The organism is Pseudomonas weihenstephanensis, assembly GCF_001043055.1.
Taxonomy (GTDB): Bacteria; Pseudomonadota; Gammaproteobacteria; order Pseudomonadales; family Pseudomonadaceae; genus Aquipseudomonas; species Aquipseudomonas weihenstephanensis.
Genome location: NZ_JYLF01000011.1, coordinates 1 through 54,316, shown reverse-complemented (window position 1 = coordinate 54,316; position 54,316 = coordinate 1). Strand labels below are relative to the sequence as shown.

The window sequence follows — 54,316 nt, the reverse complement described above, 5'->3', positions numbered from 1 at the left end:
GTCGAGCACGACGGCCAGGTTCAATGCAGTAGCCCGCTCGCGCCTACAGGTATGCAGTTGACGCGCCATGACCTGCGCGATCTGGCCACGGCCGAACGCATGCCACGTGCATTGGCTTTGCTTGAACACGACATCGCCCAGCCGTTCGACCTGCAAAACGGCCCGCTGCTGCGGGTCAGCCTGCTGCAACTGGACACCGACGACTACGTGCTGGTGCTGACCCTGCACCACATCGTGGCCGATGGTTGGTCGATGGGGGTGTTGGTTGACGAATTCTCGCAGCTGTATGCGGCCCATGTGCAAGGCAAAACCCTGACGCTGCCCGAGCTGCCCATTCAATACGCCGACTACGCACTGTGGCAGCGGCGCTGGATGGAGGCCGGTGAGCTGGAGCGCCAACTGGACTGGTGGCGCGGGCAACTGGGTGACGAGCAGCCGGTGCTGGAACTGCCGGGTGATCGCCCGCGCCCTGCGCAACCCACGCAGCAGGGTGCGCGCCTGGACTTCACCCTTGAGCCGGTATTGGCCAAAAACCTGATGGTGCTGGCCCGACAGCGCGGCGTGACCCCGTTCATGCTGTTGCTGGCCAGTTTTCAGACCTTGTTGCACCGCTACAGCGGTCAGAACGATCTGCGTATCGGCGTCCCTGTGGCCAACCGCAATCGGGCTGAGAGCCGTGGCCTGATCGGCTTTTTCGTGAACACGCAAGTGCTGCGTGCCGAGCTTGACGGGCACCTGCCGTTTACCCGCCTGCTGGAGCAAACCCGCGACCGTTCGCTGGACGCGCAAGGCTATCAGGACCTGCCCTTCGAGCGGCTGGTGCAGGCGCTGCAAGGCGAGCGCAGCCTGAGTCACAGCCCGTTGTTCCAGGTCATGTTCAATCACCAGCAAAGCCGTCCCGGCGCGCTGAGTGCAATGTTGGCCGGTTTGCAGATCGACAGTGTGGAGTGGCAGAGCCGCACCACCCAGTTTGACCTGCAACTGGACACCCATGAGGAAGGCGAGCGCCTGATGGCCAGCCTGACCTACGCCACCGACCTGTTTGACGCCGCGCGTATCGAGCAGATGGCGGCGCATTGGCGCAACCTGCTGGCGGCCATTGTGGCCGACCCGAACTGCGCAATTGGCGCATTGCCGATGCTGTCGGCCTCCGAGGTTCAAGCCACGCTTTACCAGCTCAATGCCACCGCACATCCCTATCCGGGCCCGGAATGCGTGCACCTGCACATCGAGGCGCAAGCGGCGGCAACGCCCCAGGCCTGCGCGCTGGTGTTTGCCGGGCAACGCCTGAGTTATGCCGAGTTGAACCAGCGGGCCAACCGTCTGGCCCGCTGCTTGCGTGAGCAGGGTGTTGGCCCGGAAGTTCGCGTGGGCGTGGCGTGCGAACGCTCGCTGGAATTGGTCATCGGGCTGCTGGCGATTCTCAAGGCCGGTGGCGCTTATGTGCCGTTAGACCCCGAATACCCGGCCGAGCGTCTGGCCTACCTGTTTGAAGACAGCGGTATCAGCCTGTTGCTGACCCAGGCCCATGTGCAGGCTGACTTGCCGTTGCCTGAAGGCTTGCCCGTGCTCTGCCTGCAAGCCAGCGCCGACTGGCTGGCCGAGTACGCCAACGAGGATGTGCCTAACCTGGCCAGCGCGCAGAACCTGGCATACGTGATTTACACCTCGGGTTCCACGGGCCGCCCTAAAGGTGCGGGCAACAGTCATGGCGCGTTGTACAACCGTCTGGCGTGGATGCAACAGGCCTATGCACTGAGCGCGACCGATCGGGTGCTGCAAAAAACCCCTTTCAGTTTTGACGTGTCGGTGTGGGAGTTTTTCTGGCCGCTGATGCACGGCGCCACCCTGGTGGTGGCGGCACCGGGCGCGCACCGCGACCCGCAACAGCTGGCGGCGTTGATCGTCGAGCAGGCGATCACCACGCTGCACTTCGTGCCCTCGATGCTTCAGGCCTTTATCGGCGCCGAGGAAGCCGCGCAGTGCACCTCGTTACAACGCATCGTGTGCAGTGGCGAGGCGCTGGCGGTCGAGTTGCAGCGCCAGACGTTGCGCAGCCTGCCGCAAGCGTCGTTATACAACCTGTACGGCCCGACCGAGGCGGCCATCGACGTCACTCACTGGACGTGCGTCGAAGAGGGCCGCGACAGCGTGCCTATCGGGCGCCCGATTGCCAACCTGCGCACTTACATCCTCAGCCCTGAACTGTTGGCGTTGCCGAACGGCGCGATTGGCGAGTTGTACCTGGCTGGCGCCGGGCTGGCGCGGGGGTATCACGCACGTCCGGGGTTGACCGCTGAACGCTTTGTGGTCGACCCGTTTGGCACCGGCGAGCGTCTCTATCGCACCGGTGATCTGGCCCGCTACCGCGCCGATGGCGCCATTGAATACTGCGGGCGCATCGACCATCAGGTGAAAATTCGCGGGTTGCGCATCGAGCTGGGCGAAATCGAAGCGCGCCTGCAAGAACACCCGCAGGTGCAGGACGCCGTGGTACTGGCGCTTGATAACCAGTTGGTGGCGTATCTGGTGCCCGCCGATGCCGCGGTGCTCAGTCGCCCAGAGGCGCAAGCGCCGTGGCGCGAAGCGCTCAAGGCGCACCTGTTGCAGAGCCTGCCGGACTACATGGTGCCCACGCACCTGATGCTGATCGAGCGCATGCCGCTCAGCCCTAACGGCAAGCTGGAACGCAAGTTGCTGCCAGCGCCGCACGTCAGTGTCAGCCAGCGCGTGTTTGAAGCACCCCGCAGCGAGCACGAACGCCAATTGGCGGCCATCTGGCAAGAAGTGCTGGGGGTCGAGCAGGTCGGGCGTCACGATAATTTCTTTGAGCTGGGCGGTGACTCGATCATCTCGATTCAAGTGGTCAGCCGCGCCCGCCGTGCAGGTTTGGGGTTGAAACCACGGGATCTGTTTCAACAGCCGACCTTGCACGCGCTGGCTGCTGTGGTGAGCCAGCAGGCCGCGCCGCACATTGCCCAAGGCCCGGTGCTCGGCGTGCAACCCCTGACCCCGGTGCAGCACGGGTTCTTTGAACACCAGCGGGTGCAGCCGCAGCACTGGAACCAGTCGGTGTTGCTTGATGTGCGCGAACCGCTGGACTTGTTACGCCTGCAAACCGCTGTGCAACAGGTGCTGGCCCAGCACGATGCGCTGCGCTTGCAGTTCCGTGAAATCGAGGGGCAGTGGACGGCGCGTTATGTGCCGCTCGACAGCGCGGCCGCCACTGATTTGCTGTGGACCGCACAGGTGCAAAGCGATGAGGCATTGCAAGCCTTGTGTGACGAAGCCCAGCGCAGCTTGTCGCTGCATGACGGCCCGCTGTTGCGCGCGGTGTTGATCGACCACGAGGACGCAGGCCAACGCTTGCTGTTGGTGATTCATCACTTGGTGGTCGATGGCGTGTCGTGGCGTGTCCTGCTTGAAGACCTGCAAGCGGCGTACGCCGGGCAGGCGCTGCCGGAAAAAACCAGTGCCCTGCAAGACTGGGCCACCCGACTCAGCGCCTACGCCAACAGCGACGCTCTGCTGGCTGAATCGGCGTGGTGGCAGGCCCAGTTGCAGGGTGTCAGCGCGCAGTTGCCCAAGGCCCGCCCCGGCGGCAGCCAGGCCCTGCTTCATCGTCAGGTGGTCAGCCTGGGGTTGAGCCGCGAACACACCCGTCAACTGTTGCAACAGGCGCCCGCGGCGTATCGGACTCAGGTCAATGACGTGTTGCTGACTGCATTGGCCCGCGCGTTGTGCGACTGGACCGGTGATTCGACAGCGTTGATTCAACTCGAAGGCCACGGCCGCGAAGACCTGTTCGACACGCTTGACCTGACCCGCACGGTGGGCTGGTTCACCAGCCTGTTCCCGGTCAAATTGACCCCGGCCGCCGATCTGGCGACCTCGATCAAGGCCATCAAGCAGCAACTGCGTGACATCCCCGGCAAAGGGCTGGGCTTTGGTGTGTTGCGCTACCATGGCCCGACCGAGGTGCAAGCCCGCCTTGCGGCGTTGCCGACCGCCAGGGTCACGTTCAACTATCTGGGCCAGTTCGACCAGAGCTTCAGTGACGATGCGTTATTTGTGCCCTCCCGCCACAGCAGCGGTGCGGCGCAGAGCCTGGACTCGCCGCTGGCCAACTGGTTGTCAGTGGACGGTCAGGTGTTTGGCGGTGAACTGAAACTGGACCTGAGCTTCAGTCAGGAGTGCTTCGACAAGGCTGATATTCAAGCATTGGCGGCGGCCATCGAAACCAACCTGCGGGCGCTGGTGGCGCACTGCGTCAACCCGCAACACGGCGGTGTGACCCCGGCAGACTTCCCGCTGGCGCCACTGAGCCAAAGCCAACTGGATGCACTGCCGGTGGCTGCGCGGCAGATCGAAGACCTGTACCCGTTGTCGCCAATGCAGAGCGGGTTGTTGTTTCACAGCCTCTACGAACCGCAGGCCGGGGCTTACGTCAACCAGCTCAGCGTCGAAGCCAAAGGGCTGGACGCGGCGCGATTGGGCCAGGCGTGGCAAGCGACACTGGATGCGCACCCGATTTTGCGCAGCGGGTTCCACTGGCCGCAGGGCGCCACAGAACCGGTGCAAGTGGTGCAACGCACACTGGAGCTGCCGCTCACCGTGCTCGACTGGCGCGGCCGTGACGATCAGGACGCGGAGCTGCAATTGCTGGCCCGCAGCGAACGCTTGGCGTTCGATCCGGCCCAACCGCCGTTGTTGCGTCTGGCGTTGGTGCGCCTCGACGAGCAGCGTCAGCAACTGATTTACACCCATCACCACGTGTTGCTCGATGGCTGGAGCAATGCCCTGCTGCTGGGCGAGGTGTTGCAGCGTTATGCCGGGGTCGAGGTGGCGAACCATCAAGGCCGTTTTGCCGATTACATTGGCTGGTTGCAGGGGCAGGACGCGGTGGCGGACGAAGCCTTTTGGCGCGAGCAACTGCTCGTTTTGCAACACCCGACCTTGCTCGCCCAGAGCGTGGCGCACGCCACCACGGCTCCCGCCGATGCCTACGCCGACCATCGGCAGGTGTTCGACGCGCCGAGCAGTGCGGCCTTTGCCGCGTTTGCCCGTCAGCACAGCATCACCCTCAACACCTTGGTGCAAGGCGCGTGGGCGGTATTGTTGCAGCGCTACAGCGGTCAACAGACGGTGGCGTTTGGCGCCACGGTGGCGGGGCGACCGGTGGACTTGCCGGGTGCCGAGCAGCAGTTGGGTCTGTTTATCAATACCTTGGCGGTGATCAGCCAGCCACAAGCCGCTGAAAGCGTGGCGCAGTGGTTAGGGCGTTTGCAGGCGCACAACCTTGAGCTGCGCGAGCATGAATTCACCGCATTGAGCGACGTGCAGCGCTGGGCCGGTCGCGCAGGCGAACCCTTGTTTGACAGCCTGCTGGTGTTCGAAAACTTCCCCATTGCCCAGGCCCTGCAACAAGGCGCGCCGGATGGCCTGAGCTTCTCGTTGCCCGACAACCATGAACGCACCAACTACCCGCTGACACTGGCGGCGGTCAGCGAAGGGCAATTGAGCCTGACCTGGAGCTATTTGCTCAGCCACTTCAGCCCCACAGCCGTGGCGCGCATGAGCCAGCATCTGGCGTGTCTGCTGGAGGCTATGGTCGCGGCGCCGCAAGCCCGTCTCGGTGACTTGCCTTTACTGAGTGCCGCCGAGCGCCAACAGCTGCTGCATGACTGGAACCCGGCGCCGCAGCCGCTGACCGAGCATTGCGTGCATCAGTTGATTGAAACGCAGGCGGCGATGCGTCCCGAGGCGCCCGCACTGATCTTTGCCGACACCACCTTCAGCTATGCCGACCTCAATCAGCGCGCCAATCGCTTGGCCCATCGCTTGCGCGAGTTGGGGGTTGGCCCTGAAGTGCGGGTGGGGCTGGCAGTGGAGCGTTCGCCACAGATGATCATTGGCTTGCTGGCGATCCTCAAGGCGGGCGGGGCCTATGTGCCGCTCGACCCGGCGTACCCTGCTGAGCGCTTGAGTTATTTGATGCAGGACAGCGGCATTGCCCTGTTGTTGAGCCAGTCATGGCTGGGCAATCAGTTGCCCCGGATCGACGGCCTGCCGGTTCTGGAACTGGACCGCGAAACCGTCGCGCATTTGCCGGGCACCAACCTGCCTAACCTGACCTGCGCGCACAACCTCGCTTACTTGATTTACACCTCGGGTTCGACCGGTCGCCCCAAAGGCGTCAGTGTGGCCCACGGCCCGCTGGCCATGCACTGCCAATCGATTGGCGAGCTGTACGGCATGACCCCGCAGGACCGCGAGTTGCAATTTGCCTCTATCAGTTTTGACGGTGCCCATGAGCGCTGGCTGACGCCGCTGGTGTTCGGCTCGGCGCTGATGCCGCGTGACGATGAAGTCTGGAGCGCTCAACGCACCTGCGAAGAGATCGAGCGCCACGGCATAACCATCGCCTGTTTCACCCCCAGCTACCTGCTGCAAATGGCCGATTACATCGGCGAAGCAGGGCGCCGGTTGCCGATTCGTTCCTACACCGTGGGCGGTGAGGGCATGCCCAAGCACGCGTTCGATGAAGTGCAGCGGGTGTTGCAGCCGCCACGCATCATCAACGGTTATGGCCCGACCGAAACCGTCATCACGCCGCTGATCTGGTGCGCGTATCCGGGCACGCAATTTGATTCGGCGTTCCTGCCGATCGGCCGCCCGGTGGGGCAACGCAGTGCGTATGTGCTCGACAGTCATCTGCAACCGCTGCCGGTGGGCGTGGCGGGTGAGCTGTACTTGGGCGGCGAGGGCATTGCTCGCGGTTATCATCAGCGTCCTGACCTGACTGCTGAGCGCTTTGTACCGGACCCGTTCGTGGCCGGTGCACGCCTGTATCGCAGCGGCGACCTGGCGCGGCTGCGCGAAGATGGCGTGGTCGAGTACCTGGGGCGTATTGACCAGCAAGTGAAGATTCGCGGTTTCCGCATTGAACTGGGGGAAATCGAAGCCTGCCTGCTGGAACACGAGGGCGTACGCGAAGCCTTTGTGGTGGACCGTGAAGGGCCGGTCAGCCGTCAATTGGTCGGTTATGTGGTAGCGCGTGACCCGCTGGCCGATGAGGGCGCGTTGCGCGAAGCGCTGAATGCACACCTGCGCAGCCGTTTGCCGGCGCACATGATGCCCGCGCACATGATGTGCCTGGCGGCGCTGCCATTGACCCCCAACGGCAAACTTGACCGTCAGGCACTGCCTGCGCCCCACGCCAGCCGTGAGGTGCTGGACCGGGTGCTGCCGGGCACACCGGCAGAGTCACTGCTGGCGGACATCTGGCAAGAATTGCTGGGGCTGGAGGCGATTGGCGTCACCGAAAACTTCTTCGAGTTGGGCGGCGATTCGATCATCTCTTTGCAGGCCGTGAGCCGGGCGGGCGCGCAAGGTCTGGCGTTCACTCCCAAACAACTGTTCGAGGCCCAAACCATTCGTGCGTTGGCGCGGCTGGCGGTGGATGCCGCACCACAGGTCGCGCAGGTACTCGACAGCGTGCCCTTTGCTCAAGTGAGCGCAGCCGTGCAGGTTGATCGCAGCTCACTGGACGATCTTTACCCGCTGTCGCCGATGCAGCAGGGCATGTTGTTCCACTGCATCGAATCGCCGGAGCTGAACCTGTACGTCAACCAGCTCAGCGTGGCGGTCGAAGGGTTGCAGGTCGAACGCTTTTGCGCGGCGTGGGAGGCCCTGCTTGAGCGTCACGAGGTGCTGCGCGCCGCTTTCCTTTGGCGCGACGGTCTGGCTGACCCGCTGCAAGCGGTGTATCAGCAGGTGCGCGTGCCCATTGTCGAACTGGACTGGCGTGAACATGCCGAGCCAGACGCGGCTTTGCAGGCCTTGGCGGCGCAGGACCAGGCGCGCGGGTTTGATCTGAGCTGCCCACCGTTGATGCGCTTTACGCTGGTGCGCCTGGAGGAGCACCGGTACCAGATGATCTGGACTTACCATCACTTGCTGCTCGATGGCTGGAGCGCGTCACGTTTGCTCGGCGAAATGCTGCGTTTGTACGCTCATCAGAGCCTGCCGCAACTGAGCGGGCGTTATGCCGATTACATCCAGTGGCTGGCGCAGCAGGACGTCAGTGTGGCCGAAGGCTTCTGGCGCGAGCAGCTTGCTGCAGTGCAAGCGCCGACCATTCTGGCGAATGCGGCCAACACCGACGGCCGCGGGCATGGCGTGCTCTACACCTATCTGGACAGCGACGCGACACGCCGCTTGCATGCCTTTGCCAATCGTCAGCGGGTGACGCTCAACACCGTGGTGCAAGCCGCCTGGTTACTGTTGTTGCAACGCCATACCGGGCAACGCAGCGTGGCGTTTGGTGCCACGGTGGCGGGGCGCCCGACCGGGTTGGCGGGTGCGCAAGACATGCTGGGCCTGTTCATCAACACTTTGCCGGTGATCCAGACCCTTGACCCGCAGCAAGCGCTGGGTGACTGGTTGCGTCAATTACAGGCTTACAACCTGTCGATCCGTGACTTTGAGCACACCCCTCTGGCGGATATTCAGCGTTGGGCCGGACAGGGCGGGCAAGGGCTGTTCGACAGCATTATCGTGTTTGAAAACCACCCGGTGGACCGTGCCCTGCGCGGTGAGCAAGACGGCGAGCTGAAATTTGCCGAAGTCGGCAGCGGCGGGGTGACCAACTTCCCGATGGACTTGATGGTCAGCGCCACCGATCAGGGCCTGGAGGTGGAATACCTGTACTTGCGCGAACGCTTCAGCGCGCCTGAGGTGGAACACATTCGCGCGCAGTTCGAAGGTTTGCTGGCGCAATTGCCGCTGGATGCGCAGTGCCTGATCGGCAACATTGGGCTGCCACAGGCGCAGATTGAAACGCCACAGCCGCCTGTGCTGACGCAAGACGTGGTGCAGGGCTTTATGGCTCAGGTGCTGCGTCAGCCTCAGGCGGTGGCCTTGATCTGCGACGGTCGTGAGTTGACCTATGCCGCACTGGATCGTCAGGCCGACGCCTTGGCCGCGCAGCTGCAAGCGCGGGGCATTGGCCCGGAATCGTTGGTGGCCGTGGCGTTGCCGCGTTCAGAACAGACGATTGTGGCGTTTGTGGCGGTGCTCAAGGCCGGTGCTGCGTATTTGCCGCTGGACCTCGACTACCCGGCCGAGCGGCTGGCGTTCATGCTGGCCGACTCTGCGGCCAGCCTGTTGCTGTGCCACAGCGATGTGGACGAACGCGTGGCCTTCACGGCTGCCACCCCGCGGTTGCTGCTTGATCAACTGAGTGATCAGCCGCTGTTGCCGCGCGCGGTTGAATCGTTGGGCGGGCACCTGGCGTACCTGATTTACACCTCCGGCTCCACTGGCCAGCCCAAGGGCGTGGCCGTGGCGCGGCAACCGATCGCGCGGCACTGTCAGGGCATCATCGAGCGGTATGAACTGACCCCCCGCAGCCGCGAATTGCACTTTATGTCCTTCTCCTTTGACGGCGCGCAAGAGCGTTGGCTCAGTGTGTTGCTGGCCGGTGGCAGCCTGGTGATTCGCGACGATCAGCTGTGGACTGCGGAGCAGACCTTAGCGGTGCTGCATGCCTACAACGTGAGCGTGGCGTGCTTCCCGCCTGCGTACCTGCAACAACTGGCCGATGTGGCGTTGACGCAGGGCAATCCACCGCCCGTTCACACCTACTGCTTTGGCGGTGATGCGGTGCCGCACGCCAGTTTTGAACGGGTCAAACAGGCGCTGCGCCCGCAACGACTGGTCAACGGCTATGGCCCGACCGAAACCGTGGTCACGCCGCTGCTGTGGCGGGCCGAGGTGAGCGAGCGCTGTGAGGCGGCGTACGCGCCGATTGGCCGCAGCGTGGCCGGCCGCGGGGTGTATGTGCTGGACGCAGACATGAACCCGTTGCCGGTGGGTGTCAGCGGTGAACTGTACTTGGGTGGCGAATGTCTGGCGCGGGGTTATCACCGTCAGCCGGGGTTGAGCGCCGAACGCTTTGTGCCGGACCCGTTCGAGGCCAAGGGCGGGCGCATGTACCGCACTGGCGACTTGGTACGCCAGCGCGAGTGCGGCTTGGTCGACTATCTGGGGCGACTGGACCAGCAGGTAAAAATTCGCGGATTCCGTATTGAACTGGGTGAAATCGAAGCGCGCCTGCGTCAGTGCGACGGCGTGCAAGACGCGGCCGTCAAGGTGATCGAAGGCACGAGTGGCAAACAATTGGTGGGCTACGTGGTGGCTGCCGCCCGCGCCACACTGGAGCGTGAAATCAAGGAGCAACTGCAAGCGCAACTGCCGGATTACATGGTGCCGACGCATATTGTGCCGTTGGCGTGCTTCCCGCTGTCGGCCAACGGCAAACTGGACCGGCGCGCATTACCCGAACCGCAACTGACCCAGGGCACGTACCGCGCGCCGCGTAATGCGCTGGAACAGGCGCTGGCGTTGATCTGGCAAGAGGTCCTGGGGCTGGCGTCAGTAGGCATCGACGACAACTTCTTCGAGCTGGGTGGCGATTCGCTGCAAGTGCTCAAAGTGATTTCGCGGGTGCGCAATCAGCCTGAGCTGGGTTTGAGTTTGAAACTGCGCGACTTGATGCAAAAACCGTGTATTGCCGAACTCAGCGGGTTTGAACCCGTGGTTGCGGATCAGGCGCCGGACCCGTTGCTGGCGCTCAACAGCCGGGTCAAGGACGTACCGCCGCTGTTCTGCTTGCACGCAGGTTTCGGCACCGTGTTCGACTACGAGCCATTGGCCCGTAAATTGGACGGGCGCCGCAGCGTCTATGGAGTGCAGTGCCGCATGTTGCTCGACCCCCAGTGGCAGGACGCGTCGTTACACAGCATGGCACTCGCTTATGCCGAACGTATTCGGCAGCAGCAGGCCAATGGTCCGTATCACCTGCTTGGCTGGTCGTTGGGCGGGGCATTGGCCTTGCTGGTGGCGCAAGCGCTTGAGGCGCAAGGTCAGCAGGTGGCATTTGCCGGTTTGGTCGATACCTACGTGGCGGGAACGGCTGAGGCCAGTGACGGGCGCGAAGACTTGCAGGACTTTTTGCGCTTTGTGCTGGGTGTGTCCGAGGCCGAGGCGAACGTGTTGCTGGATGAGCAAGGGCCAAGTGCCGAGCAGGTGATTGGTGCCGCGATGGCCGAACCACGCAGCGGGCTGGGTGAGCATGGGCTGCTCGGGGCGGCGGAGCTGAGCCACATCTTTGCAGTGGGTGCGCGCCTCAAGCAATTGGCGCTGGCGCAGGCTGCGTTGCCTGCAACCCGGGTTCAGGCGCACCACTGGTGGGTGACGGGACGTGACGAGGAGCGCCGCGAGCATGCGACACAAATCGGTGCCGGGGCCAGTCATGCGGTTTTGGCGGGTGGACACTACGAACTGCTGCGCCAGGCCGCGTTACTGACCCGGCTGGAGCACTTGCTGGCGGGGCAGCCTGAGCGGGCGTGAGCACTTTTATTGCGTAGAAGCTGTCGCAGGCGGCGATCTTTAAATCTTAAAAGCGCGCCGCCTGCGCACCTCAAGAAGCCTGTTTATGGATAAGGAAACACGCATGTCGGTAGTACCTGAGCTGGAAGCGTTTTTGGAATTGGCCGAATACAGCCGCATGACCGGCAAAAGCAAGGCGATGCATGACATGACACCGGCCGATGCGCGGGTGGAGTTCGAAATGAGTTCGGGGGTGTTTGATGAGCCGCTAGAGGACATCGACTGCTATGACGTGCGCATCAGCGCCCGAGATGGTTTCAGCCTGCCCGCACGGCTGTATCGCTGCCCGCAGTTGCCAGAGGGACCGCTGCCGGTGGTGGTGTATTTTCATGGTGGGGGTTATGTGATCGGCAGCCTGGATAGCCATGATGCTTTGTGCCGCCGTTTGGCGGATGCCGGGCATTTCGCCGTGCTGGCTGTGGATTATCGGTTGGCGCCCGAGTGGAAATTCCCCACGGCGGTGCATGACGCGTGCGACGCCGTTAACTGGTTGCTGCGCGAGGGCGCGCGGTACGGGTTGGACGCCACGCGTGTGGCGTTTACCGGTGACAGCGCGGGTGGCACTTTGAGCACTGTGTTGTCGATTCTGGCGGTTCGCGACCCACAAGAAGTGGCCATTGTGCCGCGTGCGCAGGTGCTGCTGTACCCCGTCACCGATGGCAGTTGCAAGCGTGATTCGCATACGCGCTACGCGCAAGGTTATCTGCTTGAGGCCGCCACGATGGACTGGTTTTACCAGCACTACACGCGCACGGCAGATGACGTGCAGGATTGGCGGATTTCGCCGCTGCTGGCGCAAGATCTTAGTGGCCTGGCGCCGACACTGGTCTATCTGGCCGGTTACGACCCGCTGTATGACGAAGGACTGGCTTATGCCCAAAAACTCCAGCGGGCGGGCAATGAGGTGGCGCTGTGGCAAGAGCCGGGCATGACCCACGATTTCATGCGCATGAGCGGCTTGCTGGAGGAGGTGGCAGGGATTCATCAGCGCGTGGCGCAGTGGCTGGACACAAACTTGAATTGATTCGTAACAGCTGCCGCAGGCTGCGCGCGCTCAAGATCAAAAGCGCGCAGCCTGCGGCAAGGCGAGGGATCAGTCGCCAAAAGTGATCTGTGCAATCAGCCAAATGTTGGCCGCGCTGATAACGGCAAACAGAAACCAGGCCAGCAACCGGGTCGGCAAGCGGTTGGCAAAAGGCCCCATCAACGTCTCGTCGCTGGTCATGCGGATTAGCGGGTACAGCGCAAATGGCAACTGCAAACTCAGCACCACCTGGCTGAGGATCAGTAATTTGCCGACGGCGTTGTCGCCCATCAACCACACCCCGACAAACGCCGGAATCAAGGCCAGGCCACGGGTAATCAAGCGCCGTTGCCAGCACGGGATGCGCAGCTTCAGGTAGCCTTCCATGATCACCTGGCCCGCGATGGTGCCGGTGAATGTCGAGCTTTGCCCGGAGGCCAGCAGTGCCACGCCAAACAATACGCTGGCCATCGCGCCGCCCACCAAGGGGTCGAGCAGGCGGTAGGCGTCCTGGATCTCTACCACCTCGGTGTGGCCCGTGGTGTGAAAGGCCGCTGCGGCGAGGATCAGAATCGCGGCGTTCACCATCAACGCCAAGGCCAGGGAGCCGATGGTATCAATGCGCGCCAGGCGCACGGCGTCGAGTTTGCTGGCGTAGTCGTTGCCCATTCGCCGGGTTTGCACCACTGAGCTGTGCAGGTACAGGTTGTGGGGCATCACTGTCGCGCCGAGGATGCCGATGGCCAGGTACAGCGGCGCCGCTTCGCTGATGGCGGACAAGGACGGTTTGAACCCTTCAAACACGTCAGGCCAGTACGGTTTGATCAGCACCAGTTCGACGAAGAAACACGCGCCAATGGTCAACACCAGCACCAGCATGATGGCTTCGAGGCGGCGGAAGCCTTTGCCCTGCAAGGCGAGGATCAACACGGTGTCGAAGGCGGTCAGGGCGATGCCGAAAGTCAGCGAACAACCCAGCAGCAAGTGGAAGGCCAGCGCGCAGCCCAGTACCTCGGCAAGATCGGTGGCAATAATCGAGACTTCAGCCAACAGCCACTGCACGCGGGCCGAGCGCTTGCTGTAGCGCGCCCGGCACAGTTGCGCCAGATCACGCCCGGTGGCGATGCCCAGGCGCGAACACAGGCATTGCACGGCCATGCCCGCGAGGCTGGCCAGCAACACCACGAACAACAGGTTATAGCCATAACGCGAACCGGCTTCGATGGCGGTGGCCCAGTTGCCGGGGTCCATGTAACCGATGCTGATCAGCAAGCCGGGGCCAGCAAAACGCAGGGCGCGTTTCCAGAAGGGGGCGCGGGCGTCCACCGGCACGCTGCCACTGACTTCAGGCGGGCAGAACGGCGCTGTGGCGATTTTCGGCAGACTGAATTTCAAACGCTGGCTCCGGGTATCCAGGGGGGAGGGTTTGGCCAGGCGCACCGGCATGAGAATGGAGCGAGGTTACACCTGTGTCGGGCTTTTTGCCGCTGATCAGGTTGATACACCGGCTCTATTTCCGGCTTTTGCACGGGTTCTGGCCCACCGGTCAGTCCTGTGCTGGAGCCAAGCGGGGTCGGCCTGTTACCATTCGCCCCTTTGTTTCATCTCCACTTCGAGACCGCCCATGACCACCGTTCGCACGCGCATCGCGCCATCGCCTACCGGCGACCCTCACGTAGGCACCGCTTACATCGCTTTGTTCAACTACTGCTTCGCCAAGCAGCATGGCGGCGAGTTCATCCTGCGGATCGAAGACACTGACCAACTGCGTTCGACCCGTGAGTCTGAGCAGCAGATCTACGATGCCTTGCGCTGGTTGGGCATCACCTGGAGCGAAGGCCCGGATGTCGGTGGCCCGCACGGTCCGTATCGTCAAAGCGAACGCAGCGACATTTACAAGCAGTACACCCAGCAACTGGTCGACATGGGGTATGCGTTCCCGTGCTTCTGTACTGGCGAAGAACTCGACCAGATGCGCGCCGAGCAAATGGCCAAGGGTGAAACCCCGCGCTACGACGGCCGCGCGCTGTTGCTGTCCAAAGAAGAAGTGGCGCAGCGCCTGGCCGCTGGCGAACCGCACGTGATCCGCATGAAAGTACCGAGCGAAGGTGTGTGCGTGGTGCCGGACCTGCTGCGTGGCGACGTCGAGATCCCGTGGGATCGTATGGACATGCAAGTGCTGATGAAGACCGACGGCTTGCCGACGTACTTCCTGGCCAACGTGGTCGATGACCACTTGATGGGCATCACCCACGTACTGCGTGGCGAAGAATGGCTGCCGTCAGCGCCGAAACTGATTCTGCTTTACGAATACTTTGGTTGGGAGCAGCCGCAGCTGTGCTACATGCCGCTGCTGCGTAACCCGGACAAGAGCAAGCTGTCCAAGCGTAAAAACCCGACATCGGTGACGTTCTACGAGCGCATGGGCTTCATGCCTGAAGCGATGCTCAACTACTTGGGGCGCATGGGTTGGTCGATGCCGGATGAGCGCGAGAAGTTCTCGCTGCAAGAAATGGTCGACAACTTTGATCTGTCCCGTGTATCGCTGGGCGGGCCGATCTTTGACGTTGAGAAACTGTCCTGGCTCAATGGCCAGTGGCTGCGCGACCTGCCACTCGAAGAATTCGCTAGCCGTGTGCAGCAATGGGCGTTGAACCCTGAGTACATGATGAAAATCGCGCCGCTGGTTCAGGGCCGGGTTGAAACTTTCAGCCAGATCGCACCGTTGGCCGAGTTCTTCTTCTCGGGCGGCGTGCAGCTGGATGCCAAGCTGTTTGAGCACAAGAAGTTGTCCGGCGATCAAGTGCGTCAGCTGATGCAACTGATTCTATGGAAGCTTGAAAGCCTGCGTCAGTGGGAAAAAGAGGCGATCACCGGCTGCATTCAAACAGTGGTCGAGTCCCTTGAGTTGAAGCTGCGCGATGCGATGCCGCTGATGTTTGCCTCGATCACCGGCCAAGCCAGCTCGGTGTCGGTGCTCGATGCAATGGAAATTCTGGGGCCGGACCTGACCCGTTTCCGTCTGCGTCAGGCGCTGGACTTGCTGGGCGGCGTGTCGAAGAAAGAAAACAAAGAGTGGGAAAAACTGTTCAACGCAATCGGTTGATCAGAATGTAAGGCGTGTAGCCGCTGCCGAAGGCGGCGTCTGGCGGTAGTTGCTACGCGCTTGTACTGAAGGTTTGGCCTGTATTTACGGGCCGGGAAGGGTAAGTGGTTGTTCTCTCGACCATTTTTTTTAAAAAACTTTGAAAATAAGTTTGACAGCCTCCCGATCCAGTCTTAATATGCGCCCCGTCCACACAGCAACAAGCAACACTGACTGTTTGGGGCTATAGCTCAGCTGGGAGAGCGCCTGCATGGCATGCAGGAGGTCAACGGTTCGATCCCGTTTAGCTCCACCAAATTTACAGTTCACTGCCTGGCCACACCGGCATTGAATCGATCAGCACTCAGCGCTGATCAGTTAGAAGGTTTGTGTCCCCTTCGTCTAGTGGCCTAGGACACCGCCCTTTCACGGCGGTAACAGGGGTTCGAGTCCCCTAGGGGACGCCAGTTTTACAGAAGCAGCACTTCGGTGTTGCTCCGCCGCCAGGCGATAAATCGGGGCTATAGCTCAGCTGGGAGAGCGCCTGCATGGCATGCAGGAGGTCAACGGTTCGATCCCGTTTAGCTCCACCAATTTACAGTTCAACGTCGGGCCACACTGGCGTTGAATCGATCAAGCTTAAGCTTGATCACTGTTAGAAGGGTTTGTGTCCCCTTCGTCTAGTGGCCTAGGACACCGCCCTTTCACGGCGGTAACAGGGGTTCGAGTCCCCTAGGGGACGCCACGATTACCCGCTCTGCGGGATTTTTAAGGGTCATTCAATTATTGAATGGCCCTTTTGTTTGTCTGCGTTTTAAGCCTGTCGCTGCACCTCCTTCTAACCCTGCGTTACACTGCGCCCTTTATTGGAGCGTGGAGCTGGGCATGACGTGGGATTTGGCAACGCCATTCATCATTGACCTACAGGTGCAGGCTGAAGACATTGACGGGTTTGGGCATGCCAACAACGCAGCCTATGTCGTGTGGCTTGAGCGGTGCGCTTGGCGGCACTCACAGCGCCTGGGTCTGGACCTGACCGAATACCGGCGTCTGGACCGTGCCATGGCGGTGGCCCGGCATGAAATCGACTATCTGGCCAGCGCCTATGAAGGCGACGAATTACAGCTGGCCACCTGGATTGTTGACTGTGACCAGCGCCTGCGCATGACTCGCCGCTTCCAACTGGTAAGGCCCTGCGATGGCAAGACCTTGCTGCGCGCGCACACCACCTTTGTGTGTATCGAGCTGTCCAGTGGCAAAGCCAAGCGCTTGCCGCCTGAGTTCCTGGAAGGCTATGGCCCGGCGGTCGTTACCGGATGACAAAGGCTCACGGCTTGATACCGATTCCCCACGGAACACCGTAAACTGCGGCACGTTTTTTATGAGAGTCACCCATGCAAATTGCTTTGGCGCCGATGGAGGGGTTGGTCGACAACATCCTGCGTGATGTCCTGACCCGCACCGGCGGTATTGATTGGTGCGTGACCGAATTTATTCGGGTTACTGAGCGCCTGCTACCAGAAGCCTACTTCCACAAGTTTGCCCCTGAACTCCAGCACGGCGCCAAAACCCGTGCCGGGGTGCCGCTGCGTGTGCAGTTGCTGGGTTCGGACCCGGCGTGCCTGGCGGATAACGCGGCACTGGCTTGCCAGCTGGGTTCTGAGGTCATCGACCTGAATTTCGGTTGCCCGGCCAAAACGGTGAACAAGTCGCGCGGCGGCGCCGTACTGCTCAAAGAGCCTGAGTTGCTGCACGCGATCTTGTTGCAGGTGCGGCGCACCGTGCCCGCGCATATCCCGGTCACGGCCAAAATGCGTCTGGGTTTCGATACTCCCGACAGCGCCAATGAATGTGCCATTGCGCTGGCTGAGGGCGGTGCGAGTCAGATCGTGGTGCATGCCCGAACCAAGATGGACGGCTATAAACCACCTGCGCATTGGGAGTACATCGCGCAAGTGCAAGAGGCCGTCAACGTGCCGGTCTTTGCCAATGGCGATATTTGGTCGGTCGATGACTGGCGGCGTTGCCGGGAAATCAGCGGTGCTGAAGACATCATGCTGGGGCGCGGCCTGGTCTCGCGCCCCGACCTGGCACGCCAGATCGCCGCCGCCCGTGCGGGCGAGGAGATCGTTGAAATGACCTGGGCCGATTTGCAGCCCATGATTCGCGATTTCTGGGCGCAGGCGCAGGCCCAGTTGACCCCGCGTTCAGCGCCGGGCCGGCTCAAGCAATGGCTGGCCATGTTGACGCGTAATTACCCTGAGGCGACGGTGCTGTTCAACGCCATGCGCCGCGAAACCGATTGTGAAAAGGTGCGGTATCTGGTGAATAACCCGCCTGAGGGCGCGATTTGATCGGCCCAAAAAAAATTTGAAAAAGCCCCTTGAAATGATTTTGCCGGTCCTTATTTAGTGGGTACGCGATGCCGAAACCGGGTCGCGAATAAAAAACTCGCTGAAATCAGGAGGCATAAATTATGAGCACTGCATTTTCTCTGGCGCCACTGTTCCGTAATTCTGTCGGCTTTGACCGTTTTAGTGATTTGTTCGAAACAGCGCTGCGTAATGACACCAGTGGGGGCTACCCACCTTACAACGTAGAAAAACGTGGCGAAGACAGCTATCGCATCGTCGTCGCGGCGGCAGGCTTCCAGCAAGATGACCTGGACCTGCAAGTTGAAAAAGGTGTGCTGAGCGTCAGTGGTAGCAAACGTGAAGCCAGCAATGATGAAGGCTTGACCTATTTGCATCAGGGTATTGCGCAACGGGCATTCAAATTGTCCTTCCGTCTCGACGACCATATCGAGATCAAAGGCGCCAACTTGAGCAATGGCCTGCTAAGTATTGATCTGCAACGGGTCGTGCCTGAAGAGGCGAAAGCCAAACGCATCCCTATCAATGGGGAGCAGCCAGCGCTGCAACACTGATCCACAGCAGGTGCTAGCCATGAACCCCGTCTCATCAGGCGGGGTTCTTTGTTTCAGGGGGGTGTGAGCCGCGCGCACAGATCTGCAAGCGTTTGTTTCTGTGGGCGATAAAGCGTTTTTTCTTCAACTAGCCTGTAGAGCACTGGCCGAACACATACGGTGTTTGGCACCACCCGCAGGTGAAGTAGATGAAGAACAAACGCGCGCGAGATGCAGTCACCGGGCTATTCATTCCTTTGGAAGAAGCCAAGCGTCGACCGCGGGAGAGCACCCTCGAAACCATCAAAAAACCCAAAAAGCCGGACGCAAAAAGCTGATGAGCAGCACGCAGGCATTTGTCTTCGACCTCTCCCCGAGGCAAGTGCCTGCACTTTTACCTGGCGCGCTTGCACGAGAGCGCACAAGCGTCAAATGCGCACCCTCTATGGGGCTGTGAGAAGCGTCTCAGCACCGGGCAGGTTGAATATGGCCCTGAACAGTTCGGCGCGCTCGCAAGCCTGTTGCTCGACAACGAATGCGCCCTGCATCCCCGTCAGCAAGCAATTAAGCGACGTTGATCCAGACCCGGCATTGCTGCGGGCCTGGGTAACGGGTTTTACTTTGGGGTGTGAGGCTGGGCGGCTGGACGTGCTTTAAGGTTTTTGTCCGCTTTGTAGCGCAGGGCTACATCCGGCACGCTGCCGCTTCTGCCGGTTTCTATCCAGTTGCGGATACGGCTGGCGTCGGCAAAATGCGTGTATTTGCCGAACGCATCCAGAATCACCAGCGATACCGGCCGGTTGCCCATTTCAGTCACCAGCACCAGGCAGTGCCCGGCCTGATTGGTGAACCCGGTCTTGGTGATTTTGATGTTCCACTTGTCCTTGTTCACCAGGTGATCGGTGTTGTGAAAACCCAGGGTGTAATTCGGTTTTCTGAACGCCACGGTTTTTTCTTTGGTGGTGCTCAACTGGCTCAGCATCGGGTATTTACGCGCGGCGGCCAGTAGTTTGCTCAGGTCGCGGGCGGTGGACACGTTGTGAATCGACAGGCCGGTCGGCTCAACGTAATGGGTGTGCATCATGCCCAGGCTTTTGGCCTTGGCGTTCATGGCGGCAATAAACGCCACGTAACCGCCAGGGTAATGGTGGGCGAGGGTGGCAGCGGCACGGTTTTCAGAGGACATCAATGTAATCAGCATCATGTCGTGGCGGGTCAGCTCACTGCCAAGCTTGACCCGTGAAAACACGCCTTTCATTTCTGGCGTGTCGTTGATGTTGACCGCGATGTACTCATTCATTGGCAGTTTGGCATCGAGCACCACCATAGCGGTCATCAGCTTGGAGACCGAAGCAATCGGCACCACCACGTCGGGGTTGCTGGCGTAGATGATCTTGTTGGTTTGCAGATCAACCAACATCGCGCTGCCTGAAGCGATGTGCAGTTGTGATGTGTCGCGCGGTGCTGAGGTGCTCTCATTCGCTGCGGCGACTGAGCAAGCAGCGGTGCCTGTAAGAACTAAAAATAGGCCAAGAATCGAAAGATGAATTTTCACGCAGATTGACTCAATAAAGGTTAGGAAGTGCCTGGCTGTCAGTGCTGTTATACACATCACGTTACACTTAGAGAGTATGTATCAATAATCGCGTAAATGCGTGAGTAAACGGGCGTTTAGAGCACCTTTTTCGCGTAAATCATACGTTTCGTGTTTGCCAGATGTGCACTGACAGTCGGCCATATCGCCTGCCTGCTGGAAGGGTAGCAGTACAAAGCTGAGCGCACGCTGAACAGGCGCTTCATCGGTCTGCGCCAAGCCATCGTATCGCGTGGCAATTGTGTAAAATGCTCGCCCTTTGAAATGACCGGCTCACACGATGACCCCTCAAGCGCTGTCCACCCTCCATCTGCATCTTCTGTCTGCGCTTGAAAACGTGCCCGACGAAACCCGACGTCTGTTTCACGGGCGCGGTCGTTGCTGGCCGGGATTGGAGCAGCTCACGGTGGACTGGCTGCAAGGCGTGGTGCTGGTTTCGCTGTTCAAAGAGCCTGAAGCGCCATCACTGGTTGCGCTGAAAGCGCTGCTGCTGGACCTTGCGCATACCCCGGTGTGGCAAGCGTGTGGTGCGCACACATTGGTCGTGCAGCATCGCTACACGTTGCAAAGCGACAGTGAATGGCTGGTGGGTGAGCCCATTGATGAATGCACGCTGACCGAAGGCGGGTTGCGCTATCGGGTGGACCTGGGGCGCAAACAGAACAATGGGCTGTTTCTCGACATGCGGTATGGCCGTGATTGGGTCAAAGCGCAGGCCGAAGGCAAGCGGGTGTTGAATCTGTTTGCCTACACCTGCGGGTTCTCGGTGGCTGCGATTGCCGGTGGGGCACAGCATGTGGTTAACCTCGACATGTCCCGCGCGGCCTTGAGCCGTGGCCGCGACAATCATCGTCTCAATGGCCATGACATGAGCAAGGTGACGTTTCTGGGGCACGAGCTGTTCAAGTCATGGGGCAAGGTAAAAAGTACCGGTCCCTATGATCTTGTCATCATCGACCCGCCGTCCTTTCAGAAAGGCAGCTTTCTGTTGACCAAGGATTACCAGCGGGTAGTGCGACGCCTGCCGGAACTGTTGAGTGAAAACGGTCTGGTTCTGGCGTGCATGAATGATCCTTCGCTGGGATCAGACTTTTTGATCGATGGCGTGACCGAGCATGCGCCGGGTTTGCGTTTTGAGCAGCGCCTTGACAATCCCCCGGAGTTCCCGGACGCAGACGCCGAATGCGGTTTGAAAGCGCTGGTGTTCAAACAAGGTATTTGAGGGGCAAAAAAAAGCCCGCGGGGGAGGGTGCGGGCGAAGGGTTCATTGAATGAGCAGGGGCAATATACCGCCTGACATTCACTGGCTGGGTGAAACAAAATTCATCTAAAACGGCGGATTGATCACGATCAATCCGCCGTTTTAGTTTATTTGGTACGCGACGATTCAAACAGGAACCAGACGCGGCGCTCAGCTTCATCAATCCAGTTTTCCAGCAGGCTGGTGGTGGCCACGTCGCCCAGCTCGGAACACATGTCGTGGGTTTCGCGCATGTAGGCCGCCAGTTGAATGTTGTCTTCGCGCAGTTCGGCCAGCATGTCTTCCGGGGTCACGAAATCGGCATCATTATCCAGCAGGCGTTGCAGCTTTTTGATGTGACCTATAGAGCGAATGGTGGTGCGCCCCAGCTTGCGCACGCGTTCGGCGATGGCGTCTGTGGTGGCGAAAATTTGATCGGATTGCTCATCCAGCAGCAGATGGAAGTCGCGAAAGTGCGGGCCGGACATGTGCCAGTGAAAGTTTTTGGTCTTCATGTAAATGGCGAACGTATCAGCCAGCAGCGCATTCACTTCGGCTGCAATGTTGATGCAGGCTTCATCGCTCAGCGCCGAAGGTGTCCGCAGATCGGCCTTTCTGTTTTCCTTGGCGGATTTCAGGTCTTTCATGATGGTTCCTCGTGGAAGCTGTGGATGGGAGTTAACAGCTATTGATTCGGGCTGACTTAAGACCAGGATTGGTCTTTCGTCAAACGAGCCAAGCCGCGCCAGTACGGTATTTCAAGGGTTTGAAGGCCCGCTGAGCAAGATTGTTCAAGACTTTGCCCGCGTTTGTTGCGACGCTTTGACGCTGCCCACTGCCCGGAAGTTTTAAATGCCTGATTCGATCCCCCGCGTCGCGTTCATGCGTGGCGTGATTGCTTGTCTTCCCTTGACGCTGGCGTGTGCGCCCTGGGGGCTTCTGGCCGGGTCGACGGCCATTGATGCGCAATTGACCCCCGCTCAAAGCCAGGGTTTGTCGGTACTGGTGTTTGCCGGTGCGGCTCAGTTGGTGGCAATTGGCATGATCAAAGGTGGCGCCAGTGCGCTGTCTATCCTGTTGACGACCTTGCTCCTGACTTCACAGCATCTGCTGTATGCCATGCACCTGCGCCCTGTGGTTTCGCCTTTGCCTGCCAAGTGGCGGTTTGGTCTGGGTTTTTTACTGACGGATGAGTTTTTTGCGTTGGTGAGCAGCCATGACCGCCAGACGTTTAACCGCTGGTACGCACTGGGCGTGGGCTTGTGCATGTACATCGGCTGGAACCTGTTCACGCTGCTCGGCGTGGTGCTGGGCAAGAGTATTCCGGGGCTGGATCAGCTTGGGCTGGAATTTTCGATTGCCGCGACTTTTATCGCGTTGATCACGCCCGTGGTGCGCAATGTGCCGACTGTCATTTGTGTGGCGGTTTCACTGCTCAGTGTGGTGCTGTTCAGTTACTGGCAGTGGGAGTCGGCCATTGTGCTGGCGGGGCTGGCCGGGATGGCCGCAGGGTATTTGAGCAAGCGGGCGGGGGTGTTTTTCGAATGATGTGGGTGATTATTGTCGGGATGGCGTTGATTCTTTTTTTCAACCGTTATCTGTTTCTTGAGCCGCGCTTGCCGATCCGTTTGAATCGCGGGGTCAAGGAGTTTTTGGGCTTTGCGGTACCGGGCATGCTGACCGCAATTTGCGGGCCGATTATTTTCGTCAAGGAACAGACGCTGGATCTAAGCCCCGGCAACCCATACCTGCTGGCCGGGTTGTGTGCCATTGGCCTGATGCTCTGGCGCCGCAACGTGTTGCTCAGTGTCGTGTGCAGTGTGGCGCTGTTTTATCTGTTTCGCAGGTGGCTTTGACCTGGGCGGCGGCGCGAGAAGTAAACGGGCCGCTGACAGGCACGCCGTCGATCACCACGTACCAGCACGCTAACAGCCCATCGGCGCGAAGCGGGGCGGGTACTGCACTGCCCACCACGGACATGACATGAATCTTGGACATACACACCTCCATCTATCAATGAGAGCACCTTACGGCGTGCGCCGCGGCACAAAAAATCATTGCGCTTGATAGTCGCCATCGACAGTGATGAGGGTAGTGCGTGTGGCAGGTTAATCCACCACCAGGTCCAGCATGTGCATGACTTCGTGATCGCTGATCAACCCTTTGTTGACCAAATGCTGCGCCAGCAGTGAGACCAGCTTGGCAGAGCGATGCCCTTCGAGTTGTTTGAGTTCGGTGAGTGCGTTGTAAACCTTGCTGGAGGTGCACAAGCCAGCGGTGTGGTGAGGGTTCTGTGTTGGCATGGAGCCTTCCTTGTTTTTATAGGTATTGAGATGTGTAAGCAGGTGGTGTCAGCCATGAGTGGCAAGCCAGCGGGTACGCACGGCATTAATCATGCCGCAGGTAAGTTACATTTTGTGTCTCACCTGCGACATTCACATCATCTATCCAGACCATCTGCCGTTACCAGCGCGGCGGGCCGTAGTAACCGCGTGGTGGGCCGTAATACACCGGTTGTGGCCGGCCATAGTAACCCTGGTAATAAACGGGTTGGGGGGGCGGCACATACACCGGTTGTGGCTGGTAATACACCGGTGGCGCCTGTACATACACCGGCGGGGGCTGAGCATAGACCGGTTGTTGCACGTAGACCGGGCGTTGATCGTGGCTCGAAATGACCGAGCCGATGATCGCACCGCCCACCACTGCACCAAACAGGGCCGGGCCAGGGCCCCAGCGACCGTGGGCAGAGGCTTGGCCGGCGACAGCCAATGCGCCGATCAGCAAAGCGACTTTTGGGATACTGCGCAACATGACGAATCCTCGAATTCCAGCCCCGGCAATGTGGCCTGTACCAGGCCACAAAATGAGTGCGGGGATAATACTCAGACCGCATTTCTTGAAAAACATGCGGCGCATGTCGGTAAATGTTGTGTAAGGTCTGCGCCAGCTGACACGTTTCAGCGTGATCTGCCCGTCCATGATTAACCAAAACACTCGAAACGGCTCTGGCCGTTTATCTGAAAGCGTTCTGCCTGGAGATGAGCATGCAAATGAATCCGAACAAAGACACCCGGCTGTGCATATCGCTGTCGGGCCGGCCGGGGAATTTCGGGTTGCGTTTTCATAATCATCTGTATGGCCAACTGGACCTGAACTACTACTACAAGGCGTTCAGCAGCCAGGATCTGGCAGGCGCAATCACCGGTATTCGGGCGCTAGGTATTCGCGGTTGCGGTGTGTCCATGCCCTTCAAGGAAGCGTGCATTGCTTTGGTCGACGAGCTGGATGCGTCGGCCAAGGCCATTGATTCGATCAACACCATCGTCAATACCGACGGTCACCTCAAAGCGTACAACACCGACTACATCGCCATTGCGCAGTTGCTTGAAACCCATCAAGTGGATAAAGACACCACGTTTGCCTTGCGTGGCAGTGGCGGCATGGCCAAGGCGGTTGCCTCGGCGCTGCGGGACGGGGGCTATCGCAATGGTTTGATCGTGGCGCGAAATGAAGCGAGTGGCAGGGCATTGGCCGCCAACTGTGGTTATCAATGGCAACCTGAGCTGGGTGCACAGCGCCCGCAAATGCTGATCAATGTCACGCCAGTGGGTATGAGTGGCGGGGCAGAGGCCGATCAATTGGCGTTCGAGGCCGGGGCGATTGATCAGGCGTCAATCATCTTCGATGTGGTGGCGATTCCCTCTGAAACCCCTTTGATCGTTCGTGGGCGCGCGCAAGGCAAGCAGGTAATTACCGGGCTTGAGGTCATTGCGATTCAGGCCGTAGAGCAATTTGTGCTGTACACCGGCGTGCGCCCGACCCCTGAGCAATTTCAGGCGGCTGTCGAGTTCGCACGCCGTTGAGGTGGTGGCCGGGTGAACCAGCGCATCCGGCCAACTGTTTACTCAAGTTCGGCCAGGCGAGCTTCGAGCGCGGTGATCCGAGCCTCCAGTGCTTCGAAACGCTCCAGCGAGATGCCAGCGCTGGCCCCGCGCTCGGCAGGTTGCTGGCGAGCGGCCATGATCGTTTCGATGTCAGCCGGATCGCCTAGGGCGTGCATGTAGCGGTCTTCACGCTGACCATTCTGGCGAGGCAGCAGCAGGGCCAGGTCGCGCGCAATCAATCGTTCCAACGGGTGCTGTACTTGCTCGGTGTCTTCAAAGTCGTGCAAGCGTGCGCTGCGGGTCAGCAGCTCATTCAGGGTTTGCGGACCGCGCAGAAAGAGCAGCCCGATCAACACCATCTGGGCGGGCACAAGCTCCAGTACCTTATCGATCCGGTGCTCCCAGCGGTCTGCACGGCTGCCCATCACCAAACGAGTGAAGCCTCGTCCTTCAAGCGCGCGCAAGCTTTGTCCGACCTGGCCCTGACTTAGATTCATCACCGGTTCGCGGCTGGTTTTTTGATTGCAAGCCAGCACCAGTGCGTTGAGGGTCAGCGGGTAGGTCTCGGGGTGGGTGGCCTGTTTCTCGATCAAGGAGCCGAGGATGCGAATTTCCGTGCTATTGAGCCGGGGTTCGACGTCGGTATCGTGTTCTGTGCTCATCACGCTTTCCTTGTGTGTTGGAAGGCGGCTAGCCTAGAACCAATGCTGGCTAAAAGACAAGCCGCTTGCGCGCTGCTACAGGGCTATAATTCGCCGCACATTAATTCCCGCCCACAGACTGTCGAGACTTACATGACTATCTCTCTGTATGACGCATCCATTCCCGTGTTCAAACAAATGCTTAACGCCATGAGCGGTGTGCTGAGCAAAGCTGAGGCGCACGCGACGGCCAAGAACATCGACCCGAGTGTGTTGCTGCAAGCACGTCTGGCCCCGGACATGTTCGCGCTGGTGCGTCAGGTGCAAATTGCGGTCGATTTCGCCAAGGGTGTTTCGGCACGTCTGGCGCAAATCGAACTGCCAAAATACGACGACACCGAAACAACCTTTGCAGAGCTGCAAGCATTGATCAGCAAAGTGCTGGCCTTTGTAGACACCATCAAGCCCGAGCAGGTTGATGGCAAGGAAGGGATTGAAATCATCACCCGTCAGGGCACGCCCAAAGAAAAGCGCTTCACGGGTCAGGCTTACTTGTTGACCTATGGTCTGCCCCAGTTTTTCTTCCACGTGACCACCACCTACGCGATCCTTCGCCACAATGGCGTTGAAGTCGGCAAGCGCGATTACATGGGTGCGTTCTGAGTGTGAGATGGCGTTGCGCTGAGTAGCGCACGGTCAGCATTCAAGCGCAGCCCTGGGCTGCGCTTGAATATCGGGAGGTTTAGCGTTGTACGGCTTTGTCTTCAGCCATGCAGGCTGCCGCTGTAAATAACACGTCGGTGGAGGAGTTGAGCGCGGTTTCTGCCGAATCCTGCAGAATGCCGATGATGAAACCCACCGCCACGACTTGCATCGCAATCTCGCTCGGGATGCCAAACAGGCTGCACGCCAGCGGGATCAGCAGTAACGAGCCACCCGCCACGCCCGATGCGCCACAGGCGCAAACAGCCGCCACGACACTGAGCAAGATGGCTGTCGGCACATCGACTTCAATACCTAGCGTGTGCACCGCTGCCAGGCTCAGCACGGTAATGGTAATCGCCGCACCTGCCATGTTGATGGTGGCGCCCAGCGGGATCGACACAGAGTAGGTGTCTTCATGCAGCCCTAAACGTTCACTCAGTGCCATGTTCACCGGGATGTTGGCGGCCGAGCTGCGGGTGAAAAACGCGGTGATGCCACTTTCACGCAAGCACATAAAGACCAGCGGGAACGGGTTGCGACGCAGCTTCCAGAATACGATCAGCGGGTTGACCACTAACGCCACAAACAGCATGCAGCCGATCAGTACGGCGAGCAGGTGCAAGTAGCCCAGCAGTGCGTTGAAACCCGAAGAGGCGAGGGTCGAAGCCACCAGCCCGAAAATACCCAGGGGTGCAAAGCGGATTACGACGCGCACGATCAAGGTCACGCCGTTCGACAAGTCATTGAGCACGGTGCGCGTGGTCTCTCCGGCATGGCGAATCGCAATGCCCATACCAATAGCCCACGCCAGAATGCCAATGAAGTTGGCGTTCATCAGAGCGTTCACCGGGTTGTCGACCACGCTCAGCAGCAGGCTTTGCAACACTTCACCGATACCACCGGGGGCCGACACGGCAATGTCTTGCGTGGAAAGCACCAGGTTGGAAGGAAAGAGCATGCTTGCAACAACAGCCACAACGGCGGCGGCAAAGGTGCCGAACAGGTAGAGGACCAGGATGGGCCGGATGTGGGTTTCCTGCCCGTGCTTATGGTTGGCAATCGAGGCCATGACCAGTACGAACACCAAAATCGGTGCGACGGCTTTCAATGCACTGACAAACAGCTTGCCAATAAAAGCCACGGACAGTGCAGCTGATGGCGCGAGCCAGGCCAGCAGAATCCCGGCAATCAACCCGATCACAATCTGGGTCACCAGGCTGGTGCGTTTGAGCCGGTGCAACAGGGAAGGTGAAGCGTCAGTCATAGGGGACTCTCTAGTTGTTGTGGGCATTGCATTCAGTGATCTTGCGCCGAACAGCAAACGGGCAGGCTGCTCAGCAAAAATCGCAGGACGGGACCTGCGCGGCTGATGATAGCCGGGCGTGTTAAACACGTCTGTGTGACTAAAACCATGGCGCAGGGGCGGACTTTATCATAGCGGTGTAGGAACTTTCCCGTACAAGGGCAATCTGTCACACGCCCAGGGCTTGGCCTGCATGGATTCAACGCACGCTACGCTCGAAACATTCTGTTAATATTGCCCTCCCCACACTTCTTCAAATCAGCGGACTCGTTGCTTCGCTGGCGTTGCTGTCTCTGGAGTTTTTCATGCTGTTGCCTATCTTGCTGCTGTCTGCGGCCGGTTTTACCGTGCTTACGACTGAATTCATCATTGTTGGCCTGTTGCCATCAATCGCGCGCGACCTAGAGGTAAGCGTGCCTCAGGCCGGCTTATTGGTGACCTTGTTTGCCTTCACCGTTGCAGCGTTGGGGCCATTTTTGACTGCTTATTTCGCCCGCTTTGAGCGCAAGCGTCTGTTCATAAACATCTTGCTGATGTTTGCTTTTGCCAACACGGTGGCAGCGCTGGCGCCCAACATTTGGGTGATGGCATTTGCCCGGTTATTACCGGCCCTTGGATTGCCGGTGTTCTGGGCATTGGCCAGTGAAACCGCAGTGGATATCGTGGGTCCTGATTTTGCTGGGCGAGCCATTGCCAAGATCGGCTTCGGGATTGTTTGCGCTACGGTATTCGGTATTCCAGTGGGCACACTGATATCGGATGCGTGGGGCTGGCGCAGTGCGTTCGCCATTTTGGCGGTAGTGGCTTTGGCCAAGGCCTTACTGCTGTGGATCTACCTGCCGGCCACTCGCGTGGCCAAAGAGACCGTCACGCTACGCTCGCAATTGGGCATGCTGCGCAATCCGCTGTTGATCGGCCATATTGTGCTGTCCGTGCTGGTATTCAGCGGCATGTTTACGGCATACACCTATCTGGCAGACATTTTGGAGCGGTTGGCAGGCTTTAACGGCACATTGGTCGGTTGGTGCCTGATGGGGTTCGGTGCTGTTGGTCTGATCGGTAACTCGTTGGGCGGGCGGATGGTGGATCGTCATCCGCTGATTGCCTCGATGGTGTTTTGCGCCTTTATGATCGGCGGGATGGTCGCCTTGGTGCCCAGCATTCACTCAACGCTCGGGCTGGCGGCGGCGATGGGTGTATGGGGGGTGACGCAGGCGGCGCTGTTCCTGGTGAGCCATGTGCGCTTGATGAAAGTGGCGCCTCACGCGCCCGCATTTGCAGCATCGCTCAACATTGCCGGGGCTAATTTGGGTATCGGTTTAGGGGCAATGGTGGGTGGTCGGGTGATTGATCATTACGGCTTGGGCAGCCTGGGTTTTGCGGCTGCCGGGTTCATTGTGCTGTCGATCTTGCTGGCTTTGTTGCTGATGACATCTAAAACCCGCGCGGTCTGTGCTTAAGTTTCCAGGTCAGTAAACAGTTCGCGCCGCGCACCTTCGGTAATCGCAACGATGCCGGGGTGCTTGATCTTGCGCTCCACGGTGATGGCGTAAAACGATTCGGTGACCGCCTCGGTGTGGCCTATCAGCTCAACGTCAAACTGGCGCATGACTTCTTTGGCGATCACGCTGGGTGCAATAAAAACGCCAATGCCCGACTGCCCGAAAGCCTGCATGAGGGCGCTGTCATCGAACTCACCGACGATGCGTGGCTGAATTTGCAGTTCGGCCAGCCAGCGCAACAAGCGGCTGCGCAACACTGTTTCCGGGCCGGGTATGAGCAACGGAGCGCCTTGCAAGCACTGCGGAAAGTTTTCTGAGTAGTGTTTCGCCAACGCATGAGTGGCAAAAAAACTGATCCCGCATTCCCCCAGTTTTTGGCTCAGGCCTTTTATGTCCAGGTGAGAGGGCATTGGGCTGTCGGAAATCACCAAATCCAGGCGTTGAATGGCCAGGTCCGCGAGCAGGCGATCGAGCTTGTCCTCGCGGCAGGTGATGCGAATCGGCTCATCCAGCTCCATCGTCGGCGCAATCAAGCGATACACGATCGATTTTGGGACCACATCGGCCACCCCGACCCGGAATAAAATCTGCTGCTCCTTGGGCGACATGCGCAACATGCTCTGGAGTTCGCTGCCCACTTGAAAAATGTGTTCAGCGTAGGGCAGCACCTGGCGTCCGGTCTCGGTGAGTTCCAGTTGCCGGCCCACGCGTTGAAACAGTGGCAGGCCGTAGGTCTGCTCAAACAGGCTGATTTGCCCACTGATGGTCTGTGGCGTGAGGTTCAATTGTTCACAGGCGCGGACGATGCTGCCGGTCTTGGCAACAACCCAAAAATAGTGGAGCTGACGGTAGTTGAGCATTTGATGCGTAACACTTCGTAAAAAGCGAAGTATAGCGCTTAAAAATACGAATTTTCCTGAACTGTTTGTCTCTTTAGAATCCCGCGTTATTCGCGTGTGCAGGCCGCGACCCCGATGACAGAGGAAAAACACGATGACAATCAAGAATGTGGGCGTGGCGACCTTGTTGGCGGCAGCGCTATTGATGATGGGCGGATGTGATCAAGCGGAAAAAGCCGCGCAGCAGATGCTCAGTAAAACCGCAGAAAGCGCCAAACAGGCAATTGATGACACGCATAAAGCTGCCGAACAGGCGCTCAATGATGTCACCGGGGCTAAACCCGAGGACAAAGAAGCGCCCGAGCAAGCGCGTAAAGAGTCGTCGCACACTATTTAACACGTCTTACTACTGAGTCAGATCGCACCTATGGAATACCTTTTACAACTGGCCGCCAGCCCTACAGCCTGGGTGGCGTTGGCCACATTGATCGTGATGGAGATCGTGCTGGGGATCGATAACCTGATCTTCATCTCGATCCTGACTAACAAGTTGCCGGAGAAATTTCGTACCCAGGCGCGCCGCATTGGTATCGGCATGGCGCTGATTTTGCGCCTGGGTTTGCTCAGCACCATCGCTTATATCGTGCAGTTGACCGCGCCGGTGTTTGAAGTGCTGGGGCAAGCTTTCTCATGGAAGGACATGATCCTGATTGCCGGTGGTTTGTTCCTGGTATGGAAGGCTACCAGTGAAATTCACCACAGCATGAGTCCGCAGGCAGAAGGTGAGAGTGAAGGTCAGTCGTCTGCAATTTCTTTAGGCTTTGCGGCCGCGATTGGTCAGATTCTGATGCTGGACCTGGTGTTTTCGATCGACAGCATCATTACTGCAGTCGGTATGACTGAGCACTTGCCGATTATGGTGATTGCAGTAGTGGTGGCGGTGTTGGTAATGCTGCTGGCATCGGAGCCATTGGCCAAGTTCATCAATGAAAACCCGACCGTGGTGATGTTGGCGCTGGCCTTCCTGATCATGATTGGCATGACCTTGATTGCCGAAGGTTTTGGTGCTCACGTGCCTAAAGGCTACGTGTATGCCGCGATGGCGTTCTCGGCGACGGTCGAAACACTTAACATTTTGGCGCGACGGGTTCGTGAAAAACGCCAGGCTGCTTTGGTGAAGTAACGTCGCAGTGATGCAGCAGGCCGTTCCTCCCTTAAGGGGTGGGGCGGCTTTTTTATTTAATGAGCATTAGCGGTGTTGATCTTGGGTGTGTCAGCGGGTTTTTTTTGAGCGGGCACCGTTTGCGGATGATGGCGTCGACTGATACGCATCACGCCCCAGAGCATGGCAGCCGCAACGGCCAGCCAGCCGCTGAATAGTAGGAAAATGGTTAAGGCCGGGCTCATCAGTGCCTCCTTGCCCTAAATGGGCATGCACACATAACAAGTGACAGTCTAGCCGCTGGTGTGTTTCAAGCTATTGACCAAAGGTCGAGAGTCATCGACTGATTCGCTCTATATGGCGGGGCAAACTGCGGGTTAAGGCTATACCTCGACAGGCGTGCGCCCTATGATCGGCGACCATGCTGGGTATTGAACATCCAGCCTCTATTCAAGGCGAGGGAGCATGCGTGCAGTGATGGGCTTGAAATTGACGCGAGTGTGGTGGGCCGGTGTTTTAGTGTTGCTTATGACGGGTTGTGCCAGTGTTGAGCGGCCCGACCTGCGTCAGTTGCCTGAGCGGGTTGAACTCAATGGGGTGCCGTTCTTTCGTGGCAATGCCAACCAGAGTGGCCCACAAGTGCTGGCGAGTATGTTCAGCGAACAACGGATTCGTACTACACCCGGACTGTTGACCAAGCCATTAAAGTTGCCGGGTGCTGAAGACGCGTTGCAAAGCAATATGGAAAAACTGGTATCCGAATATGGATTGTTGGTTTATCCCCTGGATAAATCGCTCTCGGCGCTGCTGACACAAGTGGCCGCAGGTTATCCGGTGATGCTGCGGTTCACTGACGGCACTGTTTGGTCTACGCCGCGTTACGCGATGTTGGTGGGCTTCAACCGCACCAAGCAGACCGTGTTATTGCGCGCAGGTATGGAGCGGCGCAGGTTAATGGACTTTGATAAGTTTGAGTCGGCCTGGAAGGATGCCGGAGGCTGGGCTGTGCTGGTGGTGTCGCCGGGGCAATTACCGGCCCATGTTGATCGGGCACGCTGGCTAAAAGCCGCTAATGACCTTTCTCGCGCCGGGCAGGAGCAGGCAAGTGCCAAGGCGATTCAAGCGCTAGAGTTGCACAAGTAGGCAAACGCCTCCAAAACAGCGCCCTTGGCGCCGTTTGAAGGTGCAGTTTGTCAGAATCCGTATTTGTCTCGCAGGCTGTAGTACCAGGCACCTAACGCTGTCAGCGGTGTGCGCAGCAGTTGGCCACCGGGAAACGGGTAGTGTGGCAGATCGGCAAAGGCGTCAAAACGTTCAGCCTGGCCTCGTAGCGCTTCGGCCAGAACCTTGCCCGCCAGGTGGGTGTACGTCACGCCGTGGCCGCTGCACCCTTGGGAGTAATAGATGTTGTCACCGATACGTCCCACCTGCGGCAGGCGTGACAGCGTCAGCAGAAAATTACCGGTCCACGCGTAGTCAATCTTCACGTCCTTGAGTTGCGGAAAAGCCTTGAGCATTTTTGGCCGAATAATCGCTTCAATATTGGCCGGATCGCGTGCGCCATACACCACGCCACCGCCGAAGATCAGGCGCTTATCGCCGGACAAACGATAGTAGTCAAGCAGGTAGTTACAATCCTCAACACAGTAATCCTGCGGCAACAGCGTCTTCGCCAGCTCATCACTCAACGGTTCGGTGGTGATGACTTGGGTGCCGCATGGCATTGATTTGGACGCCAGCTCAGGGACAAGGTTGCCCAGATACGCATTGCCCGCCACGATGATGAACTTGGCCCTGACCTTGCCCTGTGGCGTGTGCACTACCGGGCTGGCACCGCGCTCGATGCGCACGGCGGGCGACTGTTCATAAACAGTGCCGCCCAATGACTCAACCGCAGCCGCTTCACCCAGCGCTAAATTGAGCGGGTGAATATGGCCGCCGCTCATGTCCAGCAATCCTCCCTGGTATTGATCGCAGGCCACCACTTCACGGATTCGGCGCTGGTCCAGCAACTCCAGTTTCGAGTTGCCATAGCGCTCCCAGAGTCTTTTCTGCGCCTCAAGGTGACCCATTTGTTTGCTGGTGATTGCTGCGAAGACGCCGCCGTCTTTCAAGTCGCACTGGATTTGGTATTTAGCGACGCGGTCACGGATGATCTGGCCGCCTTCGAATGCCATTTGCCCTAACAGTTGTGCTTGCTTTGCACCGACCGTGCGTTCAATCACATCAATATCGCGACTGTAACTGTTAACGATCTGGCCACCGTTACGGCCCGAAGCGCCAAATCCCACCTTGGCCGCCTCAAGCACCGTGACCTTGAAACCGTGCTCAAGCAGGAATAGCGCACTCGATAGCCCCGTGTACCCGGCGCCAATCACACACACATCCGTCTCAACCTCACCTTGCAGGGCAGGGCGATCAGGCGTCGGATTTGCTGAAGCCGCATAGTAAGACTGGGGGTAAGGAGTGTTCGCCATTCTGCAACCTCTGTTTTATATTTTTTACGAGTGCGGCCGATGCTACCTGAGTTGAAATCTGCCCGCCAGCGGCTCACAGCCGGCTATTTTTGCGCTTCAAATAAATAATTCGACAATTCATAGGGTTACCTGCAAAAAAGGTGTTGACACACCTCTGCAAATCTATAGAATGCGACCCCACAGCAGGCACGTAGCTCAGTTGGTTAGAGCACCACCTTGACATGGTGGGGGTCGTTGGTTCGAGTCCAATCGCGCCTACCAAACAAAATCCGCTCTGCTGGGCGGTCTAGAAGGGCTCACCGAAAGGTGGGCCCTTTTTTGTTGTCTGCGATTTGCAAAACTTTTGCAAAACTTTTGCAAAACCCCCACCTCAGAACGCCAAATCAGCGCCCACCTCCAGGTACTCGATACCTTTCGCTGTGTGCCCATCCTGATAGTGTTTGGTCATCTTCGCGTCTGCGTGACCCATCAGCGCCTGGATGTATTCCTGCGGGAAATTCTGCTGCTCATATAGCCAGGCACCCAAAGCGCGGATCTCGTGAAAGGTGGGTCGTTCGGTGGCCGGAATATGGTCATACGCATGCGCCGCGTCCCGGGCCTTGCTGAACTCGTTGCTCAGATAATTCGGGGTGACTGAGGTCCAGTGATCTTTTGCGGCTATCTGCTCGCGCTTTCGCGCCTTGGGCCGGTAATGGATCAGATAGGGCGAAGCCACAGGAGAGCGTAAGCATTCGCTCACTACCTCTCGCAGGGCTTTGCCCATTTTGATCTGCAGGTGTATGGGGTTGTCATAGCCCTGGGTCTTGCCGGGCGAAACCTTGATCGTGTTGTTCTCAAGGTCCACCGAAGACTTGAGCCAGGAAACGATATCGTCACGCCGCTGCAGGCTGGCCAGCGCCAGGCGGATGGCGCGTTTCAGCCAGATTGGCGTGGTGTCGGCGTCCACAATCGTCATCAGGCCAGCCAGCGTGTGGCGTTGTCGCTTCTTTTCGGCTTCCTTTTTGATCAGAGTCAGCTCAGCGACATTCCGCTCTGCTAATCCTTTGGCTACCGCAAAGGCAAAGATCTGCACCAGTAAGCCGCGGTGCTTGGTGTAGGCGTTGTTGCTGAACCCGTCCAGGTATTCAGCGACGGCAAGCACATCGAGCTGACCTATCAGTTGATCCCCCAAGTCCTGCCGGTAACGCTCCAGCTTGAATTGGATCTCTGCCAAAGTGCGAGCGGCATAGCCGCGATCTTTCAGCCATTCAGCTTCAAAGCGCTCCACCAGGTTGCGTATTGTGGGCAGGCGATCGCCTGTCAGGATCATGAGCAGTTCACCGTCACCGGCCATTACAGGAGCCAGCTTCGCGTTGGCAGCCCTGGCCAGCTTGATGGCCTCCTCCAGAGGGCGGTTGATGCTGGTCATCAAGCCGGTGATGGGGTTGCGGTACCGCCAGTATTTGCCGTTGGGGTAGAGGTTGGGGGGGAGCTTGCGGTTTTTGATTGTGCGAGGCCGAGAAGCCATTACCCAAGCTCCAGCATTTGAGCGAGCAGCGGATCACTCGACCCCATGATCGCGGCCTGCAGGTCTACGAAATACATCCCGCCTTTTACCTCCCCCAACACTTCACCCTCCTCTATCCATTTCTTTAGTTGTTGCAAGCTTGGTTTACCGCCTGCGTAGCGCAGCTTTCTGTATTCGCCTGCTTCCATCAAGCGAGGGAGACGGGCCGTGATCTGGGCAATGACTTTTGCCATGTCGATTCCTTTCCCCGTGCGGGGTGCTGAAAGGGTTAAGAGGCGAGCGGGTTTTTGCGGAATACCCAGTCGTGACTGCACTGGCGGCAGCGCCCGAAGAGGCGACCTGTTGCTATAAATGAGTCGGCAGAGGCTACGGCACTGACCTTGCCGGCCTGCACTTCGTAGTGGCCAGAGCCGATAAATTCTTCGGTGATTTGCATATTGCGGGCACCACAACGGGTGCAGCGGGCGTCGATGCGCTCACCGATGTTCTTTGAGGGCATAGAAAAATCCTTGCCTGCCAAAGCGGGGCGGGCTGATTGAGACTTGAAGGTTGGTATTGCCTCGCTTGACGGCAGTGGGTGGGTTAGCTGAGGGCTTTGGCGAGTGCAGCATCTGCAACCTTCATCGCGGCCTGAGCGTCGTTCACATAGGCCGGATCGAAACCGCCGCACAGATGGATAGTGGCTTGGCATGCGCGCAGGTTTTCGCGGGTTACTTTCAGCGCTGCGATCAACTCTTCGCACACTGCGCGCTCCTCCCGGCCGATATCCCAGAACCGCTGACCCCAGTGATCCGTGGGCGGCGGATTGGTGTTTTGGGCGCCAAAGGCGAGGGCGCCGATGATTGAGTCGCACAGGTCGCGCTTGTAGGCGTTATCACCATCGATGCTCAGGCCGCGTCGGCGCAATGAGCTGACTACTTCATTGTCATCAAGGCCTTGATCCTTAAGAACGATGTCTTCCTCGGGTTTGCCTGGGGTATAGATCACAAGTGTGATCTTGGCTCCGGGCAGACAGTGCTCGCTGACCTTAACGAGCGCGTCATTGGCGACTTGGTGGAAGCGCTGAAGAATTGCGGACATAGATATACCTCGCCATGCCGGTGACGGCTGGATAGTTTTGGGAGCAGGGGGTTGGGTTTGAAGCAGAAGGTTTAGCGCTTCATAAACGTTATCCAGTGCGTGTTCACACGCTTGCCGGACTTATGGCCGAAGAGTGGTTGCTGATCAGTGAGTGCCAATATTTCGCTGACTTTGACTTGGGTTTCGTTCCACTTGAAGATCAATACTCCGTCGGTGGCCAACACGCGAAAACACTCCGCAAAGCCCTTGGCCAAGTCGTCGCGCCAGTCATCTGTTAGCAGCCCGTACTTTGCTCGCAGCCAACTATCACGGCCTGCGCGGGTCAGGTGAGGTGGGTCGAACACCACCAGCTTAAATGCACCGTCAGCGAAGGGCAGGGTGCGGAAGTCCATGATGACGTTGGGTTCAACGTTCAACGCACGGCCATCACAGAGCACATGTTGCTCGTCACGAATATCCCCGAACAGTGCGCGCTGGTCGCCCTTGTCGAACCAAAACATGCGGCTGCCGCAGCAGGGGTCGAGGATTTTTAAGGCGGCAGTCACGGTGCCACCTCGCCTAGATGCTCCAAGTCCTCATGTGTAATCTTGAATGTTTCGATGTTCTTGACTCGATAGAACGAGCAATCGCAGTTCTTCCGGGCCCAGGCATCGAGAAGATCCTCTAGTTCCTGCTTGGCTTCGGCGCTGACGCTGGGAAAGTCATCGGCCCACTCACCAAGTTCGCTTGAGCTCGCGTTGTCAGCCATGGAGTTGATCACTGAGTCTGAATCTACAAACTCGGCGGGATCTGCGTAGCGCATCACGCCGCGCTGGCACTCGTCGCCAGGGGACAACTCTTCGTTTTGGTCGAGGAACGAACACCAGTCGGCTGTCCAGTCTTCGCCATTGGTGGAGTAGGCGTATTCGATAACCGCTGGAGCGACGGGCACAACAGTTTCTTCAGGCATGACTTCGTCCTTGCCGCTATAGCGGCTTGCGTTAGAGGGAGTTGAACTATTAAAAATTTGTTTATTCAAGGCGTAGCTATATACTGTCTGGCGGCTATGTTCTATATGCAGGGTTGCAGTTCGGCTGAAAGCTCTAAATGAACAATTATTAAGGAGTTAATGTGTACTATTTGCATAGCGACTTTAAAACGCCGGCTGATGATTTGATTGTTTGGCGATATATGTCAGTTGACAAGTATATTTCTCTTTTACAAACCCGGGCGCTGCATATGTGTAGGTTAGACAGGTTTGATGACCCTTGGGAAGGTTACTGGCCTGTTGGATATCGTGAATTTATCAGCGATGATATGGATGTAAAATCCAAAAAGTATTTATTCGTCAACTGTTGGCATGCCAATGATTATGAGTCGGCAGCAATGTGGGACCTATATGGGTCCAGACATTCCGGGGTGGCCATTAAAACGACTATTGGTAGCTTGAAGCGATCAATCATTGATGAAGAAGATTTTTTCATTGGCGCTGTACAGTACGTGGATTATGAACGTTACACTGAGCGATCTATGTTAAATATTGCGGTACCTGCGTTTATCAAACGACTGAGCTTTTTGCATGAGCAAGAAGTGAGATTGTTAAGTTTCGGTTTTCCCACAGTAGATGCAGAAGGTAACAGTCCTGATACAGAAGTGCAGGCGATGTCGTGCAAGGTGGATTTAACCAATCTGATGGAGGAGATTTACTTTTCTCCAACAATGCCCTCTTGGTTGGTTACCGCTTTGATTGATGTTTCTGAGAAATATGGTCTTACCGACTGCTTCAATCAATCAAATCTTTACGATCGCTTGGTAAAATAATAAAGATATTGATCATGCTGCCACCTGCTGATGTTCCTGGCTCAGCGCCTGCTGGACCGCGTGAATAATCCGCTCGAGGTAGGCGTAGTCGGGGTTTGGCTCGGTGGCGTCGTTGGTCAGGTGCCACCACTCATCACCGAACAGCTTGCTCATCAGTTCGCTGTGCGCGGAGTGCAGGTGGTCAATCGATGGCGAATCGCGAAAGTCTTCGGCTTCGGTGAACAGCTCACGCGCTTCGTCCTGTCCGAGTTCACCGCCCCGACGTTCTTTCAGCACGGTGATTTGTGCTTTGTTTGCAAGCGCTTCACCACTGAACTGCCGTGGGCTTATCGCCTGGTCGAAGTAGCCGATGATGTAGGCGGTGTTCAGCTTGCAGAAGAACTGCCCGATGTTCAGGCCGTCCCACATGCCGCCCCAGTAGGCCGTCCAGCTCTTGCTCCAGCAACTGACGGTGATCTTGCCCTTGCATGGGGCCAGGTCCTCGAGGAAGACGGTGATCGGGTCGAGATTCGCCGCACCGGTGATGACCAGCTTCGTGACTGTCGAGCGCTCTACCTGCAGCGGCGCGGTCGATTTGTTTTCTGTAGGCATGAGGCGTCCTGTGCCGGGTCATGCCCAGCAGAAAAAGTAGGTGGTTGGCGTTACTGAGCTTCGATTGCAGGAACTGTTTGGGCGCCAGTCGTTAAGCCGTGGCTGATTTCGGCTTGGCTGCCTGATAAGAAGCCTGCGATGAGGTCATCCAAGTTGGCATTCGCGGCTTTGCGTGCCCGTGCTTTACCGACGCCTTCACCCTTTGTGATTTGGTGTATGAAGGCTTCAATTAGAGCATTGTCATGGTTTTCGGCCAGTGACAGTGCTTGTGCCTGGCTTTGAGTCTGTGCAGGGGGTTCGTCCTGTTCAGGTACTAAAGCCAGCAATTTTTCGTGCACCTGGTAGACCCAAGCCTCGGCGAAGTGGTTGCCGCGCGTTTCAGGTGTGTATCGACCTCGTGATAGTTCGCCTCTGCGGGCTTTTGCGACGTACTCGCGGCGCGCGCTACTCACCTTGAAATGCAGGGTGTCGTAAGCGTATTTGGCAATTTCTGGTGCAGGCGTAACGCCGATGAAAACAGCCTGGCTTCTACGGCCGATAATGGGATGCCAGCTCGTGCAGTTGAATGACTTGCAGTTAAATGTTTTTGCGACGACTGCTCCAAGGTTCTTGTCCCATGCAGGGCGTTTTGCTTTTGCATGGGCGCCCTCCGTCCTGTTTACGTCGCTGAGCTGAACATCTATTTCGGTGATCCGGTATTTCTGCATCAGCTTCTGGGCTTGGCGCATCGCGGCTGCGGCTTCATGCTCATTGGCGCTTGCTGACAGTGCGAGGCAGTGTTTGATTTTGCGGATGATGCGTTCTAATTCTTTTGGGTCGAAGTCCATGGCAGCCTCTTCGATGGGTATAGCCATTGAGCAGGGCATGCGCGGGGCGACAAGTTCTGCTACTCCGCGCTACAACTTACTTGCCGACGCTGATGAATGGCGTCGAAGTGCCACTCGTCATGTACACCGGCAATACGCCGTTCCATTTCTCGATGGCGTTCAGCTCAACCACGCCTGGGTTCTTGCGCATGGCCTCCCCACGAATGTTCAGCGACTCAGCCTCGGCAATAGCGCGGGTGGTGATAGCGTCAGCTTCGCCCTTGGCTTGCTCGCGGGCTTTATCCGCTTCGGCAATGGTCTGTGCGACCTCGTTGGCGCGTTGCTCAGCTTTCTGGGTTGATTCAACCTTGGCGTTGAGTGCCGCGGTGACCGTGGGCGGTAAAACGATGTCGCCGGTGAGGTAGAGGCTGTCGACGACGATGCCGTATCGCTCGAAATGTTCGCGGACTGAGGTCTCAACGCCTTTGAGGAAATCCGCTTTGCCTTTGCCATACACCGCATCGACCTTCACCAGACTTGCTTGGGTGTTGAACTGGTTGCGGATCACCTGGGCGGCATTGATCTCGACAATTTCATTCATGCCTTTGCGAAAGGTCTTGAACAGAATTGGCGCGCTGTCCGGCTTGGCGTACAGGCTGACGCCGACCGGTGCCGATACCTTGAGCCCGTCTTGCGTCTGGAACGTCACCACGCCGAGGTTGAAGTTTTGCGTGAACGTTGGGAACTGGAATATTTCCTCGTTTGGCGTCAGCCAGTAGCGGCCAGGGCCTACGGCATCGGCTTGCACACCCTTGTCACTGCCCAGCATGTTGACTTTCACGCCGACAAAACCGTTGGGGACTTTTGAGCAGCCCGCTGTCAAAGCGAGCATGCACAGCGCTGCAATAGCGACAATTTTCTTCACTGGTGTTTCTCCGATGTATTGGCTGGGTGGCCGGGTTTGCGGGTTATGGCAAGAAGGAGGCAGGCGCTGGATATCAGCCAGATAGCGGTTCCAAGGAAACCTGTAATGACTTCGATATCTGACGCGCTGCTTATCAGGTGGCGAGCACCGAAGAAGAGCCACGCGACGGATACGCTGAGGTAGGCCAGGAGCAGAATAAGCACCTTGAAAAGCCGGAACGGCGCGAGTGGTTTAGGAGTCATTTACTTTCTCCAGACGCAGCGAGCTTTCGCCGCGCTGTTGGCTTTCGCAAAAAAGCAGGGGATTTAAGGCGTGAAGTTATTTCGGATCGAAGACGCCGAGCGTCAACTTGGCTGCTTCGCCAATCTGCGTATCAAGCACCGATTTGAATTCCTGTGCGATCTCCTCCCGCTGTACTTCTTCACCTACCCAGCGCAGTTTCAGCATGGGTTGGGCGCCGCTGGTGATGACCGACAGGCGCAAGACGATATGCCGCTGGCTCAGCCCTTCGTAGGGCACCACTGAGAAGATCAATGTAGACGGCAAGGTCTCTTTGCTGGTGGCTTCGATCTGGTCCATCGCGCTGCGGCTGGTGCGGGTTTCGCTGATGGCGTGGTCGCTTTCCGATGATGCTTTGATAGTGATGGTGCGCACTGCGGCGATGGCTTTGACGATGCTCATCTGCTGGCCGGCATCATCGGCAGCATTGAGCGAGGCGTTCCAGTCTTCGATCCAGTCGCTAAGCTCTTTCTGCGACATAGGTCGCCCTGGTACTGCTTGAACTGCTTTGTAGCCTGCTGAGGCTTTCAGGCGAAGCACTGCGCGATCATCTGCGTGACCAGGTGCAGCGTCACTGCCCAGATTGAAGATCAGCCCGCAGACCATTTCTTCCTGATCAATGAAGCCGCGAGCGCCTTCTATAGCTCGTTCAGTCACGTAGGCGCTGAAATCAACCAGCGAGTTGGTGCTGAGGGTGCCACGGAAGCGGCTGCGCCCAATCTGGTAATTTTCCAGATCAACGACTTTTGCGCCTTCGGGCAGGATCGCCGTTGGTGAGTAGGTGTTCAGCGACTTTCCGGCCGCCATGAGGGCGGTGTCGGTGACCAGTTGGATGGCTTCTTTGCTAAGGGACATAGTTCAGATCTCTGTAGGATGGGATTAAGTGCGCGGTGTGACTGGGGCCTGATCGCGAGTGAACAACTGGTCGTGCTTTTCGGCGAAGAGGGTGATGTTGCCGCCTGTGCCAACGTGCATCGGCGTGTCCAGGCTGGTGTTTTCGCTGCGGGTGCCGCGCTTGGTCGGCACTTTGTAGTCCAGCTTGTGCTTGATCTTTACCTGGCTGGATTCGCCGATTTGGCTGAAGTCCAAGGTGATGACAACCTTTCCGGCTTTGCCGTAATCGACCACACCGGCAGCGACTTCGGAGAGGGCGTGACCAATCTGACTGGCGAATGCGCCGCCGTTCAGTTCTTCAAGGAACGCTGCGGTATCTGTTGCAACTGACATGGTTTTTTCTCCGGGGTGGCTTGGAGTCCGCTGGGCGGCAGGTGGTATTGAATTTGGCGAAGGCGGCGGTGCGCTGAGGTGGTGGTGCGTTTCAAACGTGGCTGCCGAAGAAGGCGAAAATGGTCAGCATCACGCTGATGCGTAGTGCCCAATCGCGCAGGAAGCGGCCGAACTGTTTCACATCGAACTGATCTTTCATGGCTTCCAGCTCGCGAGCATGGGCGGTCGCATTGTTGTGACCGAAGCGTTCGGTGATGATCCTGCCCGTGGCGCGTTCGATCACTTCGAAAGTGTTGCTGCCAGTTGGCTTGACGATGAAGCGAGGAGCCAGCGGCGGGGCAATGACGTTTGGCTTCTGGTAGAAATCAGCAGTGGCTTGGCGTGTGCGTTCGCGCAACCCATCGAGAATGGCGCGGCGCTGGGTGAAGGTTGGGTGCATGGTCGATCCTCGACAGGGTTGCGGGTATTCGTCAGCGCTCAAGCATCGGGCGGAGTACTGACGAATAACCGCAGAATTGAAAAGCCCGGTCGAAACCGGGCTGTGTAGCGCTCTCAACAACGCCTCCGTATGTGAGAGCAAGGCCGGGGCGCGCGGAGTGGGCGGGCCCTAGTGATTTAAATGTGAATGACTGCAAATCCTCCGTTCAGGTGTGCACTGCGGGTAGATGCTCGGCAGTGGGTGTGATGCAGGTGTCCAGCGTCTGCTGGGTTGGCGTCCGCATCGGAAATCCCCATTCGACTTACGCGCCCCGGCCTTCTTCGTAATGGCTGCCGCTGCTGCGTTGGGGATTTCCGATGCGCTCTCGGCGAGAGGATCGGGCAGTTAACGACAAGCTGTCGTGACGCTGGTTGTTCAGTCGTAAAGGCCATAACTGAAATCGTGCTCGTCGCAATCGATAACCAGCTTGGCACCACCGAAGTAGATTGCGGCAGTGAGCTTTTCCCACTTCTTGTAAATCATGAAGTTGCGGCCAATGGGTGCGCCATCCAGCTTCGCGCTGTAGACCTCACCGAAGTCGTAGCCCTGCTCGTTCTGGCTCTTGACGGTGATGCTGATCCGATTAGCCAGCTCCCATTCGGTGCGCTTGGTACCAGAGGAGTATCTAGATGATGAACTGCGTTCTTCCGGCTGCGGGTCAAAGCAGATGTGCATGTGTTTGATGCTGCTGCTGTAGTTGTTTTCAGCTTCGCGAATGGTGATGTGCGGGCTTTCCCACTGCTCATCGGTTGCGCGCTCTTTGTTTTCTTCGATGAAGGCATTCAGCAAATCGCTCAGGTTTACGAATTCCGGCACGATGTCGTCTTTCAGCGCATCGTCGATTGCTGCTTGCGAACGACGAAGCATTTCGCCAGTGACGCCAGAAGACTCCCACTGTGTTTTCAATGCGGTGGCGATCAGGTCGTTGTAGCGGGTCAACTCAAACAAGTCGCTGACGTTGGATGGCAGCGCGTCTTTAATCGCCTGACTGACCAGCTTGCCCATGTCGCTGTAGCTGCGGAAGCTGTCTTTGATGATGTCGGTGAACATGCTTTCCACATGCTTGTCGATGATTTCTGCTGGCTTGACGCTGTCTGTGAAGCGGGTTACGCCATCCAACAACATGGATTGAAGTGTTTGCTCGCTCATTTGGTGCTCCGTGCTTGTCGGGGTTGTCATCCCGCTGCCCACTCAACAAATGGGCAGAAGTGATGCTGTTCGTATTGATTAGCCGATCAGGTCGACTGGCTCTGCGCGACGTATCAAGCGCAGTTCTGCAAAGCGGCGCTCTGTGGGGCGGCGGTCGCGGCGGGCCATTTGGTCGTCAGTGGCGGTGTGCATGGCGATCAGGCCAGCGAGTAGCAGACAGAGCGGGGTGATGATCTGGCGGCGCATCGCTTCAGCGATCAGTGCGCCTTGACGGTGAACGCCGAGTTTGAACATGGCGTTGGCCAGACGCTTGACCACGGTGCCCGGTGCAATGCCGAACACTCTGGCGATCTCCTTGGCGGTCAGGCCTTGAGCGACCGATAAGACGAATTGCAGCTCTCGCGGCGCAAGGCCACGGCCGAGGTGGCCTTTCCATGCGCCGTCAACGATTGTCGATTCCATGATGTTTTCTCGGTTGTTTTCCCATCTGGCCCTGTTGCCAAGGTCAGCCAGCGAAATCAGATGATTGCCGTCATCGTTTTGGAGCCGTCTCCATGACTGGTGGTGAACATCATTGGAGCTGGTCGTCCATTGCGGCGAATAAGCGTGTTCGCTTGGGTGAACACTGGGTTTGGCTCACCGTTGCCATCAGGTAGCAGGGTGCTGCACACAAGGCTGGTGCAGTCTTCACCGTTTGGGCCTTCCTCTTCATGGGCGATATCAAAGCTCGCCATCATTGCGATGCCCTGCTCCTTGCAGACGGTGATGATTTGCTGCATGAGCGGGCTGATTTGGTTGTCGTAAACCTGTTCTTTATTCATGGGTTGCTCCCAATGTTGGTGGCCGGTTGTTTTCCCAATGCACCCGGTTGCCCAGGTGCAGCGGTGAAAGTGTCCGTTTTTAAAGAACTCTCATTGCTGAGCCAGTCGGTCCCCGTGAGGGGGCTGGGATCAGGATTCCCCCTGACCGTGGTAGCCGGTGAGTCTCCGGCTTGTTGCCGTTGTTATGCGGCGATGGGGTAAATATAGGTTTGCCTTTATTTGAAGTCAACAGGTATGCCTTTATTTTTTTTAGGGGGATATGAATTTACAAGCCGATTGCTTGAAATCGCAGGGAAGCAGATAAGTTATGGCCGAAAAAAAACCCGGTGAAGGCCGGGTTCTGTGTAGCTGCATTATGTCAGCGTCTTGGCGCTCGCCTGACTGTTGACCACCAGAAGACGCGCCCGAGCATTCGTACGTCCTGGTGATACTGGTCGAGAGAAATCATCTCGTCAGGATATTCTTCAAAGTTTTCACTTCGGATCCGAATTAATCCGCCCGGAAGTCGATATAGATACTTAACGCGCAGCATGCCATCTTGGTTAAAGGCGTAAATTTCGCCGTCAATTATCGATGTGCATGCTCGGTCAAATCCAATGGCTGCTCCATCAAGGATCAGTCTCTCCATGCTCTTGCCTTTGATTCGGGCACATGCAGCATTTTGACACTCAACGCCTGCCGCTTTAAGGGTGGAGTTACTGAAGCGCAGCTTGCGCGACGCCACCTCAATCACCTCGGTCATTCCGTTGCCGCCTGCAAATTCTACCTCTGCGTAATAAGGCACCTCGCAATCATCGTCATCAAGAGGGTCTTCGGTCTCCCATGTCACCAAGTCTCCAAGAAGCTCGGCGTTTGACTCGATATCGCTAGGCATGGTTTTGAGCGAAGTAGTGGAGCTGTCGATACTTCCTGCGCCTTCTGATAACCAAATCGGGTCGACACCGCAAACTTGGGCGATTTTGATTAGGTACCCACTTGAACGCGTCAGGCCACGCTCAATTTCAGAGATCGAGGCCTGTTTTATCCCAACACGCTGAGCTAATTCAGCCTGTGTGAGGGAGGCGTTTTTGCGCGCTAATTTCAATCTGTCTTTGAGTTCCATGCCAGACAATTTATAGGCCAACCTTTAAAGTTGCAAAAAGGTATTCCTTTGAATTAGCATAAAGGAATCCCTTTATTTGGGTGGAGAACTAATGAAAAACCATTTTGAAAAACTTGTGGCTCACTTCGGGTCTCAGGCAGCGACAGCTTCCGCCCTGAACGTAAAGCAAGGTTCTGTCAGTGGCTGGGTTCGAGGTGTTCATGGCTGCTCGGCAGAGGTTGCGCTTCGGGCTGAGGCTATTACATGTGGTGAGGTAAAGGCATACGAGCTTCGGCCAAGTCTTTCAATCAACCCCGCCTGACCTTTTAGCAAGTATCAGACCTACAGGCTCTGGTAGGTAGCCAGTTGGATTAGCTGTTAATCCATACAGCGACCAAATCGCAGGCAAAAAAAAGCCGGTGGCTAGACCGGCTTTTTACAGCTTCACAACATATTTCGGGATCCATTATGAGCGCCAACCGACTTGTAGGCAACTGGGCAGCATTCGCAGTACTTCATGCAGCGGCTTCTTGCCCTTCAATGAATATCAACGGAGCGCAGCTGTGAGCGTTCAAGCTATGTCCTGGGCTCTCGCCCTACCAAAACAAACCTTAGGAAATCCTTCTGCTCGTCACGTTCTTCTCTGTTTGGCCAACTATGCCGGTAGTGATGGTCGTGGCGCATTTCCGTCTGCCAAGACCTTGGCCGAAGACACCGGTCTTGGAGAGCGGACGGTTCGTTTGAAGCTTGATGAGCTTGAAAAGTCTGACTTCATCGTCCGCGGGAATCAGGCGATCGCAGCAGCCTATATCGATCGTTGTGATCGGCGCCCCGTTGTATACGACCTACAGATCAAGCGGGGTGCAAACCCTGCACCCCGTAAAGAACGGGGTGCAGGGGAAAGCAGAGCGGGGTGCAGCTCACAGCAGAACGGGGTGCAGGAAAAAGCAGAACGGGGTGCAGCAGCTGCACCCAATCCATCACTTAACCATCACTTAACCGAAGAGCAGCAGCGCGAGCTGTCCGTGGTGATTGCTGAGCAAGATCGGCAAGTATTTGCCGCCGTCGATGACCGCCAGCGCTTCGCCATGTTTGCTCAGTGGCTACCCCCGGTAAAACCCTTAGCCGACCAGATGGCCATTGCAGGCATTCCTGGTGACTTGTTGACCGACGAGGTGCTCGCAGGGTTCAAGGGCTTTCACGTTGCAAGACCATCGACTATCGATAGCGCCGCCGGTTGGTGTTTCCGGCTAGTTACCTGGATCAAACGTGAGCATGTGAAAACTGCAGGGGCCAGTTCCCAGGCTGGAGCGACCGGGTTCGACGATGACGACACCACCTGGATCAATGGAGTTGAAGCATGAATAAAGTTTCAGTTATCGCCACTGGCCTGTGGGCCAAAGTACAAACCGGTCAGTTCATCGCTGCCGGTGAAAGCGAAAACGCTCGGCCCGCTGCGGGACTGTCTGAGGCGACAGCCAAGGTGATCAACGGTCTCTTTCGCGAACTGCGCTCGATCTTTCCTGCCTGGAAGCAAGCATGGCCGGACATGGCGACGTACAAAGCTGCCAAGCAGCAGTGGATGCAGGGCTTTCTCGAAGCGGGTATTTGCAGCACTGAGCAACTGAGATTTGGACTGATGCGAGCGCGTCAGGCTGCCAAGGATTTTGTGCCCAACGTGGGTGTGTTTATCGGTTGGTGCACGCCTACGGCGGAAATGCTGGGGCTGCCGAAACTTGCCGCAGCTCATCGCGAAGCGTGCCGCAATGCGCACCCGTCAATGGCGGGGCAGGCGCAGTGGTCCCATGACGCGGTTTGGCATACGGCCAAGGAGTGCGGGTTTGAAAACCTTAACCGTCTTGCCCATGACCTGAGCATCAAGCTGTTCGAGCGCAATTACACGATCACGGTTCGCCGTGTTCTGGCAGGACTGCCGTTGCAGAAAATGCCGCTTGCCTTGCCGCCGCGCAGTATCGAGCGCAGCGCCCCTGATGTTGGAAACAATGCGTTGGCGGCATTGCGCGCCATGCGTTCGAGAGGTGCTGCACATGCCTAACCCCAATCTGGCCCAGGTGGAGCCGAGCGCATACTGCTGCAAGGATAAATCATGATGAGCGCACTCGAAAAACAGGTTTCTGGCGACCACTACAAGTCGCTGAAAATCCAGCCTATTGAGTTCATTCACGCCAATGGCATTCCGTTCGCCGAGGGCAGCGTTATCAAGTACGTGACGCGGTGGCGTGACAAGGGTGGTTTAGCCGATTTGGAGAAGGCCAAGCACTTTCTTGAAATCTTGATCGAGCTTGAACGCAAGGTGGTTATCGAATGATTGAGGCTATCAAGATGGCTCCGTGTCCATTCTGCGAGGGGCCGCCGTGCGTAATAGCTCACGACTTCATGACAGGCGAGATCATGGCAATGGATCGACCTCAGACGAAGCACTTTGATGAGGCTTATTCGGCGCACGTCTGGTGCCACAGCTGCGGCGCCCAAGGGCCGCTCATCGATACCTGCTCGCTCGGTACCTTTGAGCATATTCATGACCTGAGGGTCGCCGACGTGATGCGCATCGCAGTAGAGCATTGGAATGGTCGAGATTCCAAGGCACGCAATTGCTATGACGCTGGAGAAGGTGAGGGGCTGAATGTCTGGCCGAGGGCTGCCATATGAGTCAGGGTGCCTCTGTAAAACTGGCGCCTGGCGCCCTCATCAAAACCCTGACCGTCAAGCTGTCCGACGCGGAGATTGGGCGCAATGCCAAGCTTGAGCATGTTCGGGATTTGCGTGATGCCGGCCATCCTGCGCTGCATTTTCGGTTTGGCAAGAACCGCACCCGAGGCTCCTGGTACTTGGTCAATAAGCGTCGTTGGCACCGTATCGGCGCGTTCCCGGACTTGAGCGCCAAGCAGGTACTGGCTGCGTTGCCCTCTGTGCGCCTGCGGGTTTCGGCAGATGCTGGCTCGGCTATTTCGCAGTGGGCGACCACGGGTGAACTGCTCACCTGGTATGCCGATCGCATGGCCCGTGACCGCAATCTTTCGGCCAAGCGCAAGAACACCGGCGCCTCGGCCATGAAGTGCCATCTGTTGCCGCGCCTCGGTGACTTGCCGTTGGTTGAGGTCAACAAGGCGGCGCTCGACAAGTTGCTGATGTGGCCGCTGCAAGAAACCCTTTCAATCGATTACGTGCGCCTGGCGTTCCAGTTGCTGGCTTTGGCGTTTCGGCAGGCGTTGGCGTTGGGCCTGATCACGTCCAATCCGATGGCGGGCATCAAGTTCAAGGACTTCTCCAAGGCCAAGGTGAGCATCAAGCCGTCTCGTTTGCGCGGGGTGCAGTTGCAGGACTTGCTCGGGGAGCTGGGGCAGGTGATGGGTAGCGAACCGGCTGACGCCATGCTGGCCCTGATGATGCTGTGCCACGGCACGCGCATTGGTGAGACCCGGCAAGCGCGCTGGTCGCATATCAGTTTGGCCGAGGGCGAGTGGTTCATTCCGGCCGAGCACACCAAGACCGGTGTTGAGCATCACCTGCCGCTTACTGAGCAAGTTCGTAGCCTATTGGTCCAGTACCGAGAAAATCAAATCGCCCGCGGCTATGACGGCCAGTACCTGTTCCCGACGCGCAATGGTAAGGCGTTGAGTGAAGGGCAGTCTTTCGCAGTGTTTACCCGCTTGGGGAAGGGCGAGTGGACCAGTCACGACCTGCGCAAGCTTGCGCGCACGGGTTGGGCTGTTCTCGGTGTTGATCACTTGATTGGTGAACTGCTGATCAACCATGCGATGGGCCACAACGTGCAGGTGTACATCCAGTCGGACGTGATGAACCGCAAGCGTGATGCGCTGGAGAAGTGGCATGCGCATCTAGACGAGAAAGGTTTGAACCTGATCCACGGGCAGACAGGCGTTAGATTCAAAGAATCCGGTAATACGCTGGAGGCCGCTAACGGCGTGGCATGCAGCACCATTCAGAAATCAACCATAGGCGAGGATTAAAAATGATGATTCGTAAGACGCTGCACCGGCCTTTGGGCGATACCGAACACATGCTTGAGCAATGGGGCTGGTGGCGGATGGACGGGATGGGGATTCCCAGTTATGCCTCGCCAATGTTGGCCTTGATGCGTGACGCGCTGCCTTCCAGCACGAAGTCGTACACGATCACTGATGAGCTGGCTTGCGCCGTTGATGGGGCTTTGGCCAGGCTGTGTAAGCGTGACCAACAGATGGGCGATATGGTGTGGCTTTACTATGGGGCTAAGTGGCCGGCAGTGCGGGTAGGTCGCCATTACAAGGTGAGTGAGATGAAAGCGCGAGAGCTTATTAAGGCTGGTGTGGCATGGGTTGACTGCGTTCTGGAGACGCTGCGCGAAGCTGCGTAAAAAAGGTTGTCCATATGGAATAGGTTTGTTTTCATGGCACCGTGTTTAGCTGTTACAGCGGGACACCACAAAGAAAGCCCGGCCATTGAGTCGGGCTTCTTCGTTTCAGGATGGTGCTGTAATCTTGTTATGGCCACTCGGCATCAACTGCAAGGATTCGCTCATGAAAAGAAACAACCTGCTAGCGAAAGAAATACTCGAAATGGTTTCCACTGAAGACAACAGTGGTGGAGGGCTTTATCGCAGCGAGATTTTCGGCATTTTCACTGAGAGATACGCGCATCAGGGCGCTGGCCTTGAGCCCGCAGTGAGTTACCACCTGCACCTTCTTGAAACGGCAGGTTTCGTGAAGGTCACCCGCACCGATCATGATGAAGACAATTTTGAGATGACTTGGGCTGGCCACGATTTTATCGAAGCCAACTAGCCGGAGATCAACACCGGTCCTCTGCACCTATACCAAGCCTCGGCATTTGCCGGGGCTTTTTCGTTTTCGGCTCCGCCACACCCGTAGCTCCAAGCCGGGAGTGCTGTTGGAGCTGATCTATTACGAGGCTCGCCATATCGGCGGGCCTTTTCTGTTTCTGGAGCCCGGTAATGACCGATCAAGCAAAACGTGACAAGCAGGCTGTTATCGATGCAGTGGTGGGTAGTGATGTCGCCATGCTTGCCACGGCCTTGAAGCGTCTGTCGAACAGCGATCCCTCGGCATTCCTCGACATCACCGGCGACCTGCTCAACACCAAGCAGCGCGAACAGTTCTCGATTATTGGCTTTGGTCGCATGCCTGACGCCTACCACGCTGATGGGGTGGTGTATGGCGCCATGTACACCGATGGCTCTACCTTTTTAAAGCGAGCCCATCCTGCCGGTGTCGGGCTACCCATTGAAGAGGTGCGCCAGGCCGTCGAGAAGGCCCGCGCCGAGTACGAACAGTCTGTGTTGAATGTGGTGCATAGTCTTGGGAGCACGATGGAGTTGCTGGACAAGATGCTCGCCGGCCACTCCTTCGTAGATACCAAGCTGACCAGCCTCGCTCATGTCGAGCTGTTGAAAGGCAAAGCGCTGCTGGTCGCGGCGCTGAATCCACTCACGCGCGACTAACCACATTCCCTCACTCCCAAGCTGGGAGGACATCGAGATGACCATGCCTGAGAAGACCCCTGAGTTTTGGGTGCTTGCGCTCGCCTGGCTGAGCCAACATGCACCGACACTCTACGCCGCAGGGCTTTCAGCCCTGATGGCTGGGGTCAGGATCATCTATGGCGGCGGCACACGGCGCCAAGCGGTGTTGGAAGCGGCGATCTGCACGTTGATCACAATCGGATTGATACCGGTGCTTGAGTACTTCGGGTTGCCGCAGAACTTTGCTACAGCAGCCGGTGTATTCATCGGCTTTCTGGGCGTAAAGAAGCTGGCCGACCTGGCAGATCGCTTCGCTGACTTCAAGCTGCCACGGCGATCAGACTGATGGCCTGTAACGGATGCGCCACTCGGCGCGCACGACTCAACAAGTGGAAGGCAATTGCATATGAACGAGCAAAAGAACTCTTTAAGCGTGCTGACGATCCTTCCCCCGCCGAGCAAAAGCCCCGGCAGCATCCAGTTAGCTCAGGGCACGAAGGTGATACTGAGTGATGGTAGTGAGCTGGCCAGGGTGCAATCGGTTGAACTGAAGGCTGAGGCCGGTGGTGCATGGACGGCGGTCATCACCGTGTATCCCGAGATCATCCAGCCAGTGAGTGCTGAGGCTGAGATCGTGGTGGTGGAACTCTCCGACATGAAAGCGGACTCAAGAACTTACGCAAATGCTGAGTCATGAACGAGCCGCAGAACTCCTTGGTTGGCCTGTTAAGCCAGGTACTGGCCGAGCAGATCAAGCAGACCGCGATCCTCGAACGGATAGCGACTCAACAAACTCAACTGATCACAGTGTTGGCGGACGAGGGTGATGACGAACCTGACCCGGATGCACTGCCGCAAACCTATATGAGCGGGAAGCGTATCTGATGGCCAAGTTACCTAGCCTCAAGTCCCGCATTAAGCCGCATGAAGGCCGCAAGATGACCTCACTCGCTGAGGCTGCGGGCAGCGAAGGCTGGGGTTCTGGTCGCGGCGGGCGTCCTTGGCGTCGCAAGCGAGAGACCATTTTGTTGCGGGACCACTACACCTGTCGTAACTGCGGTCTGGTCACTCACAGCCTTGAGGTTGACCACATCGTTAACCTGGCCCAAGGCGGTACCGAAGACGACAGCAACCTTCAGGCGCTCTGCATCCCTTGCCACAAGGCCAAGACGGCCCGCGAATCCATGGCTCATCTCGGCTGTTGAGATTCACATCTTGAGCAAGGGGAGGGGCGGGTCAAAACCTCCAGACCTTTTGTCTCGGACACCACCCCCTCCCGCACGCGCACATTTTTTCCCCTTTTCAGGAATTTTTGTTAATGGCTTTAACACCCAAGAAGCGGGCATTCGTTGACGCTTTGCGGGGCGGTGCCTCAAATAAGGACGCGGCCATAGCCGCAGGTTACGCAGCGTCCAGCGCATCGGCAGCCGGATCACGGCTTGCAAAAGACCCTTACGTGATGGCCGCAATGGCCGGAACGACCTTTAACAAAAAAACCAAGAAAATTGTTAAAGCCTCAACAGCGCAAAAACCAGCTGATGAGGTCTCACAAACGAGCGAACCGGATGACACGCTAAGCTTCGATTTGAGCAAAGCCTTGTCCTACTCCGACCCCAAAGCCTTCCTGTTGGCGGCCATGAATGATCATGGAGCCGAGGCAAAGCTGCGGGTCGACGCTGCAAAAGCCCTGATGCCTTTCATGCACCAACGTAAAGGCGAGACCGGGAAAAAGACCGAGCGCGAAAACGCCGCCAAGGTAGCCGGGGCAGGGCGCTTTGGCTCCAGTCCGCCCCCCCCATTGAAGGCAGTCAAGTAAATGCAATGGACAACCGCCTGCCCAGATTGGGAGCAAAAGCTGCGCCTGAGGCAATCGATCATTCCGGCACCCTTGTTTCCAAACGAAGCCGAGGCCGGTCTGGCCGTATTGCGCGAACTCAAGATCGTCGACGCACCCGGCAGCCCGAGCATTGGCGAGTCTTGCGCCGAGTGGGTTTTCGACTTCGCCGGGGCGATCTTCGGCGCTTACGACTACACCACCGGGCGCCGGATGATTTCGGAGTACATGTTGTGTATTCCGAAGAAGAACTCCAAATCGACCATTGCAGCCGGGATCATGCTCACAGCGCTGATCCGCAACTGGCGCATGTCGGCCGAGTTCATCATCCTGGCCCCGACCAAAGAGATCGCTGACAACTCGTTCAAGCCTGCGGCCGACATGGTCAAGCACGACGAAGAGCTGCGCGACCTGATGCACGTCCAGCCGCACCTTCGCACCATCACCCACCGCGAAACCGGCGCCACGCTCAAAGTGGTGGCAGCCGATGGCGACACGGTAGGCGGTAAGAAAGCTGTAGGGGTACTGATCGACGAAGCGTGGCTGTTCGGCAAGAACGTCAAAGCGCCGGACATCATCCGCGAAGCCACAGGCGGACTTGCATCTCGGCCCGAAGGCTTTGTTATCTGGCTGACCACGCAGTCCAACGAACCGCCTGCCGGTGTGTTCCGCGAAAAGCTCAAGTACTCCCGCGCCGTGCGTGACGGCCGCATCGACGACAACCAGTTCCTGCCGGTGATCTACGAATTTCCGCAGGACATGATCAAAAGTGGCGAGGCCCGTCTGGTCGAGAACTTCCACCTGGTAAACCCCAACATGGGGTTCTCGGTGGACGAAGTCTTCCTGCGGCGCAGCTTCAAAATGGCCGAAGAGGCGGGCGAAGAAGAACTGCGCGGCTTTCTGGCCAAGCATGCCAACATCGAAGTCGGTTTAGCGCTGCTCTCTGAACGCTGGGCCGGTGCTGACTTCTGGGAGGTGCAAGGCAAACGTCCTGGACTCAGCTTCGACGACCTGTTGCGAATGTGCGAAGTGATCGACATCGGCATCGACGGCGGGGGACTGGACGACCTGTTGGGCTTTGCGGCCATTGGCAGGCACCGGAAAACGCGCGAATGGCTGCTCTGGACCCACGCATGGGCGCACCCCTCGGTGCTGACCCGACGGCAAACCGTGGCGGCCAACTTCCATGACTTTGCCAAAGACAACAACCTCACGCTGGTCGAGCAAATCGGCCAAGACGTGGAGCAGGTGGCCAGTCTGGTCGCCCGCGTAGAACAGTCCGGCTTGCTGGACAAGGTCGGTCTCGATCCGGCAGGTATCGGCGCGATTCTCGATGCCCTGGTCGAGGCCGGTGTCCCTGAAGAGAAGGTCATCGGCATTTCACAAGGCTGGAAACTGGGAGGCGCGATCAAAACCG

The 54,316-nt window shown here is 57.9% G+C and carries 60 protein-coding genes and 5 tRNA genes (1 of these 65 cut by a window edge); 37 read left to right on the top strand and 28 right to left on the bottom strand.

Annotation, left to right across the window (positions count from 1 at the left end; genetic code table 11):
- Window positions 1-11,415, top strand: the 3' portion of a protein-coding gene (locus TU86_RS20220; protein ID WP_048366094.1) for a non-ribosomal peptide synthase/polyketide synthase. 321 nt of this gene lie to the left of the window's left edge; 11,415 of the gene's 11,736 nt are visible here — the last part of the coding sequence; its start codon lies beyond the left edge, outside the window; its stop codon occupies window positions 11,413-11,415.
- 103 nt (window positions 11,416-11,518) lie between these two features.
- Window positions 11,519-12,478 (top strand): alpha/beta hydrolase, encoded by a 960-nt coding sequence (locus TU86_RS20215; RefSeq protein WP_048366093.1) that lies wholly within the window; start codon window positions 11,519-11,521, stop codon window positions 12,476-12,478.
- Window positions 12,479-12,547: 69 nt separating this feature from the next.
- Here TU86_RS20215 and TU86_RS20210 read toward each other — a convergent pair whose 3' ends face one another.
- Window positions 12,548-13,873: an Nramp family divalent metal transporter gene (locus TU86_RS20210; protein WP_048366186.1), complete on the bottom strand. Its 1,326-nt coding sequence runs from the start codon at window positions 13,871-13,873 to the stop codon at window positions 12,548-12,550.
- Between the two features lie 229 nt (window positions 13,874-14,102).
- Between TU86_RS20210 and gltX the strand changes: the two genes are divergently transcribed.
- From gltX to TU86_RS23525, 9 genes are all read left to right on the top strand, one after another.
- Window positions 14,103-15,584, top strand: a complete 1,482-nt coding sequence (gene gltX / locus TU86_RS20205; RefSeq protein WP_048366092.1) for a glutamate--tRNA ligase — start codon at window positions 14,103-14,105, stop codon at window positions 15,582-15,584.
- A gap of 219 nt (window positions 15,585-15,803) precedes the next feature.
- Window positions 15,804-15,879 (top strand) — tRNA-Ala (locus tag TU86_RS20200).
- A 75-nt stretch (window positions 15,880-15,954) separates the two neighbouring features.
- Window positions 15,955-16,030: transfer RNA gene (locus TU86_RS20195), tRNA-Glu, on the top strand.
- Between the two features lie 50 nt (window positions 16,031-16,080).
- Window positions 16,081-16,156: transfer RNA gene (locus TU86_RS20190), tRNA-Ala, on the top strand.
- Window positions 16,157-16,232: 76 nt separating this feature from the next.
- Window positions 16,233-16,308 (top strand) — tRNA-Glu (locus TU86_RS20185).
- Between the two features lie 140 nt (window positions 16,309-16,448).
- The gene (locus TU86_RS20180) at window positions 16,449-16,883 is read left to right on the top strand and encodes an acyl-CoA thioesterase (protein ID WP_048366091.1); all 435 of its coding nucleotides are present in this window, start codon (window positions 16,449-16,451) and stop codon (window positions 16,881-16,883) included.
- 74 nt (window positions 16,884-16,957) lie between these two features.
- Window positions 16,958-17,917, top strand: a complete 960-nt coding sequence (locus tag TU86_RS20175) for a tRNA dihydrouridine synthase (protein ID WP_048366090.1) — start codon at window positions 16,958-16,960, stop codon at window positions 17,915-17,917.
- Window positions 17,918-18,039: 122 nt separating this feature from the next.
- Complete coding sequence (locus tag TU86_RS20170; RefSeq protein ID WP_048366089.1) at window positions 18,040-18,489, top strand: Hsp20 family protein; 450 nt, start codon at window positions 18,040-18,042, stop codon at window positions 18,487-18,489.
- 188 nt (window positions 18,490-18,677) lie between these two features.
- Window positions 18,678-18,806, top strand: coding sequence for a hypothetical protein (locus tag TU86_RS23525; RefSeq protein WP_256209835.1), 129 nt, complete (start codon window positions 18,678-18,680; stop codon window positions 18,804-18,806).
- A 278-nt stretch (window positions 18,807-19,084) separates the two neighbouring features.
- Here the strand turns inward: TU86_RS23525 and pbpG are convergent, their stop codons facing one another.
- Window positions 19,085-20,023, bottom strand: a complete 939-nt coding sequence (gene pbpG / locus TU86_RS20165; protein WP_048366088.1) for a D-alanyl-D-alanine endopeptidase — start codon at window positions 20,021-20,023, stop codon at window positions 19,085-19,087.
- 319 nt (window positions 20,024-20,342) lie between these two features.
- Between pbpG and TU86_RS20160 the strand changes: the two genes are divergently transcribed.
- A complete protein-coding gene (locus TU86_RS20160; RefSeq protein WP_048366087.1) occupies window positions 20,343-21,284 on the top strand; it encodes a class I SAM-dependent methyltransferase in 942 nt (313 codons plus the stop codon).
- Between the two features lie 146 nt (window positions 21,285-21,430).
- On the opposite strand, the gene TU86_RS20155 is transcribed toward TU86_RS20160, so the two are convergent.
- Entirely contained in the window at window positions 21,431-21,949 is a 519-nt protein-coding gene (locus tag TU86_RS20155; protein ID WP_048366086.1) for a Dps family protein, read from the bottom strand.
- A gap of 205 nt (window positions 21,950-22,154) precedes the next feature.
- Here TU86_RS20155 and TU86_RS20150 point away from each other — a divergent pair, with 205 nt between their 5' ends.
- Together TU86_RS20150 and TU86_RS20145 are read left to right on the top strand one after the other, a co-directional pair.
- On the top strand, window positions 22,155-22,850 hold the full coding sequence (locus TU86_RS20150; RefSeq protein WP_048366085.1) for an AzlC family ABC transporter permease: 696 nt from the start codon (window positions 22,155-22,157) through the stop codon (window positions 22,848-22,850).
- Window positions 22,847-23,158 (top strand): AzlD domain-containing protein, encoded by a 312-nt coding sequence (locus TU86_RS20145; RefSeq protein WP_048366084.1) that lies wholly within the window; start codon window positions 22,847-22,849, stop codon window positions 23,156-23,158. The genes TU86_RS20150 and TU86_RS20145 overlap by 4 nt, the downstream gene beginning before the upstream one ends.
- On the opposite strand, the gene TU86_RS22685 is transcribed toward TU86_RS20145, so the two are convergent.
- The 3 genes from TU86_RS22685 to TU86_RS20135 all read right to left on the bottom strand — a co-directional run bounded on the left by TU86_RS22685 (window position 23,106) and on the right by TU86_RS20135 (window position 24,116).
- Window positions 23,106-23,300 carry a hypothetical protein gene (locus TU86_RS22685; protein ID WP_082149389.1) on the bottom strand — a complete coding sequence of 65 codons (195 nt, stop codon included), beginning with the start codon at window positions 23,298-23,300 and terminating at the stop codon, window positions 23,106-23,108. The genes TU86_RS20145 and TU86_RS22685 overlap by 53 nt on opposite strands.
- Window positions 23,301-23,410: 110 nt before the next feature.
- Window positions 23,411-23,605, bottom strand: a complete 195-nt coding sequence (locus TU86_RS20140; RefSeq protein ID WP_048366083.1) for a hypothetical protein — start codon at window positions 23,603-23,605, stop codon at window positions 23,411-23,413.
- Between the two features lie 160 nt (window positions 23,606-23,765).
- Entirely contained in the window at window positions 23,766-24,116 is a 351-nt protein-coding gene (locus tag TU86_RS20135) for a hypothetical protein (RefSeq protein WP_048366082.1), read from the bottom strand.
- Window positions 24,117-24,349: 233 nt separating this feature from the next.
- Here TU86_RS20135 and TU86_RS20130 point away from each other — a divergent pair, with 233 nt between their 5' ends.
- On the top strand, window positions 24,350-25,168 hold the full coding sequence (locus TU86_RS20130) for a shikimate 5-dehydrogenase (protein ID WP_048366081.1): 819 nt from the start codon (window positions 24,350-24,352) through the stop codon (window positions 25,166-25,168).
- Between the two features lie 38 nt (window positions 25,169-25,206).
- Here TU86_RS20130 and TU86_RS20125 read toward each other — a convergent pair whose 3' ends face one another.
- On the bottom strand, window positions 25,207-25,851 hold the full coding sequence (locus tag TU86_RS20125; protein ID WP_048366080.1) for a YceH family protein: 645 nt from the start codon (window positions 25,849-25,851) through the stop codon (window positions 25,207-25,209).
- A 132-nt stretch (window positions 25,852-25,983) separates the two neighbouring features.
- Here TU86_RS20125 and TU86_RS20120 point away from each other — a divergent pair, with 132 nt between their 5' ends.
- On the top strand, window positions 25,984-26,493 hold the full coding sequence (locus TU86_RS20120) for a DUF1993 domain-containing protein (protein WP_048366079.1): 510 nt from the start codon (window positions 25,984-25,986) through the stop codon (window positions 26,491-26,493).
- 79 nt (window positions 26,494-26,572) lie between these two features.
- On the opposite strand, the gene sstT is transcribed toward TU86_RS20120, so the two are convergent.
- Window positions 26,573-27,799, bottom strand: a complete 1,227-nt coding sequence (gene sstT / locus TU86_RS20115) for a serine/threonine transporter SstT (protein WP_048366078.1) — start codon at window positions 27,797-27,799, stop codon at window positions 26,573-26,575.
- Window positions 27,800-28,143: 344 nt separating this feature from the next.
- On the opposite strand from sstT, the gene TU86_RS20110 reads away from it, so the two are divergent.
- Window positions 28,144-29,298, top strand: coding sequence for an MFS transporter (locus tag TU86_RS20110; protein ID WP_048366077.1), 1,155 nt, complete (start codon window positions 28,144-28,146; stop codon window positions 29,296-29,298).
- On the opposite strand, the gene nhaR is transcribed toward TU86_RS20110, so the two are convergent.
- On the bottom strand, window positions 29,295-30,200 hold the full coding sequence (nhaR, locus tag TU86_RS20105) for a transcriptional activator NhaR (RefSeq protein ID WP_048366076.1): 906 nt from the start codon (window positions 30,198-30,200) through the stop codon (window positions 29,295-29,297). The genes TU86_RS20110 and nhaR overlap by 4 nt on opposite strands.
- A gap of 133 nt (window positions 30,201-30,333) precedes the next feature.
- Between nhaR and TU86_RS20100 the strand changes: the two genes are divergently transcribed.
- On the top strand, window positions 30,334-30,576 hold the full coding sequence (locus tag TU86_RS20100) for a hypothetical protein (protein WP_048366075.1): 243 nt from the start codon (window positions 30,334-30,336) through the stop codon (window positions 30,574-30,576).
- 30 nt (window positions 30,577-30,606) lie between these two features.
- Entirely contained in the window at window positions 30,607-31,362 is a 756-nt protein-coding gene (locus tag TU86_RS20095; RefSeq protein ID WP_048366074.1) for a TerC family protein, read from the top strand.
- A gap of 56 nt (window positions 31,363-31,418) precedes the next feature.
- On the opposite strand, the gene TU86_RS23105 is transcribed toward TU86_RS20095, so the two are convergent.
- Window positions 31,419-31,586 carry a hypothetical protein gene (locus TU86_RS23105; RefSeq protein WP_167337975.1) on the bottom strand — a complete coding sequence of 56 codons (168 nt, stop codon included), beginning with the start codon at window positions 31,584-31,586 and terminating at the stop codon, window positions 31,419-31,421.
- Window positions 31,587-31,806: 220 nt separating this feature from the next.
- On the opposite strand from TU86_RS23105, the gene TU86_RS20090 reads away from it, so the two are divergent.
- A complete protein-coding gene (locus TU86_RS20090) occupies window positions 31,807-32,484 on the top strand; it encodes a lipoprotein (RefSeq protein WP_048366073.1) in 678 nt (225 codons plus the stop codon).
- A gap of 50 nt (window positions 32,485-32,534) precedes the next feature.
- Here TU86_RS20090 and TU86_RS20085 read toward each other — a convergent pair whose 3' ends face one another.
- Entirely contained in the window at window positions 32,535-33,818 is a 1,284-nt protein-coding gene (locus TU86_RS20085) for an NAD(P)/FAD-dependent oxidoreductase (RefSeq protein WP_048366072.1), read from the bottom strand.
- A gap of 184 nt (window positions 33,819-34,002) precedes the next feature.
- On the opposite strand from TU86_RS20085, the gene TU86_RS20080 reads away from it, so the two are divergent.
- Window positions 34,003-34,079 (top strand) — tRNA-Val (locus TU86_RS20080).
- Window positions 34,080-34,188: 109 nt separating this feature from the next.
- Here the strand turns inward: TU86_RS20080 and TU86_RS20075 are convergent.
- The 6 genes from TU86_RS20075 to TU86_RS20050 all read right to left on the bottom strand — a co-directional run bounded on the left by TU86_RS20075 (window position 34,189) and on the right by TU86_RS20050 (window position 37,354).
- Entirely contained in the window at window positions 34,189-35,325 is a 1,137-nt protein-coding gene (locus TU86_RS20075) for a tyrosine-type recombinase/integrase (protein WP_048366071.1), read from the bottom strand.
- On the bottom strand, window positions 35,325-35,558 hold the full coding sequence (locus TU86_RS20070) for a hypothetical protein (protein ID WP_048366070.1): 234 nt from the start codon (window positions 35,556-35,558) through the stop codon (window positions 35,325-35,327). The genes TU86_RS20075 and TU86_RS20070 overlap by 1 nt, the downstream gene beginning before the upstream one ends.
- A 35-nt stretch (window positions 35,559-35,593) precedes the next feature.
- Window positions 35,594-35,824, bottom strand: coding sequence for a hypothetical protein (locus TU86_RS20065; RefSeq protein WP_048366069.1), 231 nt, complete (start codon window positions 35,822-35,824; stop codon window positions 35,594-35,596).
- 83 nt (window positions 35,825-35,907) lie between these two features.
- Window positions 35,908-36,405, bottom strand: a complete 498-nt coding sequence (locus tag TU86_RS20060; protein WP_048366068.1) for a hypothetical protein — start codon at window positions 36,403-36,405, stop codon at window positions 35,908-35,910.
- 71 nt (window positions 36,406-36,476) lie between these two features.
- On the bottom strand, window positions 36,477-36,950 hold the full coding sequence (locus tag TU86_RS20055; RefSeq protein ID WP_082152931.1) for a class I SAM-dependent methyltransferase: 474 nt from the start codon (window positions 36,948-36,950) through the stop codon (window positions 36,477-36,479).
- On the bottom strand, window positions 36,947-37,354 hold the full coding sequence (locus TU86_RS20050) for a hypothetical protein (RefSeq protein ID WP_048366067.1): 408 nt from the start codon (window positions 37,352-37,354) through the stop codon (window positions 36,947-36,949). The genes TU86_RS20055 and TU86_RS20050 overlap by 4 nt, the downstream gene beginning before the upstream one ends.
- A gap of 161 nt (window positions 37,355-37,515) precedes the next feature.
- On the opposite strand from TU86_RS20050, the gene TU86_RS20045 reads away from it, so the two are divergent.
- Complete coding sequence (locus TU86_RS20045) at window positions 37,516-38,205, top strand: DUF2971 domain-containing protein (RefSeq protein ID WP_048366066.1); 690 nt, start codon at window positions 37,516-37,518, stop codon at window positions 38,203-38,205.
- Window positions 38,206-38,217: 12 nt separating this feature from the next.
- On the opposite strand, the gene TU86_RS20040 is transcribed toward TU86_RS20045, so the two are convergent.
- The 11 genes from TU86_RS20040 to TU86_RS19990 form a co-directional block, all read right to left on the bottom strand.
- A complete protein-coding gene (locus TU86_RS20040; RefSeq protein ID WP_048366065.1) occupies window positions 38,218-38,796 on the bottom strand; it encodes a phiTE_072 family protein in 579 nt (192 codons plus the stop codon).
- Between the two features lie 50 nt (window positions 38,797-38,846).
- Window positions 38,847-39,623: a DUF2786 domain-containing protein gene (locus TU86_RS20035; protein WP_048366064.1), complete on the bottom strand. Its 777-nt coding sequence runs from the start codon at window positions 39,621-39,623 to the stop codon at window positions 38,847-38,849.
- A 76-nt stretch (window positions 39,624-39,699) separates the two neighbouring features.
- A complete protein-coding gene (locus tag TU86_RS20030; protein ID WP_193387794.1) occupies window positions 39,700-40,494 on the bottom strand; it encodes an SPFH domain-containing protein in 795 nt (264 codons plus the stop codon).
- A 29-nt stretch (window positions 40,495-40,523) separates the two neighbouring features.
- Window positions 40,524-40,769: a hypothetical protein gene (locus tag TU86_RS20025; protein WP_048366062.1), complete on the bottom strand. Its 246-nt coding sequence runs from the start codon at window positions 40,767-40,769 to the stop codon at window positions 40,524-40,526.
- A gap of 76 nt (window positions 40,770-40,845) precedes the next feature.
- On the bottom strand, window positions 40,846-41,661 hold the full coding sequence (locus tag TU86_RS20020) for a DUF2303 family protein (RefSeq protein WP_048366061.1): 816 nt from the start codon (window positions 41,659-41,661) through the stop codon (window positions 40,846-40,848).
- A 24-nt stretch (window positions 41,662-41,685) separates the two neighbouring features.
- Window positions 41,686-42,033 carry a hypothetical protein gene (locus tag TU86_RS20015; RefSeq protein ID WP_048366060.1) on the bottom strand — a complete coding sequence of 116 codons (348 nt, stop codon included), beginning with the start codon at window positions 42,031-42,033 and terminating at the stop codon, window positions 41,686-41,688.
- Between the two features lie 91 nt (window positions 42,034-42,124).
- Window positions 42,125-42,472 carry a hypothetical protein gene (locus TU86_RS20010; RefSeq protein WP_048366059.1) on the bottom strand — a complete coding sequence of 116 codons (348 nt, stop codon included), beginning with the start codon at window positions 42,470-42,472 and terminating at the stop codon, window positions 42,125-42,127.
- Between the two features lie 414 nt (window positions 42,473-42,886).
- The gene (locus TU86_RS20005) at window positions 42,887-43,660 is read right to left on the bottom strand and encodes a hypothetical protein (RefSeq protein WP_048366058.1); all 774 of its coding nucleotides are present in this window, start codon (window positions 43,658-43,660) and stop codon (window positions 42,887-42,889) included.
- Window positions 43,661-43,738: 78 nt separating this feature from the next.
- On the bottom strand, window positions 43,739-44,122 hold the full coding sequence (locus TU86_RS20000; protein ID WP_048366057.1) for a helix-turn-helix domain-containing protein: 384 nt from the start codon (window positions 44,120-44,122) through the stop codon (window positions 43,739-43,741).
- Window positions 44,123-44,178: 56 nt separating this feature from the next.
- Entirely contained in the window at window positions 44,179-44,481 is a 303-nt protein-coding gene (locus tag TU86_RS19995; protein ID WP_048366056.1) for a hypothetical protein, read from the bottom strand.
- 358 nt (window positions 44,482-44,839) lie between these two features.
- Complete coding sequence (locus tag TU86_RS19990; RefSeq protein ID WP_048366184.1) at window positions 44,840-45,583, bottom strand: XRE family transcriptional regulator; 744 nt, start codon at window positions 45,581-45,583, stop codon at window positions 44,840-44,842.
- Window positions 45,584-45,674: 91 nt separating this feature from the next.
- Between TU86_RS19990 and TU86_RS22680 the strand changes: the two genes are divergently transcribed.
- From TU86_RS22680 to TU86_RS19920, 15 genes are all read left to right on the top strand, one after another.
- A complete protein-coding gene (locus tag TU86_RS22680; protein WP_082152930.1) occupies window positions 45,675-45,884 on the top strand; it encodes a transcriptional regulator in 210 nt (69 codons plus the stop codon).
- Between the two features lie 256 nt (window positions 45,885-46,140).
- Window positions 46,141-46,926: a helix-turn-helix domain-containing protein gene (locus TU86_RS19985; protein ID WP_048366183.1), complete on the top strand. Its 786-nt coding sequence runs from the start codon at window positions 46,141-46,143 to the stop codon at window positions 46,924-46,926.
- Window positions 46,923-47,618: a replication protein P gene (locus TU86_RS19980; RefSeq protein WP_048366055.1), complete on the top strand. Its 696-nt coding sequence runs from the start codon at window positions 46,923-46,925 to the stop codon at window positions 47,616-47,618. Before TU86_RS19985 ends, TU86_RS19980 begins: the two co-directional genes overlap by 4 nt.
- Before the next feature lie 54 nt (window positions 47,619-47,672).
- Window positions 47,673-47,891 (top strand): DUF3310 domain-containing protein, encoded by a 219-nt coding sequence (locus tag TU86_RS19975; protein ID WP_048366182.1) that lies wholly within the window; start codon window positions 47,673-47,675, stop codon window positions 47,889-47,891.
- The gene (locus TU86_RS19970) at window positions 47,888-48,232 is read left to right on the top strand and encodes a Lar family restriction alleviation protein (RefSeq protein ID WP_048366054.1); all 345 of its coding nucleotides are present in this window, start codon (window positions 47,888-47,890) and stop codon (window positions 48,230-48,232) included. Before TU86_RS19975 ends, TU86_RS19970 begins: the two co-directional genes overlap by 4 nt.
- Window positions 48,229-49,554, top strand: coding sequence for a tyrosine-type recombinase/integrase (locus TU86_RS19965; protein ID WP_048366053.1), 1,326 nt, complete (start codon window positions 48,229-48,231; stop codon window positions 49,552-49,554). The genes TU86_RS19970 and TU86_RS19965 overlap by 4 nt, the downstream gene beginning before the upstream one ends.
- Window positions 49,555-49,556: 2 nt before the next feature.
- Window positions 49,557-49,940: an antiterminator Q family protein gene (locus tag TU86_RS19960; RefSeq protein ID WP_193387793.1), complete on the top strand. Its 384-nt coding sequence runs from the start codon at window positions 49,557-49,559 to the stop codon at window positions 49,938-49,940.
- Window positions 49,941-50,103: 163 nt separating this feature from the next.
- On the top strand, window positions 50,104-50,367 hold the full coding sequence (locus TU86_RS19955) for a DUF2513 domain-containing protein (RefSeq protein WP_048366052.1): 264 nt from the start codon (window positions 50,104-50,106) through the stop codon (window positions 50,365-50,367).
- A gap of 170 nt (window positions 50,368-50,537) precedes the next feature.
- Window positions 50,538-51,044, top strand: a complete 507-nt coding sequence (locus TU86_RS19950; protein ID WP_048366051.1) for a hypothetical protein — start codon at window positions 50,538-50,540, stop codon at window positions 51,042-51,044.
- Window positions 51,045-51,081: 37 nt separating this feature from the next.
- Window positions 51,082-51,411 carry a phage holin, lambda family gene (locus TU86_RS19945; protein ID WP_048366050.1) on the top strand — a complete coding sequence of 110 codons (330 nt, stop codon included), beginning with the start codon at window positions 51,082-51,084 and terminating at the stop codon, window positions 51,409-51,411.
- A gap of 60 nt (window positions 51,412-51,471) precedes the next feature.
- Window positions 51,472-51,762 carry a hypothetical protein gene (locus TU86_RS19940; RefSeq protein WP_053076075.1) on the top strand — a complete coding sequence of 97 codons (291 nt, stop codon included), beginning with the start codon at window positions 51,472-51,474 and terminating at the stop codon, window positions 51,760-51,762.
- Window positions 51,759-51,950 (top strand): hypothetical protein, encoded by a 192-nt coding sequence (locus TU86_RS19935; RefSeq protein ID WP_048366049.1) that lies wholly within the window; start codon window positions 51,759-51,761, stop codon window positions 51,948-51,950. Before TU86_RS19940 ends, TU86_RS19935 begins: the two co-directional genes overlap by 4 nt.
- Window positions 51,951-52,003: 53 nt before the next feature.
- Entirely contained in the window at window positions 52,004-52,270 is a 267-nt protein-coding gene (locus tag TU86_RS19930; protein ID WP_088500079.1) for an HNH endonuclease, read from the top strand.
- A gap of 113 nt (window positions 52,271-52,383) precedes the next feature.
- On the top strand, window positions 52,384-52,881 hold the full coding sequence (locus TU86_RS19925; protein ID WP_048366047.1) for a terminase small subunit: 498 nt from the start codon (window positions 52,384-52,386) through the stop codon (window positions 52,879-52,881).
- Window positions 52,882-54,316 (top strand): terminase large subunit domain-containing protein (locus tag TU86_RS19920; protein ID WP_048366046.1); only part of this gene is annotated, 1,435 nt, incomplete at its 3' end.

What these genes read in the sequence shown, in the direction of transcription:
- TU86_RS20120 (WP_048366079.1), top strand. Translation starts at nt 25,984, where the DNA reads ATGACTATCTCTCTGTATGACGCATCCATTCCCGTGTTCAAACAAATG.
- TU86_RS20130 (WP_048366081.1), top strand. Translation starts at nt 24,350, where the DNA reads ATGCAAATGAATCCGAACAAAGACACCCGGCTGTGCATATCGCTGTCG.
- TU86_RS20065 (WP_048366069.1), bottom strand. Translation starts at nt 35,824, where the DNA reads ATGCCCTCAAAGAACATCGGTGAGCGCATCGACGCCCGCTGCACCCGT.
- TU86_RS20175 (WP_048366090.1), top strand. Translation starts at nt 16,958, where the DNA reads ATGCAAATTGCTTTGGCGCCGATGGAGGGGTTGGTCGACAACATCCTG.
- TU86_RS20010 (WP_048366059.1), bottom strand. Translation starts at nt 42,472, where the DNA reads ATGCACCCAACCTTCACCCAGCGCCGCGCCATTCTCGATGGGTTGCGC.
- TU86_RS19935 (WP_048366049.1), top strand. Translation starts at nt 51,759, where the DNA reads ATGAACGAGCCGCAGAACTCCTTGGTTGGCCTGTTAAGCCAGGTACTG.
- TU86_RS20060 (WP_048366068.1), bottom strand. Translation starts at nt 36,405, where the DNA reads ATGTCCGCAATTCTTCAGCGCTTCCACCAAGTCGCCAATGACGCGCTC.
- TU86_RS20000 (WP_048366057.1), bottom strand. Translation starts at nt 44,122, where the DNA reads ATGGAATCGACAATCGTTGACGGCGCATGGAAAGGCCACCTCGGCCGT.
- TU86_RS19955 (WP_048366052.1), top strand. Translation starts at nt 50,104, where the DNA reads ATGAAAAGAAACAACCTGCTAGCGAAAGAAATACTCGAAATGGTTTCC.
- sstT (WP_048366078.1), bottom strand. Translation starts at nt 27,799, where the DNA reads ATGACTGACGCTTCACCTTCCCTGTTGCACCGGCTCAAACGCACCAGC.
- TU86_RS20100 (WP_048366075.1), top strand. Translation starts at nt 30,334, where the DNA reads ATGACAATCAAGAATGTGGGCGTGGCGACCTTGTTGGCGGCAGCGCTA.
- TU86_RS20090 (WP_048366073.1), top strand. Translation starts at nt 31,807, where the DNA reads ATGCGTGCAGTGATGGGCTTGAAATTGACGCGAGTGTGGTGGGCCGGT.
- TU86_RS19980 (WP_048366055.1), top strand. Translation starts at nt 46,923, where the DNA reads ATGAATAAAGTTTCAGTTATCGCCACTGGCCTGTGGGCCAAAGTACAA.
- TU86_RS22685 (WP_082149389.1), bottom strand. Translation starts at nt 23,300, where the DNA reads ATGTCCAAGATTCATGTCATGTCCGTGGTGGGCAGTGCAGTACCCGCC.
- TU86_RS20025 (WP_048366062.1), bottom strand. Translation starts at nt 40,769, where the DNA reads ATGACTCCTAAACCACTCGCGCCGTTCCGGCTTTTCAAGGTGCTTATT.
- TU86_RS23105 (WP_167337975.1), bottom strand. Translation starts at nt 31,586, where the DNA reads ATGAGCCCGGCCTTAACCATTTTCCTACTATTCAGCGGCTGGCTGGCC.
- TU86_RS20075 (WP_048366071.1), bottom strand. Translation starts at nt 35,325, where the DNA reads ATGGCTTCTCGGCCTCGCACAATCAAAAACCGCAAGCTCCCCCCCAAC.
- TU86_RS19990 (WP_048366184.1), bottom strand. Translation starts at nt 45,583, where the DNA reads ATGGAACTCAAAGACAGATTGAAATTAGCGCGCAAAAACGCCTCCCTC.
- TU86_RS20125 (WP_048366080.1), bottom strand. Translation starts at nt 25,851, where the DNA reads ATGAGCACAGAACACGATACCGACGTCGAACCCCGGCTCAATAGCACG.
- TU86_RS20085 (WP_048366072.1), bottom strand. Translation starts at nt 33,818, where the DNA reads ATGGCGAACACTCCTTACCCCCAGTCTTACTATGCGGCTTCAGCAAAT.
- TU86_RS20160 (WP_048366087.1), top strand. Translation starts at nt 20,343, where the DNA reads ATGACCCCTCAAGCGCTGTCCACCCTCCATCTGCATCTTCTGTCTGCG.
- TU86_RS19995 (WP_048366056.1), bottom strand. Translation starts at nt 44,481, where the DNA reads ATGAATAAAGAACAGGTTTACGACAACCAAATCAGCCCGCTCATGCAG.
- TU86_RS19940 (WP_053076075.1), top strand. Translation starts at nt 51,472, where the DNA reads ATGAACGAGCAAAAGAACTCTTTAAGCGTGCTGACGATCCTTCCCCCG.
- gltX (WP_048366092.1), top strand. Translation starts at nt 14,103, where the DNA reads ATGACCACCGTTCGCACGCGCATCGCGCCATCGCCTACCGGCGACCCT.
- TU86_RS20135 (WP_048366082.1), bottom strand. Translation starts at nt 24,116, where the DNA reads ATGTTGCGCAGTATCCCAAAAGTCGCTTTGCTGATCGGCGCATTGGCT.
- TU86_RS19945 (WP_048366050.1), top strand. Translation starts at nt 51,082, where the DNA reads ATGACCATGCCTGAGAAGACCCCTGAGTTTTGGGTGCTTGCGCTCGCC.
- nhaR (WP_048366076.1), bottom strand. Translation starts at nt 30,200, where the DNA reads ATGCTCAACTACCGTCAGCTCCACTATTTTTGGGTTGTTGCCAAGACC.
- TU86_RS19950 (WP_048366051.1), top strand. Translation starts at nt 50,538, where the DNA reads ATGACCGATCAAGCAAAACGTGACAAGCAGGCTGTTATCGATGCAGTG.
- TU86_RS20015 (WP_048366060.1), bottom strand. Translation starts at nt 42,033, where the DNA reads ATGTCAGTTGCAACAGATACCGCAGCGTTCCTTGAAGAACTGAACGGC.
- TU86_RS20005 (WP_048366058.1), bottom strand. Translation starts at nt 43,660, where the DNA reads ATGAGCGAGCAAACACTTCAATCCATGTTGTTGGATGGCGTAACCCGC.
- TU86_RS19985 (WP_048366183.1), top strand. Translation starts at nt 46,141, where the DNA reads ATGTCCTGGGCTCTCGCCCTACCAAAACAAACCTTAGGAAATCCTTCT.
- TU86_RS22680 (WP_082152930.1), top strand. Translation starts at nt 45,675, where the DNA reads ATGAAAAACCATTTTGAAAAACTTGTGGCTCACTTCGGGTCTCAGGCA.
- TU86_RS20040 (WP_048366065.1), bottom strand. Translation starts at nt 38,796, where the DNA reads ATGCCTACAGAAAACAAATCGACCGCGCCGCTGCAGGTAGAGCGCTCG.
- TU86_RS19975 (WP_048366182.1), top strand. Translation starts at nt 47,673, where the DNA reads ATGAGCGCACTCGAAAAACAGGTTTCTGGCGACCACTACAAGTCGCTG.
- TU86_RS20050 (WP_048366067.1), bottom strand. Translation starts at nt 37,354, where the DNA reads ATGCCTGAAGAAACTGTTGTGCCCGTCGCTCCAGCGGTTATCGAATAC.
- TU86_RS20215 (WP_048366093.1), top strand. Translation starts at nt 11,519, where the DNA reads ATGTCGGTAGTACCTGAGCTGGAAGCGTTTTTGGAATTGGCCGAATAC.
- TU86_RS19930 (WP_088500079.1), top strand. Translation starts at nt 52,004, where the DNA reads ATGACCTCACTCGCTGAGGCTGCGGGCAGCGAAGGCTGGGGTTCTGGT.
- TU86_RS19970 (WP_048366054.1), top strand. Translation starts at nt 47,888, where the DNA reads ATGATTGAGGCTATCAAGATGGCTCCGTGTCCATTCTGCGAGGGGCCG.
- TU86_RS20030 (WP_193387794.1), bottom strand. Translation starts at nt 40,494, where the DNA reads ATGCTCGCTTTGACAGCGGGCTGCTCAAAAGTCCCCAACGGTTTTGTC.
- TU86_RS23525 (WP_256209835.1), top strand. Translation starts at nt 18,678, where the DNA reads ATGAAGAACAAACGCGCGCGAGATGCAGTCACCGGGCTATTCATTCCT.
- TU86_RS20035 (WP_048366064.1), bottom strand. Translation starts at nt 39,623, where the DNA reads ATGGACTTCGACCCAAAAGAATTAGAACGCATCATCCGCAAAATCAAA.
- TU86_RS19965 (WP_048366053.1), top strand. Translation starts at nt 48,229, where the DNA reads ATGAGTCAGGGTGCCTCTGTAAAACTGGCGCCTGGCGCCCTCATCAAA.
- TU86_RS20110 (WP_048366077.1), top strand. Translation starts at nt 28,144, where the DNA reads ATGCTGTTGCCTATCTTGCTGCTGTCTGCGGCCGGTTTTACCGTGCTT.
- TU86_RS20170 (WP_048366089.1), top strand. Translation starts at nt 18,040, where the DNA reads ATGAGCACTGCATTTTCTCTGGCGCCACTGTTCCGTAATTCTGTCGGC.
- TU86_RS20140 (WP_048366083.1), bottom strand. Translation starts at nt 23,605, where the DNA reads ATGCCAACACAGAACCCTCACCACACCGCTGGCTTGTGCACCTCCAGC.
- TU86_RS20155 (WP_048366086.1), bottom strand. Translation starts at nt 21,949, where the DNA reads ATGAAAGACCTGAAATCCGCCAAGGAAAACAGAAAGGCCGATCTGCGG.
- TU86_RS19925 (WP_048366047.1), top strand. Translation starts at nt 52,384, where the DNA reads ATGGCTTTAACACCCAAGAAGCGGGCATTCGTTGACGCTTTGCGGGGC.
- TU86_RS20180 (WP_048366091.1), top strand. Translation starts at nt 16,449, where the DNA reads ATGACGTGGGATTTGGCAACGCCATTCATCATTGACCTACAGGTGCAG.
- TU86_RS20020 (WP_048366061.1), bottom strand. Translation starts at nt 41,661, where the DNA reads ATGTCCCTTAGCAAAGAAGCCATCCAACTGGTCACCGACACCGCCCTC.
- TU86_RS20070 (WP_048366070.1), bottom strand. Translation starts at nt 35,558, where the DNA reads ATGGCAAAAGTCATTGCCCAGATCACGGCCCGTCTCCCTCGCTTGATG.
- TU86_RS20145 (WP_048366084.1), top strand. Translation starts at nt 22,847, where the DNA reads ATGATGTGGGTGATTATTGTCGGGATGGCGTTGATTCTTTTTTTCAAC.
- TU86_RS20150 (WP_048366085.1), top strand. Translation starts at nt 22,155, where the DNA reads ATGCCTGATTCGATCCCCCGCGTCGCGTTCATGCGTGGCGTGATTGCT.
- TU86_RS19960 (WP_193387793.1), top strand. Translation starts at nt 49,557, where the DNA reads ATGATGATTCGTAAGACGCTGCACCGGCCTTTGGGCGATACCGAACAC.
- TU86_RS20095 (WP_048366074.1), top strand. Translation starts at nt 30,607, where the DNA reads ATGGAATACCTTTTACAACTGGCCGCCAGCCCTACAGCCTGGGTGGCG.